The organism is Rhizobium sp. BK529 (assembly GCF_014194105.1).
In the GTDB taxonomy this organism is placed as follows: Bacteria; Pseudomonadota; Alphaproteobacteria; order Rhizobiales; family Rhizobiaceae; genus Rhizobium.
The window spans coordinates 287,195-342,653 of the sequence record NZ_JACIAU010000006.1 but is presented as its reverse complement, the minus strand read 5'-3'; the positions used below and the strand labels follow the sequence as shown (position 1 = coordinate 342,653).

At 59.5% G+C, this 55,459-nt stretch carries 57 protein-coding genes, 1 other RNA gene and 1 pseudogene (2 of these 59 cut by a window edge); 36 read left to right on the top strand and 23 right to left on the bottom strand.

The features are described 5' to 3' along the window. The 4 genes from FHX08_RS29155 to FHX08_RS29140 form a co-directional block, all read left to right on the top strand. Positions 1 to 147, top strand: the end of a protein-coding gene (locus FHX08_RS29155) for an NAD-dependent epimerase/dehydratase family protein (RefSeq protein WP_132656917.1). The gene continues 1,074 nt to the left of window position 1, outside the view; 147 of the gene's 1,221 nt are visible here — the last part of the coding sequence; the start codon falls outside the window, past its left edge; it ends in the stop codon at positions 145 to 147. Between the two features lie 67 nt (positions 148 to 214). Then, positions 215 to 1,036, top strand: coding sequence for a glycosyltransferase (locus tag FHX08_RS29150; protein WP_184328107.1), 822 nt, complete (start codon positions 215 to 217; stop codon positions 1,034 to 1,036). Next, positions 1,033 to 1,947, top strand: coding sequence for an NAD-dependent epimerase/dehydratase family protein (locus FHX08_RS29145; protein ID WP_132656919.1), 915 nt, complete (start codon positions 1,033 to 1,035; stop codon positions 1,945 to 1,947). Before FHX08_RS29150 ends, FHX08_RS29145 begins: the two co-directional genes overlap by 4 nt. Positions 1,948 to 1,987: 40 nt before the next feature. After that, a complete protein-coding gene (locus tag FHX08_RS29140) occupies positions 1,988 to 2,770 on the top strand; it encodes a hypothetical protein (protein ID WP_132656920.1) in 783 nt (260 codons plus the stop codon). On the opposite strand, the gene FHX08_RS29135 is transcribed toward FHX08_RS29140, so the two are convergent. After that, positions 2,767 to 3,834, bottom strand: coding sequence for an FUSC family protein (locus FHX08_RS29135; protein WP_132656921.1), 1,068 nt, complete (start codon positions 3,832 to 3,834; stop codon positions 2,767 to 2,769). The two genes, FHX08_RS29140 and FHX08_RS29135, sit on opposite strands and share 4 nt — an antisense overlap. A gap of 58 nt (positions 3,835 to 3,892) precedes the next feature. On the opposite strand from FHX08_RS29135, the gene FHX08_RS29130 reads away from it, so the two are divergent. The 4 genes from FHX08_RS29130 to FHX08_RS29115 all read left to right on the top strand — a co-directional run bounded on the left by FHX08_RS29130 (position 3,893) and on the right by FHX08_RS29115 (position 6,768). Then, on the top strand, positions 3,893 to 4,354 hold the full coding sequence (locus FHX08_RS29130; RefSeq protein WP_132656922.1) for a MarR family winged helix-turn-helix transcriptional regulator: 462 nt from the start codon (positions 3,893 to 3,895) through the stop codon (positions 4,352 to 4,354). A gap of 67 nt (positions 4,355 to 4,421) precedes the next feature. Next, a complete protein-coding gene (locus FHX08_RS29125) occupies positions 4,422 to 5,009 on the top strand; it encodes a 5-formyltetrahydrofolate cyclo-ligase (RefSeq protein ID WP_132656923.1) in 588 nt (195 codons plus the stop codon). A gap of 3 nt (positions 5,010 to 5,012) precedes the next feature. Beyond that, positions 5,013 to 5,837, top strand: coding sequence for a TIGR00282 family metallophosphoesterase (locus FHX08_RS29120; RefSeq protein ID WP_132656924.1), 825 nt, complete (start codon positions 5,013 to 5,015; stop codon positions 5,835 to 5,837). An 85-nt stretch (positions 5,838 to 5,922) separates the two neighbouring features. After that, entirely contained in the window at positions 5,923 to 6,768 is an 846-nt protein-coding gene (locus FHX08_RS29115) for an MBL fold metallo-hydrolase (protein WP_132656925.1), read from the top strand. A 26-nt stretch (positions 6,769 to 6,794) separates the two neighbouring features. Here FHX08_RS29115 and FHX08_RS29110 read toward each other — a convergent pair whose 3' ends face one another. Next, a complete protein-coding gene (locus tag FHX08_RS29110) occupies positions 6,795 to 7,298 on the bottom strand; it encodes a pyridoxamine 5'-phosphate oxidase family protein (protein WP_184328106.1) in 504 nt (167 codons plus the stop codon). Positions 7,299 to 7,472: 174 nt separating this feature from the next. On the opposite strand from FHX08_RS29110, the gene FHX08_RS29105 reads away from it, so the two are divergent. Then, on the top strand, positions 7,473 to 8,219 hold the full coding sequence (locus FHX08_RS29105; RefSeq protein ID WP_132656927.1) for a YebC/PmpR family DNA-binding transcriptional regulator: 747 nt from the start codon (positions 7,473 to 7,475) through the stop codon (positions 8,217 to 8,219). Between the two features lie 70 nt (positions 8,220 to 8,289). On the opposite strand, the gene FHX08_RS29100 is transcribed toward FHX08_RS29105, so the two are convergent. The 3 genes from FHX08_RS29100 to FHX08_RS29090 all read right to left on the bottom strand — a co-directional run bounded on the left by FHX08_RS29100 (position 8,290) and on the right by FHX08_RS29090 (position 12,206). Next, complete coding sequence (locus FHX08_RS29100) at positions 8,290 to 9,291, bottom strand: LLM class flavin-dependent oxidoreductase (protein WP_184328105.1); 1,002 nt, start codon at positions 9,289 to 9,291, stop codon at positions 8,290 to 8,292. Positions 9,292 to 9,388: 97 nt separating this feature from the next. After that, a complete protein-coding gene (locus FHX08_RS29095; protein ID WP_132656929.1) occupies positions 9,389 to 9,883 on the bottom strand; it encodes a GNAT family N-acetyltransferase in 495 nt (164 codons plus the stop codon). A 7-nt stretch (positions 9,884 to 9,890) separates the two neighbouring features. Further along, positions 9,891 to 12,206, bottom strand: a complete 2,316-nt coding sequence (locus FHX08_RS29090) for a methyl-accepting chemotaxis protein (protein WP_132656930.1) — start codon at positions 12,204 to 12,206, stop codon at positions 9,891 to 9,893. 235 nt (positions 12,207 to 12,441) lie between these two features. Here FHX08_RS29090 and ruvC point away from each other — a divergent pair, with 235 nt between their 5' ends. The 6 genes from ruvC to FHX08_RS29060 all read left to right on the top strand — a co-directional run bounded on the left by ruvC (position 12,442) and on the right by FHX08_RS29060 (position 16,800). Then, positions 12,442 to 12,969, top strand: a complete 528-nt coding sequence (gene ruvC, locus FHX08_RS29085; protein WP_132656931.1) for a crossover junction endodeoxyribonuclease RuvC — start codon at positions 12,442 to 12,444, stop codon at positions 12,967 to 12,969. Positions 12,970 to 12,981: 12 nt separating this feature from the next. Further along, entirely contained in the window at positions 12,982 to 13,596 is a 615-nt protein-coding gene (gene ruvA / locus FHX08_RS29080; protein WP_132656932.1) for a Holliday junction branch migration protein RuvA, read from the top strand. A 67-nt stretch (positions 13,597 to 13,663) separates the two neighbouring features. Then, a complete protein-coding gene (ruvB, locus tag FHX08_RS29075) occupies positions 13,664 to 14,704 on the top strand; it encodes a Holliday junction branch migration DNA helicase RuvB (protein WP_165911959.1) in 1,041 nt (346 codons plus the stop codon). Next, positions 14,705 to 15,607, top strand: a complete 903-nt coding sequence (locus tag FHX08_RS29070) for a metallophosphoesterase (RefSeq protein WP_132656934.1) — start codon at positions 14,705 to 14,707, stop codon at positions 15,605 to 15,607. A 4-nt stretch (positions 15,608 to 15,611) separates the two neighbouring features. Then, on the top strand, positions 15,612 to 16,124 hold the full coding sequence (locus FHX08_RS29065) for an NUDIX hydrolase (protein ID WP_132656935.1): 513 nt from the start codon (positions 15,612 to 15,614) through the stop codon (positions 16,122 to 16,124). A 112-nt stretch (positions 16,125 to 16,236) separates the two neighbouring features. Next, complete coding sequence (locus FHX08_RS29060) at positions 16,237 to 16,800, top strand: DinB family protein (RefSeq protein WP_132656936.1); 564 nt, start codon at positions 16,237 to 16,239, stop codon at positions 16,798 to 16,800. On the opposite strand, the gene FHX08_RS29055 is transcribed toward FHX08_RS29060, so the two are convergent. The 5 genes from FHX08_RS29055 to FHX08_RS29035 all read right to left on the bottom strand — a co-directional run bounded on the left by FHX08_RS29055 (position 16,797) and on the right by FHX08_RS29035 (position 24,987). Then, positions 16,797 to 18,176 (bottom strand): virulence factor family protein, encoded by a 1,380-nt coding sequence (locus FHX08_RS29055; RefSeq protein ID WP_132656937.1) that lies wholly within the window; start codon positions 18,174 to 18,176, stop codon positions 16,797 to 16,799. The two genes, FHX08_RS29060 and FHX08_RS29055, sit on opposite strands and share 4 nt — an antisense overlap. Further along, positions 18,173 to 20,779 carry a bifunctional lysylphosphatidylglycerol flippase/synthetase MprF gene (gene mprF / locus FHX08_RS29050; RefSeq protein WP_132656938.1) on the bottom strand — a complete coding sequence of 869 codons (2,607 nt, stop codon included), beginning with the start codon at positions 20,777 to 20,779 and terminating at the stop codon, positions 18,173 to 18,175. Before mprF ends, FHX08_RS29055 begins: the two co-directional genes overlap by 4 nt. A 215-nt stretch (positions 20,780 to 20,994) precedes the next feature. Then, on the bottom strand, positions 20,995 to 23,070 hold the full coding sequence (locus FHX08_RS29045) for a mechanosensitive ion channel family protein (RefSeq protein WP_132656939.1): 2,076 nt from the start codon (positions 23,068 to 23,070) through the stop codon (positions 20,995 to 20,997). A 147-nt stretch (positions 23,071 to 23,217) separates the two neighbouring features. Further along, a complete protein-coding gene (gene gnd, locus FHX08_RS29040; protein ID WP_132656940.1) occupies positions 23,218 to 24,243 on the bottom strand; it encodes a phosphogluconate dehydrogenase (NAD(+)-dependent, decarboxylating) in 1,026 nt (341 codons plus the stop codon). A gap of 261 nt (positions 24,244 to 24,504) precedes the next feature. Then, the gene (locus tag FHX08_RS29035; protein WP_132656941.1) at positions 24,505 to 24,987 is read right to left on the bottom strand and encodes an SRPBCC domain-containing protein; all 483 of its coding nucleotides are present in this window, start codon (positions 24,985 to 24,987) and stop codon (positions 24,505 to 24,507) included. A gap of 56 nt (positions 24,988 to 25,043) precedes the next feature. Here FHX08_RS29035 and FHX08_RS29030 point away from each other — a divergent pair, with 56 nt between their 5' ends. Both FHX08_RS29030 and FHX08_RS29025 read left to right on the top strand, forming a co-directional pair. After that, positions 25,044 to 25,376, top strand: coding sequence for an ArsR/SmtB family transcription factor (locus FHX08_RS29030; protein ID WP_132656942.1), 333 nt, complete (start codon positions 25,044 to 25,046; stop codon positions 25,374 to 25,376). 141 nt (positions 25,377 to 25,517) lie between these two features. Continuing rightward, positions 25,518 to 25,769 (top strand): annotated as a pseudogene (locus tag FHX08_RS29025) (hypothetical protein); the annotation flags it as partial. Between the two features lie 83 nt (positions 25,770 to 25,852). On the opposite strand, the gene FHX08_RS29020 reads toward FHX08_RS29025, so the two are convergent. Both FHX08_RS29020 and FHX08_RS29015 read right to left on the bottom strand, forming a co-directional pair. Beyond that, positions 25,853 to 26,683, bottom strand: coding sequence for an aldo/keto reductase (locus FHX08_RS29020; protein WP_132656943.1), 831 nt, complete (start codon positions 26,681 to 26,683; stop codon positions 25,853 to 25,855). 26 nt (positions 26,684 to 26,709) lie between these two features. After that, positions 26,710 to 27,903 carry an MFS transporter gene (locus FHX08_RS29015; protein WP_132656944.1) on the bottom strand — a complete coding sequence of 398 codons (1,194 nt, stop codon included), beginning with the start codon at positions 27,901 to 27,903 and terminating at the stop codon, positions 26,710 to 26,712. A gap of 119 nt (positions 27,904 to 28,022) precedes the next feature. On the opposite strand from FHX08_RS29015, the gene FHX08_RS29010 reads away from it, so the two are divergent. Both FHX08_RS29010 and FHX08_RS29005 read left to right on the top strand, forming a co-directional pair. Then, a complete protein-coding gene (locus FHX08_RS29010; protein ID WP_132656945.1) occupies positions 28,023 to 28,919 on the top strand; it encodes a LysR family transcriptional regulator in 897 nt (298 codons plus the stop codon). Positions 28,920 to 28,968: 49 nt separating this feature from the next. Continuing rightward, positions 28,969 to 29,526 (top strand): GrpB family protein, encoded by a 558-nt coding sequence (locus tag FHX08_RS29005; RefSeq protein WP_132656946.1) that lies wholly within the window; start codon positions 28,969 to 28,971, stop codon positions 29,524 to 29,526. Between the two features lie 62 nt (positions 29,527 to 29,588). Here the strand turns inward: FHX08_RS29005 and ssrS are convergent. The 3 genes from ssrS to FHX08_RS28990 form a co-directional block, all read right to left on the bottom strand. Continuing rightward, positions 29,589 to 29,748, bottom strand: a non-coding RNA gene (gene ssrS / locus FHX08_RS29000) — 6S RNA. 59 nt (positions 29,749 to 29,807) lie between these two features. Continuing rightward, complete coding sequence (locus FHX08_RS28995) at positions 29,808 to 30,185, bottom strand: cell division protein ZapA (protein WP_132656947.1); 378 nt, start codon at positions 30,183 to 30,185, stop codon at positions 29,808 to 29,810. 14 nt (positions 30,186 to 30,199) lie between these two features. Next, positions 30,200 to 30,475 (bottom strand): DUF4164 domain-containing protein, encoded by a 276-nt coding sequence (locus FHX08_RS28990; protein WP_132656948.1) that lies wholly within the window; start codon positions 30,473 to 30,475, stop codon positions 30,200 to 30,202. A 331-nt stretch (positions 30,476 to 30,806) separates the two neighbouring features. Here FHX08_RS28990 and tkt point away from each other — a divergent pair, with 331 nt between their 5' ends. The 7 genes from tkt to FHX08_RS28955 all read left to right on the top strand — a co-directional run bounded on the left by tkt (position 30,807) and on the right by FHX08_RS28955 (position 40,200). After that, entirely contained in the window at positions 30,807 to 32,780 is a 1,974-nt protein-coding gene (tkt, locus tag FHX08_RS28985; RefSeq protein ID WP_132656949.1) for a transketolase, read from the top strand. Between the two features lie 66 nt (positions 32,781 to 32,846). Beyond that, positions 32,847 to 33,857, top strand: a complete 1,011-nt coding sequence (gene gap / locus FHX08_RS28980; RefSeq protein ID WP_132656950.1) for a type I glyceraldehyde-3-phosphate dehydrogenase — start codon at positions 32,847 to 32,849, stop codon at positions 33,855 to 33,857. Positions 33,858 to 33,963: 106 nt separating this feature from the next. Further along, positions 33,964 to 34,479 (top strand): GNAT family N-acetyltransferase, encoded by a 516-nt coding sequence (locus FHX08_RS28975; RefSeq protein WP_132657243.1) that lies wholly within the window; start codon positions 33,964 to 33,966, stop codon positions 34,477 to 34,479. A gap of 268 nt (positions 34,480 to 34,747) precedes the next feature. Next, entirely contained in the window at positions 34,748 to 36,598 is a 1,851-nt protein-coding gene (locus FHX08_RS28970) for a potassium/proton antiporter (RefSeq protein WP_132656951.1), read from the top strand. Between the two features lie 81 nt (positions 36,599 to 36,679). Further along, positions 36,680 to 37,876 carry a phosphoglycerate kinase gene (locus tag FHX08_RS28965; RefSeq protein ID WP_132656952.1) on the top strand — a complete coding sequence of 399 codons (1,197 nt, stop codon included), beginning with the start codon at positions 36,680 to 36,682 and terminating at the stop codon, positions 37,874 to 37,876. Positions 37,877 to 38,098: 222 nt separating this feature from the next. Then, positions 38,099 to 39,121, top strand: a complete 1,023-nt coding sequence (locus tag FHX08_RS28960) for a class I fructose-bisphosphate aldolase (RefSeq protein WP_184328104.1) — start codon at positions 38,099 to 38,101, stop codon at positions 39,119 to 39,121. 158 nt (positions 39,122 to 39,279) lie between these two features. Next, entirely contained in the window at positions 39,280 to 40,200 is a 921-nt protein-coding gene (locus FHX08_RS28955) for a PhzF family phenazine biosynthesis protein (RefSeq protein ID WP_184328103.1), read from the top strand. Positions 40,201 to 40,209: 9 nt separating this feature from the next. Here FHX08_RS28955 and FHX08_RS28950 read toward each other — a convergent pair whose 3' ends face one another. Then, positions 40,210 to 40,374: a hypothetical protein gene (locus tag FHX08_RS28950; RefSeq protein ID WP_165911954.1), complete on the bottom strand. Its 165-nt coding sequence runs from the start codon at positions 40,372 to 40,374 to the stop codon at positions 40,210 to 40,212. A 175-nt stretch (positions 40,375 to 40,549) separates the two neighbouring features. Between FHX08_RS28950 and FHX08_RS28945 the strand changes: the two genes are divergently transcribed. From FHX08_RS28945 to FHX08_RS28935, 3 genes are all read left to right on the top strand, one after another. Then, entirely contained in the window at positions 40,550 to 41,830 is a 1,281-nt protein-coding gene (locus tag FHX08_RS28945) for an MFS transporter (RefSeq protein WP_132656955.1), read from the top strand. Between the two features lie 102 nt (positions 41,831 to 41,932). Continuing rightward, the gene (locus FHX08_RS28940) at positions 41,933 to 42,124 is read left to right on the top strand and encodes a DUF1192 domain-containing protein (RefSeq protein WP_132656956.1); all 192 of its coding nucleotides are present in this window, start codon (positions 41,933 to 41,935) and stop codon (positions 42,122 to 42,124) included. A gap of 373 nt (positions 42,125 to 42,497) precedes the next feature. Continuing rightward, positions 42,498 to 43,013: a DUF1465 family protein gene (locus FHX08_RS28935; RefSeq protein ID WP_132656957.1), complete on the top strand. Its 516-nt coding sequence runs from the start codon at positions 42,498 to 42,500 to the stop codon at positions 43,011 to 43,013. A 134-nt stretch (positions 43,014 to 43,147) separates the two neighbouring features. On the opposite strand, the gene rpmE is transcribed toward FHX08_RS28935, so the two are convergent. Then, positions 43,148 to 43,369 carry a 50S ribosomal protein L31 gene (gene rpmE / locus FHX08_RS28930; RefSeq protein WP_007826526.1) on the bottom strand — a complete coding sequence of 74 codons (222 nt, stop codon included), beginning with the start codon at positions 43,367 to 43,369 and terminating at the stop codon, positions 43,148 to 43,150. Positions 43,370 to 43,562: 193 nt separating this feature from the next. On the opposite strand from rpmE, the gene FHX08_RS28925 reads away from it, so the two are divergent. The 5 genes from FHX08_RS28925 to FHX08_RS28905 all read left to right on the top strand — a co-directional run bounded on the left by FHX08_RS28925 (position 43,563) and on the right by FHX08_RS28905 (position 48,666). Then, positions 43,563 to 45,365, top strand: a complete 1,803-nt coding sequence (locus FHX08_RS28925; protein ID WP_132656958.1) for an ABC transporter transmembrane domain-containing protein — start codon at positions 43,563 to 43,565, stop codon at positions 45,363 to 45,365. A gap of 136 nt (positions 45,366 to 45,501) precedes the next feature. Continuing rightward, positions 45,502 to 46,491: a Bug family tripartite tricarboxylate transporter substrate binding protein gene (locus FHX08_RS28920; protein WP_132656959.1), complete on the top strand. Its 990-nt coding sequence runs from the start codon at positions 45,502 to 45,504 to the stop codon at positions 46,489 to 46,491. 165 nt (positions 46,492 to 46,656) lie between these two features. Continuing rightward, entirely contained in the window at positions 46,657 to 46,845 is a 189-nt protein-coding gene (locus FHX08_RS28915) for a YegP family protein (protein WP_132656960.1), read from the top strand. A gap of 221 nt (positions 46,846 to 47,066) precedes the next feature. Beyond that, positions 47,067 to 47,408, top strand: a complete 342-nt coding sequence (locus FHX08_RS28910; RefSeq protein ID WP_132656961.1) for a YciI family protein — start codon at positions 47,067 to 47,069, stop codon at positions 47,406 to 47,408. A 7-nt stretch (positions 47,409 to 47,415) separates the two neighbouring features. After that, the gene (locus FHX08_RS28905) at positions 47,416 to 48,666 is read left to right on the top strand and encodes an RNA polymerase sigma factor (RefSeq protein WP_132656962.1); all 1,251 of its coding nucleotides are present in this window, start codon (positions 47,416 to 47,418) and stop codon (positions 48,664 to 48,666) included. Here the strand turns inward: FHX08_RS28905 and FHX08_RS28900 are convergent. The 3 genes from FHX08_RS28900 to FHX08_RS28890 all read right to left on the bottom strand — a co-directional run bounded on the left by FHX08_RS28900 (position 48,647) and on the right by FHX08_RS28890 (position 51,693). Continuing rightward, complete coding sequence (locus tag FHX08_RS28900; RefSeq protein WP_132656963.1) at positions 48,647 to 49,678, bottom strand: peptidoglycan -binding protein; 1,032 nt, start codon at positions 49,676 to 49,678, stop codon at positions 48,647 to 48,649. The genes FHX08_RS28905 and FHX08_RS28900 overlap by 20 nt on opposite strands. 3 nt (positions 49,679 to 49,681) lie before the next feature. Next, a complete protein-coding gene (locus FHX08_RS28895; RefSeq protein WP_132656964.1) occupies positions 49,682 to 50,779 on the bottom strand; it encodes a MotA/TolQ/ExbB proton channel family protein in 1,098 nt (365 codons plus the stop codon). Between the two features lie 113 nt (positions 50,780 to 50,892). Beyond that, a complete protein-coding gene (locus tag FHX08_RS28890) occupies positions 50,893 to 51,693 on the bottom strand; it encodes an inositol monophosphatase family protein (protein WP_132656965.1) in 801 nt (266 codons plus the stop codon). 211 nt (positions 51,694 to 51,904) lie between these two features. Between FHX08_RS28890 and FHX08_RS28885 the strand changes: the two genes are divergently transcribed. Together FHX08_RS28885 and FHX08_RS28880 are read left to right on the top strand one after the other, a co-directional pair. Then, complete coding sequence (locus FHX08_RS28885; protein ID WP_132656966.1) at positions 51,905 to 52,483, top strand: TetR/AcrR family transcriptional regulator; 579 nt, start codon at positions 51,905 to 51,907, stop codon at positions 52,481 to 52,483. 71 nt (positions 52,484 to 52,554) lie between these two features. Beyond that, the gene (locus FHX08_RS28880; protein WP_132656967.1) at positions 52,555 to 53,295 is read left to right on the top strand and encodes a 3-oxoacyl-ACP reductase family protein; all 741 of its coding nucleotides are present in this window, start codon (positions 52,555 to 52,557) and stop codon (positions 53,293 to 53,295) included. Positions 53,296 to 53,350: 55 nt separating this feature from the next. On the opposite strand, the gene FHX08_RS28875 is transcribed toward FHX08_RS28880, so the two are convergent. The 3 genes in view from FHX08_RS28875 to FHX08_RS28865 are tightly spaced (at most 33 nt apart) and all read right to left on the bottom strand, a layout consistent with a single transcriptional unit that may run on beyond the window. Further along, a complete protein-coding gene (locus tag FHX08_RS28875; protein WP_132656968.1) occupies positions 53,351 to 54,448 on the bottom strand; it encodes a chemotaxis response regulator protein-glutamate methylesterase in 1,098 nt (365 codons plus the stop codon). Positions 54,449 to 54,457: 9 nt separating this feature from the next. After that, entirely contained in the window at positions 54,458 to 55,312 is an 855-nt protein-coding gene (locus FHX08_RS28870) for a CheR family methyltransferase (protein WP_132656969.1), read from the bottom strand. A 33-nt stretch (positions 55,313 to 55,345) separates the two neighbouring features. After that, positions 55,346 to 55,459, bottom strand: partial view of a chemotaxis protein CheW gene (locus FHX08_RS28865; protein ID WP_132656970.1) — the final stretch only. Its footprint extends 363 nt past the window's final position; the window shows 114 of its 477 coding nt (coding positions 364–477); the start codon falls outside the window, past its right edge — the gene reads right to left on this strand; it ends in the stop codon at positions 55,346 to 55,348.

Here is a 55,459-nt window from a genome sequence, read left to right as displayed (position 1 = left end):
CTGCTCGATGAAATCGTCGAAGTTGCCAAAAAATTTGCCTACCGCGTCGATCGCTCCCGCGTCCCGGCCGTGTCAGCCTGGACAAAGGATATCGCTGCGACGATCAATCATGATCCGGAAGGCAAACGGCTGAAGTCGGTATCATGATCACCGCTTTTATCTTGAACCGCCGGCCGCGGGGAGTTGAGGGTGCTTGCGGGAGCGCCCGCTGTCCATGATCCCTGCGCCGCACTTCGCCTACGTCACACTCGTCACGAATGCCGATTACGCCATGGGCGCAACCGCGCTAGTGAACTCCCTGCGCCGCACCGGCACCCAAGCCGCCATCGTGGTGCTCCATACCGGCGGTGTCGACGCTACCGCCCTGGCACCGCTGAAGGCTAACGGTTGCCGTCTGATCGAAGTCGAACATCTGCCATTGTCGGACGCTTTCAACGAACGCCATGCCCGCGGAAATCTCCACTCGGCCGCCCCCTTTATGAAAGGCCGCAAGCCGGCCTTTCATTCACCGCTCGACAATTTCTGCAAGCTCCGCCTCTGGCAGCTCGTCGAATATGAGCGCTGCGTTTTCATCGATGCCGATGCGATCGTCCTGAAGAATATCGACAAGCTCTTCGCCTACCCGGAATTCTCCGCGGCGCCGAACGTCTACGAGAGCCTTGCCGACTTCCACCGCATGAATTCCGGGGTCTTTGTCGCCCGCCCTTCGGAAGAGACCTTTCGGCGGATGCTCGAACTCCTGGATCGGTTCGACATCTTCTGGCGGCGCACTGACCAGACCTTCCTCGAAACATTCTTTCCCGACTGGCACGGCCTGCCGGTATATTTCAACATGCTGCAATATGTGTGGTTCACTATGCCCGCCCTCTGGGACTGGAAGAGCATTTCGATCCTGCATTATCAGTATGAAAAACCGTGGGAAAAAGATCATCCGAAGGCAACGAGACTACAACCCTTGATCGATTTTTGGCATGATTTTCATACTGGGAGTTATGTGCCGGAGATTGCATCTCTGGCCAATCCGGAGGTCGTATGAAAGTACTGGTATCAGGCGGAACGGGTCTTGTCGGACGTTATATCGTCGAAGAACTGCTTTCCGCCGGATACCATGTGATCGTCGGTGCGCGGCATGCGCCCCTTCCCCGTTTCTTCTCCCGCCCGGTCGATTTCGCCCCGCTTTCGCTCGACCCGAATGAGAACGATATCGGCGCTTTCGATGATGCCTATTTCTTTGTGCACGCAGCCTTCAGCCATGTCGCTGGAAAATATCGTGGCGGCGAGGGCGATGATCCCAAAGCCTTTCGGCGACTGAACCTCGATGGCACCGTCAAGCTTTTCGACGAGGCTAAGCGCGCTGGCACCCGCCGTTGCATCTTCATCTCCAGCCGCGCCGCTTATGGCGGGCATGCGCCGGGGACCGAACTTTTCGAAACGACGTCATCCATGCCGGAAACGCTCTACGGACAGGTCAAGCTCGATGCGGAGCGAGCTCTTGCACATCTTTCCGGTCCCGGCTTTACGGGAGCGAGCCTGAGGGCAACAGGCGTTTATGGCGATCACGCACCGAACAAATGGGACGGGTTGATCGACGACTATCTTAGCGGACAGCCTGTTTCCCCGCGCGCCGGAACCGAAGTGCATGGCCGCGATCTCGGCCGTGCCGTGCGACTGATGCTCGAAACCGAAACGACCCGGATCTCCGGCGAGGTCTTCAATGTCTCGGATATCGCCGTCGATACGAGAGATATACTCTCTCCGATCCGGCAACACGTCGACTGTCCCTTCCCGTTGCCCGAAGCAGCGGACAAGACGGACCTTTGCTCCATGAACACGCACAAGATCGCAGCGCTCGGCTGGACTCCCGGCGGCAGGCCTCTTTTCGAGCAGACGATGCAGCATTTGGCCAAGGCAAAATCGACAACATGGCCAAGTTCCACGCAAGCCTGATCGGGCAGAGTGCGCTCCAAATGTAACCGGGAAGTATTCTATGCAGCTCGCAACCGTTTCGGCGTCCTCCATTCTGCGCGGCGCCATGCCGGCACAATCCGGCGTTTCGTCCACCGGCGAAGAGCCTGATACCGGCGTGTTGAAGATCCAGCGACAATCGCTTGCACTGGAGCAGGTGCGCAACTCGCTCGCAAGCTCCGCTGACGATGCGAAGAGCCGCGCCCAGCGCAAGCTTGAAGATGCCAAGCAGGAACTGCAGGCGCTGAAGACGGCCGGCTTCCCACCGGAGGTGATCGCCCGTCTTGCCGCCGAGCTTGCTCGCAAGGTCGGCGCTGCGGCTTCCGAATTTGCCTCGGCCGTTGCCACCGGCGGCTCTTCCGGCGCAGCCACGTCAGCTTCCTCTACCGCTTCGGCCGCCGCGACGACCGATGCCGCCGAGATTGCGACGGCCGATGCTGTCGCAAGCGATGCGACGGCCTCCGCCGAGACAACGCAGGATACCGAAACGAGGACGGGAGAAACACAAGACAGCACGAATGCTGCGCAAACGGATGGTGCGGCTCACGCACGCAGAGCCTATCAGGAGATCGTGGAAGATGGCCTGAAATCGTCCACGATTTCCACCGATGACCGCAAGACGATGGAAGAATTCAAATCCATCGTCCGTGAGTTGAAGCAGGTCCTCGAAAAAGCCATGCGTGATCTGCGCGAGAAAAACCGCGATGCTGCCGCCGAAGGTGCAATCGGTGCTGCCCAATCGGCCGTGACCAGTCTGTCGGCAACAGTACCGACAGCGACAATCCCTTCGAGCATCGTCGTCTAGGCCTTGGGCGCTGCCGCTTGCGGCAGGAAGTAGATCGTCGCCTGGTTGACGAGCAGCACCAGGCAGGCAGCAAAGACAGTTGCAAACAGCCTGTCCAGCAGCGCTGAAGCCGGCAGGGAATGATCGGCACTTCCCATGGCCATCATCATCAGCGGTGTCATGACGATCGAATAGGCAAGATAATTCCTGGCCCGCAGGAAAGGCCTAGCGCCACCTAGCAAGGCGACACTGAGCACATCGGCCCAGGCCGGCAGGGCGAGGAACGATAGCACTCCCGCGCACAGGACGCCGAAGAGCACGCCAATCACCCTTTGCGTGGTCTTGAGCGGCAAACGTTCGGGCCTCCGCTCGATCAGCAGCACAAGCGCCAGTGCTGCCCAGTGAACGTCATGATCGGGAAAGAACAGGTGAATGACCGATACGGCGCCGAGGCAGGAGACCAGCCGGGCGGGATATTGCCAACCAGCCGCCTCCATCAGCGAGCGCCGCAGCCGGTTGAACTTCTGTTTCGCCGTCGGCTTGCGCTCCTCCTCGGCCTCTTCTGCCGCGTGACCGCGGATATATTCGACGACACCGGCCATCAGCATGTGAAGAACGACAGCGAAAAGCGCGCCGCCGACGACAACGGCAAAGATGAGCAGCGGATCTGCCGTGGTAGTCGAGACGATGCCGCCGACCATGACAAGATAGAAGACAAACCGCATCGAGGCCGCGACCATCGCCCGATCGAAGCCGCCGATAACGCCGGCGAGCCCAGCGATCAGCAATAGGCCGATCTGCCCCGCACTGCCCAGCTGTGCGAACCCGCAGGCAAGTCCAGCCGCCAGCATCAGCACCAGTAAGGCGGCCCCTCCGCTTGCCGCTTGCGCCCTTAGTCGGCCATGCGATACCGTTCCGCTCATTGCCATGCCGCCGATTAGGCCGAGCCCCGTATGGTGGCCCCTCGCCGCAAGCAACGCCGGAACGGCCATGGCAAGCGCTGAGACGGCAATTTCGATCGCCGTCACTTCCTTTTCAGTCGACCAGCGAAAGGCTCCGGCAACGTGATTGAGTGTCTTTTCCATCAACCGTCTCTCTGGTTCGTGATCGGGTTTGAGAGAAATAATACGCAGTGCGTACTATATGTCCAGTAGCAGCGACGCACCTGCGACACTCATCCTGCGTTCCGTCCTGCTGCTTGGCCGCCGGCTGCGTGCCGCGCGGCCCGAAGGTCCGCACAGCCTGTCGACCATCGCGATCCTCGCTACCCTTCATCGCCTGGGACCGATGCCAGCCTGGCGGCTTGCTCTCGAAGAGCATCTGCAGCCGCAATCAGTAACCCGCATCATCGCCGCCCTCGAGCGCGACGGGCTGATCGACCGAACGCGCAGCGAAGCCGACCGCCGCGAGATAGAACTCTCGATTACGCCGCATGGCCGCAGAGTGTTGTCGGACGACATCGGCGCCCGCCGTGCATGGCTGGAAAAGGCGATGGACGACAGCCTGACCCCAGAAGAACGTAAAACCCTGTTGGAAGCGTCGGAAATCATGCTCAAGCTTGCCTATGCAAATCCTGAGAATGAGACGCAAACAGGCGAAAAATAGGTCCTTTTTGCCTGTTGCTGTTTCGGGAGAGCGGCTATCTTTGCCGGATAACAATATGGAAGCTTAAATGACACCGAAGGAATTAAAGGCCCAGTTGCGCGCCCATCGTCTGGCGCTTCGCGACGCCATCCCGGCCGAATTGCGCGCCGCCAAAAGCCTCGACATGGCCGCCCACGCCGGCGATGCGATTGCCTTCGAGCCCGACACCATCGTTTCCGGCTTTCTACCCATCCGCTCTGAGGCCGACCTGCGGCCGCTGATGGCACGGTGGCGAGGACGCGGAGCCCGCCTCTGTGTGCCCGCAATTATCGACAAGCAAACCATCGTCTTTCGGGAACTTGTCCACGGTGCAGCCCTTATCAGCACCGGCTTTGGGACTGTCGGCCCCACCGAGGACGCGCCTGCGCTCGATCCTGATATCATGCTCGTTCCGCTATCCGCGTTCGATTCCCGCGGACATCGCATCGGCTATGGCGCCGGCTATTACGACCGCGCAATTCACCGTCTCCGGCAAAAAGGCCTGTCTCCGAAGCTGATCGGCATTGCATTCGACTGCCAGGAAGTGGCAGAGGTACCCGCTGAGCCGCATGACATAAGCCTGGATGCCATCCTGACGGAAAGCGGCCTGCGCCATTTTACCTCACGGATTGGATAGGGAATGCGACTGCTATTTCTGGGTGACATGGTCGGCAAGACGGGACGCACGGCGGTATGGGACCGCCTGCCCGGCCTGGTTTCCGACCTGAAGCTCGACTTCGTGATCGTCAACGGCGAGAATGCCGCCGGCGGCTTCGGCATCACGGAAGACATTTTTCTGGAGACGATCAATGCCGGCGCCGATGTCGTAACGACGGGGAACCACGTCTGGGATCAGAAGGATGCCGTCGCCTTCGCCGGCCGCCACGATCAGTTCCTGCGTCCGGCAAACTATCCGCAAGGGACACCGGGCCGCGGCTCCGGCCTTTTTTATGCCCGCAATGGCGCGCGCGTGCTTGTTGCCAACATCATGGGCCGCGTCTTCATGCATCCGGAGCTTGATGATCCCTTCAAGGCTGCCGAAACGATCCTTGACGCCTGTCCGCTGAAGGAGCAGGCCGATGCAATCATCTTCGATTTCCACGCGGAAGCGACGAGCGAGAAGCAGTGCTTCGGTCATTTTGTCGACGGCCGCGCCAGCTTCGTCGTCGGCACCCACACCCATGTGCCGACTGCCGATGCGCAGATCCTGAATGGTGGCACCGCGTATATGTCGGATGCCGGCATGTGCGGCGATTACGATTCATCCCTCGGCATGGACAAGGAAGAGCCGCTCAATCGCTTCATCTCCAAGATGCCGAAGGGCCGCATGGAGGCGGCGACAGGCCCTGCCACGATCTGCGGCGTCGGCGTGGAGATCTCCGATGCGACGGGTCTGGCGGCAAAGATTGCGCCCTTGCGTCTCGGTCCGAGACTTGCCGAGACGATCCCGGAGTTCTGGCGCTAACACGCAATTGTGAGCGTGCTTCGGCTGGACCGCTGCGACGGCTTGCCGCATCCTCACGGCGTCGTGAAAGCGCCGGAGGGGTGGCATGAAGCCGCATCATCTTGTCCTCGCTATCGCATGCCTTGGGGTCTTCACCGCAGCGATTTCTGCCCAAGCCCAGGAGGAGCGACGGCCTGTGAGCCAGTGCCAGGCCATCGCGCAAAATATTCCCGAGGCGACCTTTGCGAGCTTCTCAGGGATCGCGCCGGTGATACCGGCAGTCTCCGAGGACGAGGATGTCAGACTAACCTATCTCGGCCATTCAACTTTCGAGATCGACACACCCGGCGGCATCGTTATCGCCACCGATTATAACGGCTGGTACAAGCCGGCAGTGACGCCCGATGTCGTCACGATGAACAAGGCGCATCCGACGCACTATACATTGACACCGGATCCAGATATCAAACATGTGCTGCACGGCTGGAGCGACGTCCCCGGTGAAAAGGCTAAAATCAACCTCGTCGTCGGCGACGCCTATATCCGCAATGTCACGACGGATATCCGCTTCAGCTACGGGCTCGGTGGATCGCAGCTGGACGGCAATTCCATTTTCATCTTTGAAATCGCCGGCCTCTGCATCGGCCATCTTGGCCATCTGCATTACGAGCTGACCGATACGCATTATACAGAAATCGGCAGGCTCGACGTGGTCATGGTGCCGGTCGACGGCGGCCTCACGATGGGCGCAGATAGCATGAGCCGGGTCATCAAACGACTGCGCTCGTCGCTAATCTTGCCAATGCATCGCCGCGGTCCGCCGGTCAACGCTTTCATCTCGATGTTTGGCAACGGCTTCGACGTCAATTATGCGCCTGACAACAGCATCACCGTTTCGCTGCGCACATTGCCGAAAAAGCCCCTGATTTATGTGATGAAGGACGTACAGTAAAGCCCGGACTGTGCCGGGCCTTTGGCTCATGCAAATTGCAGGTGCCGCTTGATGCCGACGTCGGCCATCTTCTCCTCGTCGAAATTGGCTTTGGCGATCTCCCAGCCGAATTTCAGCGTGCTGCCGGTCGAGACCCATATATCGGCGTCATCGACATGCATGGCAAGCATCGTCAGCTTCGGATCCTTCTTGCCGCCTTCGTACCAAGCGGCCACGATGGAGTTCCAATACTCCTCGATCTTCAAGGGATCCGGACGCACCTCGATAACTCCGGACAGGCAGGCATGATAATCATGGTTCTTGCCAATAACGCAAAAATGCGCGCGGCTGCCGGGCTTGATCATCTGCACGAGTTCGGCATCCGTCTTTGTATAGAACCAGATCGTGTTGGTGGTCGGATCGACATTCGGAGCCATTGGCTGCATATGCATGTCGACAGCAGCAAGGCCGAGCATGCCGGCATGAATGTCGTTGATCTGGTCCCAGAGCTGGCGTGCTGGTTGTTCGCGGGCTTCGCTGAAGCTTGCCATTGCCGTTCCTTTCCTGCAGGTGTTATCCGGTTGAAAACGTCGCCTCTCAGGCTTTGTTCCGCCGCCTGCCAAGCTATGGGGGCAGGGCCGAATGGCTGCTTTTTCCTTGAATATCGCCCTTTCCGATCTTATAAGGCGGCCCATTCCGAACAATGAGACGTGAACAGGGGTGCCATGGCTGGCCATTCACAGTTTAAAAACATCATGCACCGCAAGGGCCGGCAGGATTCCGTGCGGTCGAAAATGTTCTCCAAACTCGCGCGCGAAATCACCGTTGCCGCCAAGGCAGGTCTGCCTGATCCCTCGATGAACGCCCGCCTGCGCTTGGCGATCCAGAACGCCAAGGCCCAGTCGATGCCGAAGGACAATATCGACCGCGCCATCAAGAAGGCATCCGGCGCCGACACCGAGAACTACGACGAAGTTCGCTATGAAGGCTACGGCCCGGGCGGCACGGCGATCATCGTTGAAGCCCTGACCGACAACCGCAACCGCACGGCCTCCAACGTCCGCTCGATGTTCACAAAGGCTGGTGGCGCCCTCGGTGAAACCGGCTCGGTTTCCTTCTCATTCGATCATGTCGGCGAAATCACCTACAAGCTGTCTGCCGGCGATGCCGACAAGATCATGGAAGCCGCGATCGAAGCCGGCGCAGATGACGTCGAGACCGACGAGGAAGGCCATTACATCACGACCGCCTTCGAATCGCTCGGCGAAGTCGCCAAAGCTCTCGAAGCTTCCCTCGGCGAAGCTGAGACCGTAAAGGCTGTCTGGCGCGCGCAGAACAATGTCCCCGTCGACGAAGAAAGAGCCCAGTCGCTTCTAAAGCTCATCGACTCGCTCGAAGACGATGACGACGTTCAGAACGTCTACTCGAACTTCGAAGTCTCCGAAGAAGTTCTGGCCAAGCTTTCGGCTTAAGCCATCAGGATATGGAAGCGAAAAACCCGGCCATTCCGCCGGGTTTTTGTTTGCCGGCATATCACGGCGACTAGGCCGCGGCCCGCATAAAATTGCTAAGCCCGGCAAAGAGCTCCACAGATTTCAACCGCGCCTCGATATCGTGGATGGGCATGGAGATGATGACCTCATCCGCTTGCGTCTCCTTCAGGAATTCATTGAGCTGGGCTTCGGCCGTAGCCGGCGAACCGACCACGGCATAACGCAGCGTGTGCTCCACATTCATCTTTTCCATCGGCGACCAGAAGGCATCCATATCCTTGACCGGCCGCGGGAAAGGCCCTCGCACATTGCGCCGCAGATTGACGAACTGTTGCTGGGCCGAGGTGAAGTGATACTGCGCCTCCTCGTCCGTCTCGGAAACGGCACCCATGACACCGACCATCACATAGGGCTTGTCGAGCTCGGTCGAGGGCTGGAAGCGGTCGCGGTAGATTGCGATCGCATCGAGCAGCATATCGGGCGCAAAATGCGAGGCGAAGGCAAAGGGCAGACCGAGCATGGCTGCGAGTTGGGCGCTGTAGAGGCTGGAGCCAAGCAGCCAGATCGGGATGTGCGAGTTGTTGCCAGGTACGGCAAGGATCGCCTGGTTTTCGATTGGTGTTCCGAGAAGCTGCTGCAGCTCCACCACGTCATTGGGAAAACTGTTTGCGCCGGCATCGAGGTTTCGACGCAGCGCCTGCGCCGTGCGCATGTCCGTGCCCGGTGCGCGGCCAAGGCCGAGATCGACGCGGCCGGGAAACAGTGCTTCCAGCGTGCCAAACTGCTCGGCGATAACAAGCGGCGCGTGGTTCGGCAGCATGACACCGCCCGACCCGATACGGATCGTCTTCGTCACCGCCCCGATCTGCCCGAGAATGACTGACGTCGCTGCACTCGCAACACCTGGCATGCCATGATGCTCCGCCATCCAGAAACGCGTGTAGCCGAATTCCTCCGCCTTCTGCGCCATACGCTTCGACGCCGCGAAGGATTGGCTGATGGTCGTGCCGTCTGCCACAGGGGAAAGATCGAGAATGGAAAAGGGAACCATGGAAACCTGCCGCGCAATATGGAAGTGCGGTTTATGTAGGTTCGCTGTAGCGCTATTCCAAATCGCAGCTAACAAAAGCCGCCGCAAGGAATGGCTGTCATTCGTCGAAAGCCGGTGAGAATTTCAATGCGCCTGATGGCGGCGATCCCCTGAAAACAATCCGCTGAACGTAGTGCGTGTCGAGATCGCCATAAGTCAGCTTTCCATCGCTCTCGAAACCGACGCCGTGATAGACTGATGGATTGCCGATCAGCGCACAGCCGAAGGCACCCCGCTCTCTTAACAGATCGAGGCCTTTCAGGATCAGCTCTCTACCGATCCCCTGTCTCTGCCGCTCCGGCTTTACCGAAATCGGCCCGAGCCCATACCATCCATGCCTGATGTCGCCCACGGTGATCGGCGAGAACGCGACATGGCCGACAATCTCTCCACTCTCTTCCGCGACCAGCGACAGCGTCAGATCACCCGACGCGCGAAGATCCCTGACGATCCGCGCTTCAGTGTTGTTGCTGTAAGGCATCGGCTCGAATGCCACCCACGTCAGCTCGTGAATGGCATCCGCATCCTCGGGCCTTTCGAAGCGGATCAGCATGATGCGATCAGGCCCGCTTGCGCAGCTGGCGCACCTCGGCGCTGTGCCGCTGATATCCTTCAGCAAGGGTGAAGTTGCCGAGCTGGCGGTCCATTTCTACAGCTTCGGTCGCCAAACGATGAATCGCAGCCGTCGTCTCCTCGACCATCGCAGCATTCTGTTGGGTCATGGAATCGAGTTCGGCGACCGAGCTGTTGATCTGTCGCAGCGTATCGGCCTCCTCGCGGGTGGATTCCATGATCTCGTTGATCTGGCCGTTGATGGCCTCCACATGGCCGCCGATGCCGGTGAGCGCCACCCCCGCCCTTTCGACCAGCGCCACACCGCTTTCGACCTCATGCGTGGATTTCTGCAGCAGGCTGGAGATTTCCTTGGCCGCACTCGACGAGCGCTGCGCGAGCTCGCGCACTTCCATGGCGACGACTGCAAAACCCTTACCGCTTTCGCCGGCGCGCGCTGCTTCGACGCCAGCATTCAGGGCCAGCAGGTTAGTCTGGAAGGCGATATCGTCGATAACAGAGATGATGGTATTGATCTGGCGCGAAGAGGCCTGGATCGCTTCCATTGCCGCAATCGTCTCGCGCATGATCTGGCTGGAGCCGACCGTTTCCTTCTTGGCGTCGCGGGCGATCCGCTCAGCCTGTTCGGCCCGTTCGATCTGTACGCGCACCGACTGGGTAATCGCGCTGATTGCGTTGGCCGTCTCAGTGATCGAGCTTGCCTGCCGCTCGGTGCGGCCGGCCAGTTCATCCGCACCCGTGCGCATCTCCTCCGAGCCGGCGCGCACAGCCATGGAATTCCCGCCGATCGCCATCATCGTTTCGCTGAGTGTTGCCAGCGCCTCGTTGAAGTTCACGCGCAGGCTTTCGAGCTCGCCTGGGAAACGGGTTTCGATCTGATAGGCAAGATTGCCGCTCGCCAGCTGATGAAGCCCATCATCGAGCGCTGCGACGACCTTCTGCAGGCTGCGAGCTTCCGCCTCGCGCTGCGCAAGATTCTGCTGGCGCTCGCTTTCGGCACGCGCACGCGTCTGCTCGCTCGCGGCCTCGAGTTGACGGCCTTCGATCAGCGACTGCTTGAAACGATCAAGCGCCTTGGCCATCGTGCCGATCTCATCCTTGCGTTTCTGACTGCCGATCTCGACTTCCAGTTTGCCGTCAGCCACTTCCCGGGTCACACCAGCCAGACGGGCGAGCGGAGAGAACAGGAGGTTGGTGATGAGCCCCGTGGCAATGGCCATAACGATCAGAACGCCGATGCCGATCCACGTCAGCAACGTGGCGATCTCGATGGAGCCGGCATTCAATTCGCTGAGCAGCACGCTCTCAAGGACAAGGAAACGGTCGCCGCGATAGTCGATGCCGCGCACATAGGCGCGCGCCGACCCATCGGCACGGTCGAAATCTGCAACCGTCATCGCCGCGGTCGCAAGTGCATCCTTGATAAACGTGAAGGGGGCTGTATCGAGCGTTGCAAGTTGGCCGGATGCATTGAGACCGACAGCCGAACCGTCAGCCGATATGATCGCCGCCTGGGCCGTGCTTCCCGACACGATACCCTTTACTAGAACACCGGTGACGATATCGTCACGCACCTTGAACAGCATCAGGCCTTTCGCTTGGCCGAGCTTGACGATTGGTACTGCATAGAAGATCGCCGACTTGCCGCTCTTCGCGTCGACACGCAGACCGGAGAAGGCTGTCGGCGCGGAATCGTCAGTCGCCTTGGCGGTATTTTCGATCGCCTTGGCATAGGCGATGCCGGCACCGGTCGACTTCCAGGCATCCGATTTCAGGTTTTCGGCAAAGTCGTCGTTCTTTTTGTAGGAATAAAGCACCGTGCCGTCGAGATCGACGATCAGGAGATCGTTGAAGGCGGTGTCGGCGAGGTCGCGGGCCACTTCGCCCTGCGTTTTCTCATGGCTCGAATAGTAGAAACCGCTCGGCCCCTCGGGCTTGACGAGCTTTTCGCGCTGGTCGGCCGGATTCGGGTTGTCTGTGATGAAGACCTTCTTCAGTTCGCCCCGCGCATCGCCGGAGCTTTTCTCCATCGTCTTCCAGCCGCTCTTCAGATTGGTGATCGACATTTGCAGCGCTTCGATGCGCGCAATGGAGGTCGCCTGATTTTCGAGCTGTGCGAGCTGATCCTGCAACATATCGCCGCGGAAGATCAGCACACTCTCCTTCGCCTTCAGGGCCTGCTGGTCGGAAACGCGGCTGCTGGCGAAGTAGGCAAGGATATTGATCACTGCGACCGAAAGCGTGGTCAGCAGGATGAAGGTGGCGATCACCTTGAAGGACAGGGACTGAAATCTCTGAGCCATGAAAAACGAACCCTTCCGGAACGGCACTGCCGGTCGGGAAATCCCCGTCCGGCCGACCTGTAAACAGAACATCGGAGGCCTTGAGCTCTTTAGGAAGCGGGCCTCTCTCGCATTTGATGGATTAGAATTCGTGCATCCGGTTTAATTCGCGGTAAATGCCGCGCGAAAACCAGGTGTGTTTTCGCTTTGTTCACATATCGATGGCACTTATTCCGCCTCCGCTATAGGGTGAACCATGCAAAATACGATTCGCATCATCGGTATCGATCCCGGCCTTCGCCGCACCGGATGGGGCATCATCGATACGCTCGGCAATTCGCTGCGCTTCGTTGCCTCGGGGACAGTGACTTCAGATGGCGACATGGACCTTGCTTCACGCCTCTGCCAGCTGCACGACGGCCTTGCCGATGTCGTCCATTCCTACAAGCCGGATGAAGCCGCTGTGGAACAGACATTCGTCAACAAGGACGCGGTGGCAACCCTGAAGCTCGGCCAGGCCCGCGGCATCGCCATGCTGGTGCCGGCCCGTGCCGGTCTTCCAGTATCTGAATATGCGCCCAACGCGGTGAAGAAGACCGTCATTGGCGTCGGCCATGGCGAGAAGCAGCAGATCCATATGATGCTGAAGATCCTGATGCCGAAGGCGGAGTTCAAGGGCAATGACGCCGCCGATGCCTTGGCGATCGCCATCTGTCACGCCCATCACCGCGGCGGAAACCGCATGCGCCAGGCCATAGCCGACACTCCCGCAACCCATCCCTGACGGAAAAAGATCATGATCGGCAAGCTGAAAGGCACGATAGACGAGATCGGCGATGATTATGTGCTCGTGGATGTGCATGGCGTCTGCTACGTCGCCTATTGCTCGGCGCGCACGCTTTCTAAGCTCGGCTCCGTTGGAGAGGCCTGCGTACTTTTCATCGAAACCTACGTGCGTGAGGACCAGCTGAAGCTCTTCGGCTTCCAGACCCAGCTCGAACGCGAATGGTTCAATCTGCTGCAGAGCGTTCAGGGGGTCGGTGCCAAGGTGGCGCTCGCCGTGCTCTCGGCACTGACGCCTCCCGAACTTGCCAATGCGATTGCTCTGCAGGACAAGGCCGCAGTCTCCCGCGCTCAGGGCGTCGGCCCCAAGGTCGCTGTGCGCATCGTCACCGAACTTAAGAACAAGGCTCCCGCTTTTGCCGGCGAGGCGATCAATATCGGCCTCAAGCAGGAGATCGGCGAAGGCGTGGCCGCCGCCCCTGTTGCCGACGCTGTTTCGGCGCTGACCAATCTCGGCTATTCCCGCGACCAGGCTGCCAACGCAGTTGCCGCCGCCATGAAGACCGCCGGAGAAGATGCAGACAGCGCCAAACTGATTCGCCTCGGCCTCAGGGAGCTCTCGCGTTGACGCTCCGGCAGGGTGTCAATGGCGGCCGCTTAGTGTATGGACTTGAGCAAGCTTTGAACGGAAATGCCTGATGACTGATGCCCGCCTGATAACGCCGGAAAAGCGTGGCGAAGACCTGGATACCACGTTGCGCCCGCAATCGCTGGACGAGTTCACCGGCCAGGCGGAGGCGCGCGCCAACCTCAAGATCTTCATCGAAGCGGCCAAGAACAGAGGCGAGGCATTGGACCACGTTCTCTTCGTCGGCCCGCCCGGCCTTGGCAAGACGACGCTGGCGCAGATCATGGCGAAGGAGCTTGGCGTCAACTTCCGCTCGACCTCCGGCCCTGTCATCGCGAAGGCCGGCGATCTGGCTGCTCTGCTGACCAACCTCGAAGAGCGCGACGTGCTCTTCATCGACGAAATCCACCGCCTCAACCCGGCGGTCGAGGAAATCCTTTATCCGGCGATGGAAGATTTCCAGCTGGATCTCATTATCGGCGAGGGCCCGGCCGCCCGCTCGGTGAAGATCGATCTGTCGAAGTTCACTCTGGTTGCCGCCACCACCCGCCTCGGCCTGCTGACCACGCCGTTGCGTGACCGCTTCGGCATTCCGGTGCGCCTCTCTTTCTATACCGTGGAAGAGTTGGAACTCATTGTTCGCCGCGGCGCCCGCCTGATGGGCCTTGCCATGACGGATGATGGCGCCCGCGAGATCGCGCGGCGTGCCCGTGGCACACCACGCATCGCAGGACGCCTGCTGCGCCGCGTACGCGATTTCGCCGAGGTTGCCAGAGCCGAGGCCGTCACCCGCGAGATCGCCGACGAGGCGCTAACCCGCCTTCTGGTGGACAATATGGGCCTCGACCAGCTCGACAAGCGCTATCTCAACATGATCGCCGTGAATTTCGGCGGCGGTCCGGTCGGTATCGAAACCATTGCCGCTGGCCTCTCCGAGCCGCGGGATGCGATCGAGGATATTATCGAGCCCTACATGATCCAGCAGGGGTTCATCCAGCGCACACCGCGTGGTCGCGTTCTCACCGCAATCGCGTGGAAACATCTCGGCATGCAGCCACCGAAGGATATGGAGGCTGCACAGTTCGGGCTGTTCCGGGAGGACGATTGATTGATCAGCCGGCGCGGCTTTCTCAAATTGGCAGGCAGCAGTTTTGCCGGCCTCATGGCACTCGGCGGATATGCCTTCGCCTATGAGCCGCTGGCCCGATTGAGAGTTTCTCGTTATGCCCTAACCCCGCCGGGATGGACGTCCGGCCTGAAGCTGCGGCTTGTCGCATTGGCTGATTTCCACGCCTGCGAACCCTGGATGTCGGCGGCCCGCATCGCCTCGATTTGTGCCCGTGCCAACGAGCTGAAGGGCGACATTACGGTCCTGCTTGGCGACTATGCGGCCGGCATGAATATGGTGACGGGTCATGTTCATTCCAGTGAGTGGTCAAAGGCGCTCGCGACGCTTAGAGCCCCGCTCGGCGTCCACGCGATCATGGGCAACCATGATTGGTGGGAGGACAAGACCGCGCAGAGGAATGGCGGGGGCGATACTTTCGGACATAGGGCTTTGGCCGAGGCCGGTATTCCCGTCTACAGCAATCGCGTCATCCGGCTGGAAAAGGACGGGCATGGCTTTTGGCTGGCGGGGCTGGAAGACCAACTGGCGCTCCTGCCGAGCAGGAAACGAGGCCGCAGCCAGATCCAGGGTCTCGATGATCTCGAAGGAACGCTTGAGCAGATTTCCGATGACGCACCCGTTGTTCTGCTTGCTCATGAGCCTGATATTTTTCCGCGCGTGCCCGAGCGAGTGTCGCTTACTCTATCTGGCCATACGCATGGAGGGCAGATCCGCTTTCTCGGCTATTCGCCGGTCGTGCCCTCACGCTATGGCGATCGTTACGCCTATGGCCATGTTGTTGAGAACGGCCGAAACATCATCGTTTCCGGCGGGCTCGGCTGCTCCATCGCGCCTGTGCGTTTCGGCGTTCCGCCGGAGATAGTGGTCATCGATCTCGGATAATATCATGTCCAAGAGAACCGTCGTTCGCCTCAATGCAGGCAGCCATCGCTTCAACTACCGCATCGCCGGGCTCGGTTTTCGCGACGGGCATGTGCTTGTCCATCGCGCCGTTCACGAACCTTTCTGGACTTTTCCAGGCGGCCGCGCCGAAATTGGTGAAACCTCGGAGGAAACGCTGAAGCGGGAAATGATGGAGGAACTCGGTGTCGAAGTGACTGTCGGACGCCTGCTCTGGAGCGTCGAGAATTTCTTCCATTACGAAGGTCGCGACTGGCACGAACTCGGCTTCTACTATCTCATGGAAATCCCGCAGGAATTCCCGTTCCACACAGATGAGATCATTCATCGGGTCGAGGACGGTGACAATCACCTGGAATTCAAATGGGTGTCTGCAACATTCCAGGCCCTGACTGAGCTCGATATTCCGCCCTATTTCATCGCCGGTGAGATCGAAAACCTGCCGACCTCGCCCCGGCACCTGGTCTGGCGCGACGGCGATCTCGACGACAAAGACTAAAGCAACTCCGGCAAAGCTATGGAGCGGTCAGTATCCAGAATTGCGTGAAAACAAAGTGGTAAAGCATTTCCGCACTTCGAAGAAATCGGCAATGCTTCAAGGAGGAGATGCCATGCCGAGTTTCGATCCCTGTCGCATATTCCGAAAGCTCGCCTATAACAATGCTTTGGCGAACCACCGGCTTCTCGCCGCCTGCACAGCCCTCAAGCCGGGTGAATTCGAGGCGACACGCACAAGCTTTTTTCCGTCGATCAAATCGACGCTGAACCATATCCTCACAGTCGACTGGTTCTATGTCGATGGTCTCGAAGGTGGCACGCTCGGCCTTCGCGCCTTCGACATCGAAGAACCTTTTGACGATCTCCGATCACTCTCCGCGGAGCAGGCGAAAGTTGACCAGCGCCTCGTTACCGTCTGCGAAACGCTGACGCCGGAAAAACTCGTCTCGACTATAGAGCTTCAGCGCGACGGTCGCGTCCAGCGTGAGCGTAGGGAGGACGTGCTGAGCCATCTCTTCCAGCATCAGACGCACCATCGAGGACAGGTGCATGCCATGCTGTCTGGCAGCAGCGTTGCGCCACCGCAGCTCGATGAATTTATCGTTGATGACGATGCGAGGTTCCGGGGCGGCGAGATCGCTGCCCTCGGATGGAGCGAAGAGCGGCTGATGCGTTAGCTCTTGAGCCGCTCCTTCAGGCCATCGATGATCGTCTTGGTCAGAAGATCGTAATTCTCATCGAAGTGATGATCGCCCGGCAGTTCGATGACCTCACCGCCGACATCTTTGACGGCGGGGCAAGCGACATCGTCGTCATCATCTTTGCCATAGATGCACTGGACCAGCTTCGGATCGGAACCCTTGAGATCCTTGATAGGATCGCCGCCCGCACCCTCAGTCTTCTGACCGAGCCAGCCCATGACGGAAATGACGTAATCGACTTGGTGCGACAGCGACAGAAGCGAAATCTGCGCCACTGCCGCCTTCTCCGCCGGCTTCAAAAGCTGATAGGTGGCGGGCACGATATCCGCGCCGAACGAATAGCCGATCAGCAGGACGCGCTTGACCTTCCACTGCTTGCGATAGAAGTCGATGATGCGCGAAAGATCATCGGCCGTTTCCTGCGGCTTTCGCTCCGTCCAGAAATAGCGCAGCGAGTCGATACCGACGACGGGAATGCCCTCTTTCTGGAGCATGCCCCCCACTTCCTTGTCGATATCACGCCAGCCGCCATCGCCGGAATAGATCACCGCCATCGTGTCGAGGTTCGGCTTGGTGTCGAGAACGGCAAGCGGCAGACCCAGCGGATTGTCGAAAGCGCCCGAAGCCGTCACCAGGTCGTCGAGCGTGTCGGCAAATACCGTCTGCGCATCATCGTCGGATTCGCGGATGTCGATGGCATCATGCGTCTTCTTGAGATCTTCGACATGAGCGCGACCATCCTTGTCGGCCTTCGGCGTGAAGGTGGCAATGATCGGGTCCGGAAGCGCACCGTCGGTGAGCCCATAGATGCTGCGGTCTCCGACCACCTGCTTTGCGGCCGGCGTGCAGAGTTCCTTGGCCAGCGGAATACCCGCGCGCGGATCGACTGCAAAGGTCTGTCCAATCGTCGCATCTGGCGTCTGCGCAGCGATAGCGAGCGCCAGTGCGCCGCCTTCGCCGATGCCGGCAACGATCGGCAGGTGATAGGGACTGTTACCGGCGGCGCGCTGCACCTGCTGGCTGAGCGATTCAATATCGGAGACCGTATAGATACAGCCGTCATTCAGGCTGACGTCATAGCGGTTCAACGCTTCCAAATAGGAGGGAAAATCGATGCCGACGACGACAGAGCCTTGCGAAACCAAGCGGTCGGCCTCAGTCTTTTCATTGTCGCCCCAGCCGGCCGCATCGGAAATCAGAAAGACGGCGCCCTTCACCTCGCCCTGAGGCAGGAAGATATGCGGCGAAGGGATAAGGCCGGTCTCGAAGCTCTGAGTGGTTTCGTCGGCAGCATAAGACGGCATGGCCGCAAGCATGCTGATGCATGCAGCAAACAGGTACTTTTTCATCATTTTCTCACTACCCCTTTCAATCCGCCCCCGATCAGAAACGTCGCATCCATCAATGCGATCATCGGATTGCCCCCTCCGGAGACCGCAAGATAGCGCGGTTGCCAGTGCGGATGAAACTTGGATTTGAAGGCGCGAAGCCCCTTGAAGTTGTAGAAGCGCTCGCCGTGTTCGAAGATCGTACCGCCGATACGGTCCCAGACGGGCGCCACCTCGCGTTTCGACATGCCTGAAAGGGGAGCCATGCCGAGGTTGAAATGCTTAAAGCCTTGGCCGCGCAGATACTCCATAATCTGCACGAACAGGAAGTCCATGGAACCCTTCGGCGCATCAGGCGAGAAACGCATCAGGTCGATCGTCCCCTCCTCCTTTGCCGAAGTGACGAGGATATTGGCAAAGGCAACGATCCGGCCGTCCTTCTTGAGAACGCCGACCGGCTGCGACATCACGTAGTCAGGATCGAATGCGCCAAGTGAGAAGCCCTTTTCCTTCGCATTGTGATGCTCAAGCCACGCGTTGGAAACGGCCGAGAGGTCGTCGATGATTGCCGGAATACCGGCAGGTTCGACAACGGAGAACTCCAGACCGTCGCGTTGGGCGCGGCTCGCAGTTTGGCGCAGGTTCGCCCATTTGCCCCCCTTCATCTCGAAAGTGCGAAGATCGACCACCGCCAATTCACCGAGCTTGAAAGCGCGCAGGCCGGCATCGGCGCAATGAGAAAGCAGCGCCGGCGAGATTTGGTAGAAGACGGCGCGGCAGCCCGCAGCGCGGGCCGCTTCCACGAAGCGCCAGACCAGTTCCGGCACAGCATGATGGCTACCCACCGGATCGAACAGCGCGATCCATGAACGGCCCTGCCGGCCATACATGATGAAAGCGTCGCCCTTTTCTGAAAACATGATGGACTTGTCGCCCATGCGCACGAGGTTGGCGTCCGCACTGTCCTGTTTCTCGACGATTTCCACGGCGCGGCGCACCGCCTCCGCATCGGCCGGCTCCGGCTTGAAAGTTGCCGGCCGCAACAGGCTGAAAATGGCGATAGCAGAGGAAATGATCGTAATGCCGAGCACAGCACGCAGACCGCGTGGCGCCTCGGCCGCAAATTCGAACTGCCACCAGAGTTCGTTGCTGTATTCCACGTCGCGGTAGACGAAGAGCAGAATGACGACTGCGCCGACAACGATCACGGCGATCGCAGTCAGCCAGGACGCCGTCATGGCCTGGTTGAGAAGCGAGGCATGGCGAGTAAAGAGCCGACGGCTCACGAACAGGCCGAAGACCAGAAAGGCCAGGAAGCCTGCCTCGACAAGAGCGATCGCCTTCAGCAGCGAAAGTGTCAGGGCAGCAACGGCGGAAAATACTGCTACCCACCACGCGCCATCAAGCCGCTGGCCAAGGCCCCGCGCCGCTACGACAAGTGCAAGCCCGAGCAGGCTGGAAAGGAAATGTGCACTTTCTACAATTGGCAACGGCAGATAATTGGAGAGAAATTCCAGGTTCTGATCGGGCGTCGGCGTCACGCTCGAAAAGATCAGCATGACGCCGAGAAGCAGCGCCAGCGCCGAAAGAAGCTGCGGCATCAGCCGCCCGCCGATACGCCGCACGCTGGAGGCAGCCGGATGATCCACGAAGCGGCGAAGTTCGGTTGCCGACACCGCGAGTATTGCGATCAGCAGCGGCAAAACGTGATAGATCAGGCGATAAAGAACCAGTGAGCCGAGAACGGCATCGATGTTCACCGCGCTGCCGAGCGACGCGATGATGACGGTCTCGAAAACGCCGAGGCCCGCCGGCACATGGCTGAGCACGCCAAGCCCGACGGCAATCGCGTAAACGGCCAGAAACACCGGCCAGCCGATCGCCGTTTGAGGCAAGAGCACGTAGAGCACGGAGGCGGAAGCCGCGATATCGAACGCGGTCACCAGGAACTGACGCGACCAGGTGCGCGAATCCGGCAGGCGGAGAGTAACCGACCCAATTTCGATAACCTGGCCCTCGCGGCCGAGTACCATGAGAGAGCCGAGAACCGCCAGAATGGCAGCCGCGATAAGACGAAGCCACAGACTGCTGACGCCGATCAGCGGCGCGATTTCATTGGCGATGACTAGGAGCGCGATTGCCGCCACGGCCGCCAGCCCGAGGCCGAAGGAAAGTGTGACGAAAGCTACGATGCGGCCAATATCTTCAGGCGAAATCCCAAGGCGCGTGTAGGCGCGGTAACGGATCGCCCCGCCCGACAGCGCCCCGAAACCGGCTGTATTGCCGACCGCATAGGCACTGAAGGCCGTGAGCGCGACATGCGGGAAGGGCAGACGCTTGCCGATATAGTCGATGGCATTGATATCGTAGAAGACGAGCGCCAGAAAGCTCAGGGCCGTGAAGAACAGGGCGAGCAGGATCGAACTTAGCCGCGTTTCCGCCAGCGCCTCCACCACGTCGTCGTAGCGGACCTCATTCGTCAACTGCATGATCGCGTAGCCGACGAGGCAGAAAATGAGAAGCGTGGCGAGAGCCGTCAGCTGTGTGCGATAGCGTCGGAAAAGTGCGCCTGGCGAAAAGCCTTCTTCCGTCTCTGAATTCTCTTCCAACTTGTCGTGACCCGACATTTCGTACCTGTCGCAATTGCCAGCGTGGCGGGAATCTCTTTCGAAAGACGTAACATAAGCAACATGCAAGCTCTATGAACCCTGTTGCGATTATCTATACCCGCGCACTTGCCGCCTCCTTCATACTCAATTGGGGCAAATTTGCGCAGCACGCAGGCCTGAATGCATTGCATTTTCGTAAGCCTGTCCTCGCCGCCGATAGATATTTGGAAAGATCAGGCCGCCGGTTCACCCCCGGCATGGGCCTGTGCTGCGTAACGCGCTGCAGCGGCACTCGCATCGATCTCACGTTCGCCGGAAACCTGCACCGTCGGCACCGCGAACTGGATGCCATTTTCCTTGAAGGCATTGCGGATCATCGCCAGCGCGTTGCGGCGGATGACGAACTGCTCGCCGGGCTTCGTCATCATCGACAGCCGGATCTCGATGGCGAATTCACCGAACTGTTCCACGCCTTTCATCTTCAGCGTTTCGATGATGTGCGGCCCCCACTCCGGGTTATCGAGCAGCTGCTGGCCAATCTGCTTGATAATCTTCTTCGTCTTCACGAGATCGGTGTCGTAGGTCACGTTCAGGCTGATCTTGTCGATCGTCCAGTCCCGGTTGAGATTCTTGACTGCCCCAAGTTCACCGAAGGGCACCGTCGTCAGTGGCCCGCGATGATGGCGAAGCTTTACGGAACGCAGGCTAAAGGCCTCGACCACGCCCTTGTGGCTGCCGCTTTCGATATACTCGCCGACCCGGAAGGCGTCGTCCCAAAGGTAGAACATGCCACTGATGACGTCTTTGACGATGGTCTGCGCGCCGAAACCGACGGCGACGCCAACGACACCGGCGCCGGCAATCAGCGGTCCGATTTCGATACCGAGGCCCGAAAGCACCATCAGGACGGCGATCACGACAATGACGACTGCAAGGATGTTGCGGAAGATCGGCAGCAGCGTCTGCAGACGGGCGCGTTTGACCTTCTCTTCGTCATTGATCGTGCCATCGACGGGAGAATCAAGCAGTTTGCCGTCGATATAGGCCTTGACCAGATGCCAGAGCAGATCGGCCGCGAGCAGGATGACGATACCGCCAATGATACCGCGGGCCACCCGATCGATCATCGTTTCGTTCGACATCATCATCGTGGCCGTTTCAACGCCGAGCATACGACCGAGCCAGATGGCTGCAAAGGCGATAATCAAAGCCCTGACGCCGCGATCGAGCAACACGGTCGCGATGCGGCGTTTGGCGAGAAAACCTGCTTCAGCCTGGTGGAAGGATTTGACTGCGAGCGTCGAGACGGCAAGCACCCTTGGCAGCAGCAGCAGATAGATGCAGACCCATAGAAGCCAGTCGAAGCTCAATACCCAGATGCCCCAGAGCAGCATGAAATAAAGAGTCAGCAGCCAGGTAACGGCATGGCTGCGCCGCGTCTCATTGCCCGGCCGGGACCAGACCGCCTCCGTGGCAATCAGGAAAAGGCCAATGCCAAGTACATAACCGATCAGATATCGCGCGGCCATGGAATAGCCGAGCGGCTCCATTGATTGGAGAATAACCCAGCCGAAAACAAAATAGATGACAAACAGCGTGCAGCGGCGGAACCAGAATTGTGCGACGGCCGGATCGACAGCAACAGTCTCACCCTCCCCGCGTGGCAGCGTAACGAGATCGACGATGACTCCGCCAATAGAAACGGCGAAACGCTGGGCAACGACAGCAATGGCAATTGCGATCGCGATATTCAGGCTAACCGGCGGCCAACTGAAGCTGATTAACGCGAGGCCCGTTGCGAGGCCGAAGACAATGGCAGGAATGACCCGCGCGGCAAGCCGCGTGCCGGTCATCTGCGCTGCCCGCTCCCGCCTTTCACGTACCGCCCTCCGCACCAGGATTTCGACGATGAAGCCGGTGACGAGAATGGCGAGAAATTGCCCGGCCATCCGGAGCGGACCAGCCGCACTCAATTCTCCGAGGAATAGCGATGAAGCACGTGCGACCTCGGAGGGCAGCGTCATCGCCGCACCGGAAACCATCGCAATATGCTGGCGCGCGTGCTGCAGGCGGCCGGACAATATCGACATTTCCTGGTCGTTACCGGCGGAAGCTGCAGGCGCCGCCATCTGCGTCGCCATCCATTGCTTGACCTCGGGCGTCTGCATCAGTTCCATCATCTGCCGCACCTGGGCAGGCGGCGGCGCAACCTCGGAGGAACCTGCCGGTATCGTCTGTGCATAAACGGCACTGAAAAGAGAGAGCAGCATCAGGATGCCACAGATGCCGATCGCAGAAATTCGCCCCATACCCGCCTCCGGTTTTGCACGTCAGGCATTTATGCAAGCGCCGCTGCGGAAAAGCCAGACGAACTAACGATCTAGCTGATTGCCGGCCAAAAGAACGCCGCCGAACATTGCAAGCCGGCGGCTGATATAAAAACGAATGAGCTTCGCTTACTTGTGTGGCTTTTCGACATGACCGCCGAAGCCGGCACGCATGGCCGAAAGCACCTTATTGGCAAACTCATCCTGGTCGCGCGAGGAGAAGCGGCCGTGCAGTGCGGCGCTCAGCACCGGGGTCGGCACGCTTTCGTCGATGGCAGCCATGATCGTCCAGCGGCCCTCGCCGGAATCCGAGACGCGACCCGCATATTTCGCAAGGGCCGGATCCTTGTGCAGGGCATCGGCCGTCAGGTCGAGCAACCAAGAAGTGATGACGCTGCCGCGGCGCCAGACTTCGGCAATTTCCGGCAGGTTGAAATCGTACTGATAATATTCCGGGTGCGCGAGTGGCGCAGTCTCCGCATCCGCCTCATGCGTCAGGGCGCCAACATTGGCGTGCTTCAGGATGTTGAGGCCTTCTGCATAGGCGGCCATCAGACCGTATTCGATGCCGTTATGAACCATTTTGACGAAGTGGCCGGCACCATGTGGGCCGCAATGCAGGAAGCCCTGCTCGGCGGTGCTGAGAGCCGCAGCCTCCGGCGTGCGGTTCGGCGAGGCTTCCGCGGTGCCGTTGCCCGGCGCCAGCGTTGCGAAGATCGGCGACAGATGCTGCACGATACCCTTCTCGCCGCCGATCATCAGGCAATAGCCACGTTCGAGGCCGAAGACGCCGCCGCTGGTGCCGACATCTACATAGTGAATGCCCTTGGTGATAAGCTCCGCGCCACGGCGGATATCGTCATGATAATAGGAGTTGCCGCCGTCGATCAGGATATCGCCGTCATGCAGCAGCGGAACGATCGACGCGATGACCTTGTCGGTGATGGCGGCCGGCAGCATCAGCCAGACGGCGCGCGGACGAGCGAGCTTCGAAACGAATTCTTCGAGCGAAGCGCTGCCATCAGCTCCGAGGCCGACGAGCTCGGCGACACTTTCCGGCCGGGCGTCATAAACCACGCATTCGTGGCCGCCCCGCATCAAGCGCTGGACCATGTAATTGCCCATACGGCCCAAACCAACCATGCCAAGCTGCATCTGAAATCTCCTGGGATTTAATCGATATGATTCCGGAAACTAGCACCGGCATTGAGACAGGCAAGCGAAGTCTCTGTCACAAAGGCGAATGCATCTATTGCATCTGGCGCAGGCGGTACCTTTCGCCCTTGGCAATTTGTCGTCTTTGGAATGCAAATCCAACCCTTCCAAAAGATATAGCCGCCTCACCGGCGGCTATATCTTTTGCGTGATCGACGTTGGCTCAGCGCCATCGGCCGCTCCGGATCAGGGTATCGATGCTCAACCTTCCTGCGCTTTGGCCTGCTCGCCGCGCATCTCGCTGAGGAACATGCCTTCGCGCAGATTGATGCCGTATTCGACAAAGGCCTTCATGCAGCAGAACATCTGCGTCCAGCCTTCGAGATTCTGATAGGTTCCGCGCCGCCCCGGTTCGTCCTCACGCCAGCCGTCTTCGGCGATGGTCACCATGGTGCCACCATCATCAAGTGGTTTGAAATTCATCTCCACAAGGGTCTTGTAAGGCTTCTTCTCTTCGTCCGTGGCCCCATCCCAGCGCAGCACGATCTTGCGGTCGGGTACGAGTTCGACCACCTCGACCGGTACATCCTTCCACCAGGTCACCGTCGTGCCCTGCACCAGCGGCGCACTCGCTCCGCCTATCGTAGTGAAGTAGCTCGACAGCTTCTTTGGATTGACGACTGCATCAAAAACATCAGCCACCGGCCGGCCGATGCGGCCCGAGACGCGAATATTGAGGGACATGCGACTTCCTCCTCTTCTCCGTTGTATCTCCCGCGATTATGTTATAAAAATATAACATGTCAAGCGAATCGGATGACGATCCCATTTTCAAGGCGCTCGCGCATCGCCGCCGTCGCGATATTCTCGACCTTCTGAAAGAAGAGCCGCGCACCACAGGCGCGCTCTGCGATGCATTTCCGGAGATGGACCGCTGCACGGTCATGCAGCACCTGAAGGTGCTCGAAGACGCCGATCTGGTGATAGCCAGAAAGGAAGGAAGGGAGCGCTGGAATCATCTGAACAGCCTGCCGATCAAGCAGATCCACGACCGCTGGATCAGCGCCTATGCCGGCCACGCACTCTCTATTCTGGACCGGCTGAAGAGTGATCTCGAAGGCCCGTCGCAATAGCTTGCTGTGGTGAGCACCTCGCCCTTATGATCAGGGGCGAGGAAACAGCCATGACGATTTCAGGATCAACGATCCGGCGCATGCGCCGGCTGCGTAACATGAGGCAGGAGCATCTGGCGGAACTGCTCGCCGTCACCAGGCAGCCGTTTGGGCCTGCACAATGGCGCACCGAACGACAAGAACAACCTGCCGGAAAAATCGGAAGCCATGGGTCTCGCCAGCGTTCTCGATCCGAATCTGCCCGACGACTATTTCCTCTTCATCGCCAACGACAACGACTTTCTCACCCAGGATCGCTTCTAGGTTGGCGCGGCTTACAAAGGTGACGGCGGCGCCGATGTCGATACCATGTTCCAAGTCTATCAGGTTACCCTGCCGGGCCTGAAGAAGTAAGCCGCATCGGCGGGAACAGACGCTCCGCCCGCCGATCTTCCCCACTCGAAGACATCATTACGGGCGCCGAAGCGTCCGTCTCCTCAAGCTGCCTTATCCCAGACCGGCGCCAACCCTTCCGGACTGACGATGCGGCCATCCGCCTTGACGAGTGCGTGGATCGCCGCCATTTCCTCCGTCGTTAGCGCAAAATCGAAGATCGCCGCATTCTCCTCGGCCCGCGCTTCCGAGACAGTTTTGGAAAGCACGATCACGTCCTGCTGCGCGATCCAGCGCAAGACGATCTGCGCGATCGATTTGCCGTGCTTGGCGGCAAGTTCCTGCAGCACTGCATCTTTGAACACCTTACCGTCGGCCATGGCGTAATAGGCAGTGACCGACATATTGAGCTCTCTTGCCGTGCGAAGGACCGGCGTCTGGTCGATATAGGGATGATATTCGACCTGGTTCGTGACGATGGGTAGGCTGCTGAACCTGACGGCCTTCCGCATCAAATCAGTGTTGAAGTTTGAGACACCGATATGGCGCACCTTCCCCGCCTTTGCCACCTCGTTCAGCGCGCCGATCTGCTCGGCAAGCGGCACGGTTTCGTTTGGCCAGTGGAGCAGCAACAGATCGACATGGTCCGTTTTCAGCTTCTTCAGGCTCTCATCGATCGAGGCGAGAAAGGCATCGCGCCGGTAGTTCTCGACCCAAACCTTGGTCGTCAGGAAGAGATCGCCGCGGGCAACACCCGAGCGGCGGATGCCTTCGCCGACGTCGGCTTCGTTGCCATAGATCTGCGCCGTGTCGATATGGCGATAGCCGTTGGCAAGCACATGCGAGACCATGCGTTCGGCATCCGGTCCCGGCATGCGGAACGTGCCGAAGCCAAGGGCGGGGATGGAGGCGCCATTGGCGCTGACGAATTTCATGCTTCTTTCCTTTCGGCTGGGAGAGATCAAGCTGCGCGGCCAGCAACAGCCGCGGCTGGAGCGGAGCGGCGGTCAAGCGCACCGCTCCGGATGGTGAGACCAAGGGCCACCGTGACGAGCGCTGCCGCGACGAAGGGCGTCGCGCCGAGCCCAAATCGGGACTCGACCACCAGGCCGCCGATCCAGGCGCCCATGGCGATACCGAGGTTGAAGGCGGCAATGTTCAGCGCCGAGGCAACATCGACGGCATTCGGCCGCAGCTGGCGCGCCAATTGCACGACATAGAGCTGCAGACCCGGTACGTTGGCGAAGGACAGGAATCCGAGAATGGCGAGCGTCGGGATGGTCAACCAGGGCGAAACCGCCGTGAAGCCGAAGAGCACCAGCACCAACGCCTGGGCGATGAACAGGAAGGTCAGTGCCTTGACCGGATCGCGGTTCGAGATACGCCCGCCGACCACATTGCCGACAGCGATCGCCACGCCATAGAGCATCAGGATCAGGCCGACGGCTGAGGAGGCAAAGCCGGTGATCTCTTCGAGGATCGGTGCGAGGAAGGTGAAGGCAACGAAAGTGCCGCCATAACCGAGCGCTGTCATCGCATAGACGAGCAGAAGCCGGCCTGTGGCGAGTAGGCGGATCTGTTCGCCAATGCTGGCAGGCGGAGCCTTCTTGAAGTTTGATGGCAGCAGCAAGGCAATGCCTGCGAAGGCGACGACACCGAGGCCGGCGACGACGGCAAAGGTGGTGCGCCAACCGAAGGTCTGGCCGATGAAGGTGCCGAGCGGAACGCCGGTCACGATGGCAACCGTCAGGCCCATGAACATCATGGCAATCGCCGATGCGCGGCGGTTTTCCGGCACCAGATCGGCAGCGATCGTCGAGCCGACCGAGAAGAAAACACCATGCGCGAAAGCCGAGACAACACGCGCGATCAGCAGCACCTCATATCCGGGGCTGAGCGCAGCGATAATATGGCCCACGATGAAGAGAGCCATCAGCCCGAGCAAAAGCGGCTTACGCTCGATCCGCCCGGTCAATGCCGTCAGGATCGGCGCGCCGAAGGTGACACCCAGCGCATAGACGCTGACGATGAGGCCGGCGAGCGGCAAAGTGATGTGGAGATCATTGGCAACAGTCGGCAAGAGGCCAACGATGACGAATTCCGTCGTCCCGATCGCATAAGCCGCGATCGTCAGTGCAAAGAGTGCGAGAGGCATGAGAATGACCCGATGGAATTGCGGTTCTTGTTCGAACCGGAATATGGGCGTGGCGCACTTGCTCGATAACAGCCTATAATGGCTCAACAGTTGTGAATTGAATTCAAGATGGGAAGCGGATGGACAACCGCGTTGGCGAGATGGATGTCTTCGTGCAAGTGGCCGAACTGCAGAGCTTTTCGGCAGCCGGCCGCAAGCTCCGGCTCTCGCCCTCTGCCGTCAGCAAGCTCGTCACGCGGCTCGAGGATCGTCTCGGCACGCGCCTTCTGGTCCGCACCACCCGCGCCCTGCAACTGACGCCGGAAGGTGAAATCTATCTCGAACGCTCCCGTCGCATCCTCTCGGACATCGAGGAAACGGAACGCGCCGTCTCAGCCGGCGGCACGACCGTGGCACGCGGCCGTTTGCGCGTCAGCAGCTCAGTCGCGTTCGCGGTTCGCTATATCGTGCCGCTGGTGCCGGATTTTCTGAAACTCTATCCGGAAGTCGATCTGGACCTCGCGCTTAGCGATGGCATCATCGATATCGTTGGCGAGCGCGCCGACATCGCCATCCGGTCCGGCGCCTTGCGCGACTCCTCGCTGAAGGCGCGCAAGCTGCTCGAAAGCCGCCGCGTTATCGTGGCCTCGCCCGATTATCTGAAACGGCAGGGCGTGCCGGAAAACCCTGAAGATCTCGACCGTCACAATTGCCTGACCTTCAGTTTCCGCTCAGCCTCGGAGGAATGGCCCTTCCGCGACCCGCAAAACGGCGACCGGTTCTCAAGACCTATCTTCGGCAACTTCGAAACAAACAATGGGCCGACCGCCCGCAGCCTTTGCCTGGCCGGTCTCGGCCTCGCCCGTGTCGGTCAATTCCATGTGCAGCCGGATATCGATGCCGGAACCCTTGTGCCCGTGTTGCAAGCCTATAATCCTGACGATATGGAGCTCATCCACGCCGTCTATCCCGGCCACGAACATCTCGCGGCCCGCATCCGGGCCTTCATCGATTTCCTGGGCAAGAACATCCGTTAAAGAGACCAGCTTCATCGCTCTGTCACGGACCAAAGATAGCAAGCGCTCCATGCCGATAGAAATCCATCCGCCACGACAAAGCTGGACTGACGACTTCCTCGGCCTGAAGCGGGCCCTTCTGCGCGCAGCACCCGCTGGCGCGGTGATCCATCATATCGGCTCCACGGCAGTGCCAGGCCTAGCAGCAAAGGACATCATCGATATTCAGGTGAGTGTCGATAGTCTTGACCTGATCGACGAAGCCGCGTTCGAGAAGGAAGGGTTCAAGAGCCGCTCGATCGCAACCGATCACTGCCCACCGGGCGTCGATCTGGCCGAATATGAGCTGAGAAAGCTGTTTTTCAAAAGCACGGGCCGTCCTGCGAATATCCATGTCCGTGAAAAGGGTCGCTTCAATCAGCGTTACCCGCTTCTCTGCCGGGATTTCTTGCGCGCTCATCCGACGGCTGTAGCCGCCTACGCCCTGATCAAGCAACGCCTCGCCGGCTATTTCCCTGACAATGTCGATGCCTATTACGACATCAAGGATCCGGTCTTCGATATCATAATGGAAGGCGCCTACGACTGGGCAAAGCTCACCGACTGGAGCGAACCACCGGGCGACTGAAAACAGAGCTTGTCGCGAGATATTGGCGCGGCTCAGGAAGAACCCGCCAGCAAAGAAATAAAGTGCGATCCACACAACCGGTGGAAACTATCGATCCTGGGCGCCTACGAAAGTAGGTGGGTGCCGTGTGTCCAGACCCACGAGCCCGGACAGGGACAGCTCCCTAAGGATCGGGTATGGCCCCGAGGATTCATTTGTTCCTGTCGAGAAGCACAGACCGCGTCGCAGAATATAGGGGCATTTATCTCGCCGCACCAGTGGGGCAGCGGTGCTGTCCCAAATTAATTGAGTTCGGCGGGCGCACGACCATTCAATTTGTCGGTAATGCCCTGAATGCGGCTTGTCACTTCCGAAAGCGCCGCAGCAATGCCTTCCTCAGTGCGGGCAGTCGCCTCAAGCACGGTATCGCGGTTGCTGCGGAGCAGCTCTAACTCCGATTCCAGCCCGGCGACACGTCGTGTCAGCTCCGAGATTTCGTCCATTACCATGATGCCGGCCATGACGGTGATCCTGAGATCGCCGATTTCACCGAATTGCCCTTTGAGATGGCCGACGTAACGGTCGAAACGGACTGCCAGATCGGTCAGGTGCTCTTCCTGCCCTTCTTCGCAGGCCATGCGATAGGCCTTACCGTCGATCGTTACCGTTACCTGCGCCATGTCTTCCAGTCCTCTTAGCGGTCAAGTACCGCGCGGATCGTCTCCATCGCCGTCACCAGCCGCCGCGAAACCTCGCGATTGACCTCTTCCAGCCGGTTTGCACGGAACTCCGCCTGGTCGAGCTCCTGGGCAAGGCGCGAGCGGTCGGCATGCACGCGGCGAACCTCGCCTTCGATCTCGCCCTGCTCGCGCTGGCGCTCGATACGCATGTCCACCGCATTCTCGAGACTCGAGATTGCCTGTTTCAGCTCTTTAAGCGCCGCTTCGATGGTTTTGCCGTTAGGCGTCATGTCTCTTCCGGTTCCCCGCACAAGACCCTCGAATCGGCTTCCACAGCCGACCCTATATTTTCAAAAGGATACGCAGCTAGGTTTGAGCGCGTCAATAAAGCCACCCGGCTCGCTCCCGCCCTATTCTGTGGATGAACGATTTACACAAGTCTGTCACACAAAATTCGTCTTTTGTAAAACTTGACGGTCAAATGTCAAAAATCGTCGCACCCGACCTTCAAACCCCGTCCGTTTTATTGACTTGCCCGTTCCAACTGCTATGTCTCGACCGCTCTCATTGATGGTCTTGGCAGGCTCGAGGCCATCCCAACTTGGAACCAGCGGAAAAGCCATGACCTCACGCGAACAAAACGATCGGATGGCGAATGCGATCCGATTCCTCTCCATGGATGCTGTCGAAAAGGCGAATTCCGGCCATCCGGGCATGCCCATGGGCATGGCGGATGTGGCAACGGTCCTCTTTACCAAATATCTCCGCTTCGATCCCAAGAAGCCGCATTGGCCGAACCGTGACCGTTTCGTGTTGTCAGCCGGCCATGGCTCGATGCTGCTCTACTCGTTGCTCTATTTGACCGGCTATCCGGACATGTCGATTGAAGACCTCAAGCAGTTCCGCCAGCTCGGCTCCAAGACTGCCGGGCACCCGGAATACGGACATGCTACGGGCATCGAAACCACCACCGGCCCGCTCGGCCAGGGCATTGCCAATGCTGTCGGCATGGCGATCGCCGAGCGCAAACTGCGCGAGGAATTCGGTCCGGAACTGCAGGATCACTATACTTATGTCATAAACGGCGATGGCTGCCTGATGGAAGGTATCAGCCATGAAGCGATCGCGCTTGCCGGTCACCTGAAGCTCAACAAGCTGATCCTCTTCTGGGACAACAACTCGATCACCATCGACGGCGCCGTTTCGCTATCGGACTCGACCGATCAGATCGCCCGCTTCAAGGCGGTTCACTGGAATACGATCGAGATCGACGGTCACGACCAGGCTGCCATTGCCGATGCGATCGAAGCCGCCCACAAGTCTGACCGCCCAACCTTCATCGCCTGCAAGACGGTCATCGGCTTCGGCGCTCCGAACAAGCAAGGCACCCACAAGGTACATGGCAACCCGCTCGGCGCCGACGAAATCGCCGCCACCCGCAAGGCGCTGAACTGGGAATACGAACCCTTCGTCGTTCCCTCCGACATCCTCGACGCATGGCGCGCCGCCGGCACCCGCTCCGACAATATTGTCAAGGCATGGGAAGAAACGCTCGCCAAGTCGCCGGCCAAGGCAGAGTTCACCCGTCGTTTTGCCGGCGACCTGCCGGAAGGTTTCGACAAGGCCATTGACGACTACAAGAAGAAGCTTGCCGAAACCAAGCCGACGATTGCCTCCCGCAAGGCATCGGAAGACGCGCTCGAAGTCATCAACGGTTTCGTGCCGGAAACGCTCGGCGGTTCCGCCGACTTGACTCCGTCGAACAACACCAAGACCAGCCAGATGGTCTCCATCACCCCGACGGATTTCAAGGGCCGCTACATGCACTGGGGCATCCGTGAGCACGGCATGGCCTCTGCCATGAACGGCATCGCGTTGCACGGCGGTCTTATCCCTTACGGTGGCGGCTTTCTGATCTTCTCGGATTATTGCCGTCCGCCGATCCGCCTCGCCTCGCTCATGGGCATCCGCGTCATCCACGTGCTCACCCATGACTCGATCGGCGTCGGTGAAGACGGCCCGACCCATCAGCCGGTCGAACAGATCGCCGGCCTGCGCGCGGTACCGAACCTGCGTGTTTTCCGCCCAGCGGACGCGGTTGAAACCGCGGAATGCTGGCAGATCGCCATGAAGAGCAAGGATCATCCGTCGGCTCTCGCCCTTACCCGCCAGAACCTGACGACGGTCCGCACCGAGTATAATGAGAAGAACCTCTGCGAACTCGGCGCTTATACGCTTGCCGGCAACGCCGACGCGAAGGTCACGATCTTCGCTTCGGGCTCGGAAGTTGAAGTTGCCGTTGCCGCCCGCGCAACCCTCGAAGGCAAGGGTGTCACCACCCGCGTCGTCTCCGTTCCTTGCACAGAACTCTTCTTCGACCAGCCGGAGGCCTACCGAAAGGACATCATCGGCAACTCGCCGGTCAAGATTGCTGTCGAAGCCGCCGTTCGCGAAGGCTGGGATGCCTTCATTGGTCCGGAAGGCACGTTCGTCGGCATGAAGGGCTTCGGCGCTTCCGGTCCGGCAAAGAAGGTCTTCGAACATTTCGGCATCACGGCTGACGCCGTCGTTGCCGCTGCGGAAGCAAGGCTTTAATGGGAGTGCCTTCGGGCACTTCTTCGTCTAATATCAGTAAGCCCCACCTCTAGGGAGTGAATGCACATGACAGTCAAGGTTGCCATCAACGGTTTTGGACGTATCGGCCGTAACGTTCTTCGCGCCATCGTCGAATCCGGCCGCACCGACATCGAAGTCGTCGCCATCAACGACCTCGGCCCGGTCGAGACCAACGCTCACCTGCTCCGCTACGACTCTATCCATGGCAAGTTCCCTGCCGAAGTGAAGGTCGAAGGCGACACGATCATCGTCGGCAACGGCAAGCCAATCAAGGTTACTGCGATCAAGGATCCGGCAACCCTTCCCCATCGGGAACTGGGCGTCGACATCGCGATGGAATGCACGGGCATCTTCACCGCTCGCGACAAGGCTGCCGCTCACCTGACGGCTGGCGCCAAGCGCGTCATCGTTTCGGCTCCTGCCGACGGCGCTGACCTGACCGTCGTCTTCGGCGTCAACCATGACCAGCTCACCAAGGAGCACATGGTTATCTCCAACGCCTCCTGCACAACGAACTGCCTGGTCCCTGTCGTCAAGGTTCTCGATGACGCCGTCGGCATCGACCACGGCTTCATGACGACCATCCACTCCTACACCGGAGACCAACCGACGCTCGACACGATGCACAAGGACCTGTATCGCGCCCGCGCCGCTGCGCTTTCGATGATCCCGACCTCGACGGGCGCTGCAAAGGCCGTCGGCCTCGTGCTGCCGCACCTCAAGGGCAAGCTCGATGGTACGTCCATCCGCGTTCCGACCCCGAACGTTTCGGTCGTCGACTTCAAGTTCGTCTCCAAGAAAGCCACGACGGTCGGCGAAATCAACGAAGCGATCAAGGCTGCCTCGAACGGCAAGCTGAAGGGCATCCTCGGCTACACCGACGAACCGCTCGTTTCGCGTGATTTCAACCACGACAGCCACTCCTCCATCTTCGCAACCGATCAGACGAAGGTTATGGAAGGCAACTTCGTGCGCGTCCTGTCCTGGTACGACAATGAATGGGGCTTCTCCAGCCGGATGTCCGACACGGCTGTAGCCTTCGCCAAGCTTATCTGAGCTTGACGGTAGATTGAAAAACGGCCTGGGAAATCGGGCCGTTTTGTTTTGAGGAACCGTGTCCAACCTTCGCTGATTCGGGTCGAAAGAGCAGAAAATAGTGCATCTGAATATTCGAAAGGCTGATCCGGCCGACGCCCGGGAACTTTCCGAAATTCTCAACGAGATCATCGCAATCGGCGGCACAACCGCAATCGAGACGCCTCTTTCGCCGGAGGAACTGGCCGATTGGTTCATAACAGGCGAATGGCCTCTGACATGCCATGTCGCCGAGAGCAGTTCTGGCCTCGCCGGTTTTCAGTCCCTGAGCCTCTACGGAAACCCACCGAAGGGCTGGGCCGATATCGCGACGTTTGCGCGGCAGAACCCAAAGATACCAGGCGCCGGAACCGCACTTTTCGCGGCAACTCTTGCCGTTGCTAAAGAGCGCAATATCGAATTCATCAACGCGACAATCCGCGCCGATAATACTGGCGGTCTCGCCTACTACGAAAAAATGGGCTTCCGCACCTACAATACGATCGAAAAGGTGCCGCTTAAGGATGGTACGCTGATGGATAGAATTCAGAAGCGATATGAGGTGCAGAAGGATTGGAGCGGCCTCCAGTCGCCTCATCGATAAAAAGTGCGGCGTCCCGTCTGTTCGCCCTGCTCTCGCCTGATTTGCTTATACATTCTTTATAGAGACTTTTTCCCATAGCATCCTTCACTGTCCCTCCTCTCAAGGGTCGTCCAGCAGCATGATGCAGCAGTGCAAGCCGAGGTTAAGCCGCAGGGCCTACCCTTCTGCTGCATTTTGCCGTTTACTAATGGATCGTTTTGGACGCGGAGGGCAAAAGGGACAGGCCGGGGCGGCTTCAAGATCGCGTGATGAAGCGAAAGGGGTGGGCATGGAAGCGTTTTACATCGTGGTGCTTGTCGCAACGGCACTCGTGCTTCTTGCAGCCTTTTCAAGCCTGCTGGCTTTCCGCTTCGGTGCCCCCCTCCTGCTGCTCTTCCTGATGATCGGCCTTGCTGCCGGCGTCGATGGTCTCGGCATCGAATTCAGCAACAACTATCTTGCCTATGTTCTGGGCTCCATCGCCCTTGCGATCATCCTTTTCGATTCCGGTTTCGGGACGCCGATGCAGGCTTTCCGCATCGCGGCGGTACCCTCGTTGACTCTCGCATCGGTCGGCGTGCTGTTGACGGCAGCACTCTTCGCCTTTGCCGCCCGCTGGCTGCTGCATTTCAGCTGGCTCGAAGGCATGTTGCTTGGCTCGATCGTCGCCTCCACGGACGCCGCTGCCGTCTTCTTCCTGCTGCGCATCGGAGGAATCAACATCCGTGACAAGGTGCGCTCCACCCTCGAAGTCGAATCCGGCACCAACGACCCGATGGCAATCTTCCTCACCATCGCGCTGGTCGAGGTTCTCGCCAGCGGCGAACGTTACGCCGGGATCAATATCGGCTTGCTTGCCATGTTTATCCAGCAAATGGGCCTTGGCGTCATCCTCGGCCTGCTCGGTGGCATGATGATCGTGTTGATCGCGGGCCGGCTGGAAATGGATCGCGGCCTCACGCCTATCTTCGTGCTGGCGCTTGCCTTGCTCGTCTTCGCCTTCACCGGTGCCGTCGGCGGCAGCGGCTTCCTTGCCGTCTATGTCGCCGGTATCTATGCCGGAAACCGCAAGATGCAGGCGATCGGCACCATCAAACGCTTCCAGGACGGCATGACCTGGCTCGCCCAGATCATCATGTTTCTCGTGCTCGGCCTGCTGGCGACACCCTCGCAGTTTCCGGTCATTATCGTGCCGGCCATCCTGCTGGCGCTCTTCCTGATCTTCGTTGCCCGACCGCTCGCTGTTTGGCTGTCGTTGCTGCCCTTCGATTATACGCAACAGGAAATCGGCTTCGTCGCCTGGGTCGGTCTGCGCGGCGCCGTGTCCATCCTGCTTGCCATCATGCCGATCCTCGGCGGGCTGCAGCACAGCCAGATCTATTTCAACACCGCCTTTATCATTGTACTCGCCTCGCTGCTCGTACAGGGCTGGACGATCAAACCACTTGCCAAGCGCCTCGGCCTCATTATCCCGCCGCGTATCGGCGCTGTCGATAAGGTGGAGGTCGACTTGCCGGGCGCTGCCAACCACGAGCTGTTGTCCTATCGTGTCATCAAGGATAGCCCAGTGCTTCGCGGCGAGCGCATCCCGCGTTGGGCTGCGCCCTCGCTCGTGATCCGCGACGGCAAGTCGATGCGCTATCAATATGCCGGCCGCCTCAGGGAAAACGATCTCGTCTACCTCTTCATCGCCCCCAGTTACTCGCGCCTGCTCGACCGCCTCTTCGCCAGCCGCGCACCCGTAGATGAGGACGATGCGGAGTTCTTCGGCGCCTTCGCGCTCTCACCGGCCCGTCCCGCTGCCGATCTCGACGCCGCCTATGGTCCCGGTCTCCTGAACGAATCCGAAAAGGGATTGACGATCGCCGAGCTGATGAAACAGCGCCTCGGCGGCAAGGCAGATTATGCCGATCGTGTCCGCCTCGGCTCGCTCATCCTCATCGTTCGCGATCTCGACGACCAGGATCACATTACCTCTGTGGGCATGTCGCTGGAGGCTGTCGAGCCCGCCACCACGCTGCCGATCTTCATCAATCTGCGTGATATTATTCAGCGCATCCGCGACCGTGTGAAAGGCCGCCGGAAACATGAGGCAGCCAGGGCGGAAAGTGCGCCAGCGCGAGACGAAAGCCCACGCTAAAACGGCGACCCGCTGCCTTGCGTCTCCTCCGATCCTTGCTATGGTCTGCGCAACTTTCGCCAACCACGAACGGATCCTCCCATGGCAGCTTTCAAAACTCTCGACGACCTCAACGACATCGCCGGCAAGCGCGTTCTCGTCCGCGTCGATCTCAACGTTCCTGTCAAGGATGGCAAGGTCACGGACACAACCCGCATCGAGCGCGTCGCGCCGACGATCCTCGAACTGTCGAAAAAGGGCGCCAAGGTCATTCTGCTCGCCCATTTCGGCCGCCCGAAGGACGGTCCCTCGGCAGAATTCTCGCTTTCGCTGGTTGCCCCGTCCGTCGAACAGGTACTTGACCACGCCGTGCTGACGGCATCCGACTGCATCGGAGAGGCAGCGGCCTCCGCCATCGCAAAGATGAACAACGGCGATATCCTGCTCCTGGAAAACACCCGCTTCCACAAGGGCGAGGAAAAGAACGATCCTGATTTCACCAAGGCGCTCGCCGCAAACGGCGATATCTATGTGAACGACGCCTTCTCCGCGGCTCACCGCGCCCACTCCTCCACTGAAGGCCTTGCTCATCACCTGCCGGCCTATGCCGGCCGCACCATGCAGGCAGAGCTTGAAGCACTGGAAAAGGGCCTTGGAAACCCGATCCGTCCGGTCGTCGCCATCGTCGGCGGCGCCAAGGTCTCGACCAAGATCGACCTCCTGATGAACCTCGTGAAGAAAGTCGATGCGCTCGTCATCGGCGGCGGCATGGCCAACACCTTCATCGCCGCCCGTGGCACCAATGTCGGCAAGTCGCTCTGCGAGCATGATCTTGCCGAGACCGCCAAGCAGATCATGATCGAAGCCGCCACCGCCGGCTGTGCAATCGTTCTGCCGGAAGACGGCGTCGTCGCCCGCGAATTTAAGGCAGGTGCTGCCAACGAGACCGTCTCCATCGACGCCATTCCGGCCGATGCCATGGTCCTCGATGTCGGCCCGAAGTCCGTTGAGGCCGTCAAGGCATGGATCGAGCGCGCCACCACGCTCGTCTGGAACGGCCCGCTCGGCGCTTTTGAGATCGAGCCTTTCGATGCCGCCACCGTCGCCGCCGCAAAATATGCAGCCGAGCGCACCAAGACCGGCAAGCTTACGTCAGTCGCAGGCGGCGGTGACACGGTCTCTGCCCTCAATCACGCCGGCGTTGCCGAGGAATTTACCTATGTCTCGACCGCAGGCGGCGCCTTCCTCGAATGGATGGAAGGCAAGGAGCTGCCGGGTGTAGCCGTCCTTTCCCGCTGATCGAAGTCCGATTACGCAGGAATTCCAGAAAGATAGACCGTGGAAGCCACTCCGCCTCCGCGGTCTTTTGCTCAAAATGAGAAAAAATTCTCAAACTTTCAAACGATTGAAATCATTTCAATCGTTTCAGTGACTTAGCCCTCCATTTTTCTCCCTATAAACTTCTGTTATCCGGGATCTATATTACTAATCCCGCTGGGTTTTTATTGTGGAGAGAACGTGATGAGCGAACGACTGGAAGAAATTGCAGTGAAGATGGTTGCTGGCGGTCGGGGCCTGCTTGCAGCCGACGAATCGACCTCCACCATCAAGAAGCGTTTCGATACGATCAATCTTGAATCGACCGAAACCAGCCGCCGCGATTATCGCGAGATGCTCTTCCGATCGGAAGATGCAATGAAGAAGTACATTTCCGGCGTCATCCTTTATGAGGAAACGCTGTATCAGAAGGCAGCCGACGGCACGCCTTTCGTCGACATTATCAAGGCCGCCGACAGCATTCCGGGCATCAAGGTCGATATCGGTGCCAAGCCGATGGCCAAATTCCCAGGCGAAACCATCACCGAAGGTCTCGACGGCCTCGCAGACCGCCTTGCCAAATATTACGAAGCCGGCGCCCGCTTTGCCAAGTGGCGCGGTGTGATCGCCATCTCTGAGACCCTGCCAACCCGCGGTTCCGTGCGCGCGAACGCTCAGGCGCTGGCCCGCTATGCGGCACTCTGCCAGGAAGCCAGGATCGTGCCGATCGTCGAGCCGGAATGCCTGATGGATGGCAAGCCGGGCAACCACAATATCGACCGCTGCGCAGAAGTGACCGAATCCACGCTGCGCATCGTCTTCGAGGAATTGGCTGAAGCGCGTGTCAGCCTCGAAGGCATGATCCTCAAGCCAAACATGGTCATCGACGGCAAGAATGCCCGCAAGGCTTCCGTAGCCGAAGTCGCCGAGCGCACGGTGCAGGTCCTGAAGCGCACGGTTCCGTCTGCCGTCCCAGGCATCGCCTTCCTCTCCGGCGGCCAGACAACCGAAGAAGCGACCGCTCACCTCTCCGCCATTAACGGCTATGACCTGCCCTGGCTCGTCACCTTCTCCTATGGCCGCGCCCTGCAGGATAGCGCGCTCAAGACTTGGAACGGCAAGCAGGAAAACGTCGCCGCCGGCCAGCGCGAGTTCACGCATCGCGCTGAGATGAACAGCCTCGCCGCCAAGGGCAATTGGAAGGCCGAGCTCGAAAAGGCTGCATAAGCTTCTTGAGCATCGAAACACGCAGGCGGCGAGCATCTTCGCCGCCTGTTTTATTTTATGCGTATGTATCGCCACTACGATTTGTCACGGCGACAAGATAATCGTTCGCCGTAACCGCCGGCCTCGCTAATCATGGCACGTCAACCATCGGAGCCGCCATGAACAGTCTCTCTTACATCACCGTCGACGTCTTCACCTCAACCCGCTTCGAGGGCAATCCGCTTGCGGTCATGGCCGACGCAAGGGGCCTCGGCGATGCGGCAATGCAACAGATCGCCGCTGAATTCGGCTATTCCGAAGTCACCTTCGTGCTCCCGCCGGAGAACCCCGAAAATTCTGCAAGAGTGCGCATCTTCACACCGACGATGGAAGTACCGTTCGCCGGGCATCCCAATGTCGGCACCGCCTGTGTTCTCGGCCAGCAGAGCGAAATCTTCGGCCGTGCCATCGGCGATACGCTGCGGTTCGAGGAGAAGGCCGGTCTCGTGGAAGTGGCCTTGCAACGCAGCGAAGGCCGCGTCACCGCTGCAACCATCCGCGCTCCACGGCCGCTTCACACAGGAGAGACGATACCCGAATCAGTCATTGCAAGCTGCGTTTCCATTGATCCGGCCTCAATCCGCAAAAGCACCCATGCCCCGGTCTTTGCGTCGGTCGGTCTGAACTTCGCTGTTACAGAGCTCGAAAGCCTTGAGGCCCTTGCTGCGGCAAGCCCGAATATCAATGGCTTTCAGGCGGCGGCCAAGACCACGACCGGCAGCCATGATTTCTCCCTGTTCCTCTACGTCCGACCCGCGGCCACGCCGTGGAAAATCCGCGCCCGCATGTTCGCGCCGCTGGACAATGTCATCGAGGATCCGGCGACCGGCAGCGCATCGGCCGCTCTTTCCGCCTATCTCGTTTCGCTGCTGCCGGAGGCTAACATCAGCCAGCATATAACGATCGAACAGGGCGTCGAAATGGGTCGACGCAGTATCATTGAGCTCGATGTCGTCAAGAAAGCCGGCACCGTCACCGACGTGAGAATCTCCGGAAGCTGCGTGCCTGTTATGAAGGGCGAAATCATCCTACGGGACTGAACGTAGACATCACACTACAAAGTCGCGCGCCAGCAGCGCCACCGCCCAGATGGCAAAGGCAATCAACGCGATCTTCCAGAAATCCATCCGGCGGCGCAGTCCCGGATAACCCAGCGGCTTGATGACCTGGATCGCCATGGCAAGGATGAGCAGCAATGCTATCAACTTTGTCATGGCTTTATTTTTTCCATCTATCAGAATGTCACAGGACGGACATTTTTTCACGCGAACAGAGAATATCTACACGCCGTAAAGGCATTCCGGGGCACAATCAACATTCTTATGGACTGGGCAGATACAGGTCTTGCCTTATGTCCTTTTTCAAAGCGAACACGCCGAGTCTGGGGATATGACAAGAAATCTGCTGTCCGTCGCCGCGCTGCTCTTTGGCACGCTCTTCCTTTTCATGGGCAACGGATTGCAGGGCATTCTGCTTCCCGTGCGCGGAAATCTCGAAGGTTATGCAACGACGACGCTCGGCCTGCTCGGCACATCCTGGGCAGCGGGCTTCGTCATCGGCTGCCTCATCGCGCCGAAGATGGTACGGCGTGTCGGCCATGTGCGCGCCTTCTCCGGCTTCATCGCCATTATCGCCATCATCGCACTTGTGAGCGGCATCATCATCGACCCGGTCTGGTGGGTCGTCCTGCGTGCCGTCACCGGTTTCTCAACCGCCGGCACATCGATGATCATCGAAAGTTGGCTGAACGAGCGGGCGAACAATGAAAGCCGCGGCGCGATCTTCTCGCTTTATATCGGCATCACCCTGCTCGGCGTCGTAGGCGGTCAGCTGATGATCCCGCTGGAAGACGTGCGCACGCCGGCGCTCTTCATGATCTGCGGCATTTTTTATTGCATCGCCATGCTGCCGACGACGCTGTCGACCGCCGCTTCGCCGCAACCGCTGAAGGCGGTGAAGCTTGACCTGCCGGCCCTTTATCGCAATTCGCCCGTCTCCTGCCTGGGCATCCTTCTTGTCGGTATCGCCAATGGTGCCTATGGTACGCTCGGCGCTGTGTTCGGCGCAGGTGCCGGTCTCTCCGACACATTGATTGCGGTGATGATGAGCGCCACCATCTTTGCCGGTGCCATCATGCAGCTTCCGGCCGGGCGCCTCTCCGACCGTGTCGACCGCCGTTATGTGCTGGCTGCCATGTCGGCCATCGCGGCCCTTGCCGGCCTGCTGATTTTCCTGCTGCACCCCTCTTCGCCGGTTTTCCTGATCGGTCTCGTCATCCTCTACGGCGCCGTCGCCAATACGCTCTATCCGATCGCGGTCGCCCATGCGAACGACTTCGCCGCATCTGAGGATTTCGTGAAGGTTTCGGGCGGACTGCTCCTTCTCTACGGCATCGGCACCGTCATCGGCCCAACGATCGGCGGCCCGGTCATGTCCCTCATCAGCCCGCACGCGCTCTTCCTGGTAACCGCGCTTGCCCACCTTCTGGTCACCGCCTACGCCGTCATCAGAAGCCGCATCCGCGCCGCCGTTCCCGTAAGCGACCGCGATGCCTATACGACGATCCCGACGGCGACATCGCCGACGCTCACACCGCAAAGCATGTCGCTTGCCGATCGCGCCTCTAGCAAGTCTCCCGAAAGCGGTGATCCTGCTGTAAAGTTCGGCTGACGAACTGAAGCATCTCGCGCAAACTGTGCAGCGGTTTTGCGATAAACGATATGCATGGAGGCGGATCGGTAGATCACAGCACGCTTTAAAGGAGGAGCGACAATGAGCTTCATAGATGACGACAGGCCGCAGAAGAAGATCGCCCATGAGATCGGCTCCGATCTCTCCATGCTTTCGGTCGACGAGTTGAAGGCGCGTGTGGAACTCTTGAAAACCGAGATCGAGCGGCTCGAAGCCGAAACGGCCAAGAAGGCTTCTGGTCGATTAGCCGCGGAAAATCTTTTCCGATCATAAGACTGTGAAAGACCAATTATTGCTTCGAAATTACTTTCGCCAAGTCTTAAATTGGGACGATATTAATAAAAAATTAAGCTTTATGAGATATTACTCATACCGTCCAGTTTCTTCTGGACCTCAGACAGTTTTCCAAGCGGTGAATTGGTCTGATTTTTCTCCCTGTTTTACCTTGAGAGCCGCTTTTGCGGCTCTTCTTTTTGCGCTGCCCTACTCCTTTCCACGAAACTGTGGAGATTAACCTTTTCTTAAGAAACGCCTTGCGCATTTAGGCTAAAGATACCATCTTGAAATCATAAAGACCGGCCTCGGAAACTTTTCCGCGGAAACCGGCGTTACCTGATAGTAGATGCGTGCAACAGGGATTCTTTAGATGTCGGAACTTGGATTGAACACAATCAGTTTTGCGGGCCGCGCCGCCGCATCCTCGCAGTTCAAGACGCTGTATGCCGAAGGCATGTCACTGGTCGAAGAAACCGCATCCTACCTCGACGGCCAGGGCCGCGCAGCCTCAAAGGTGCTGCCGCGCATGGCCTCGGTTCTCTACGCGGCTGAATCGATGCGCCTGACCACCCGCCTCATGCAGATGGCCTCCTGGCTGCTGCTGCAGCGCGCCGTCAACAATGGTGAAATGTCCCGCGATCAGGTTCTGGCCGAAAAGAACAAGGTTCGCCTCGACGGCTTCAATGTCGACCGCAACGCTCCAGGCTGGGGCGATCTTCCGGAATCCTTCCGCGATCTCGTCGAACGTTCGCTCCGCCTGCAGAACCGCGTCGCCCTGCTCGACCGCGAAATCTATCGCCCGGCCGAAGCAACGATCGTTCCGGATAACCAGAACAGCGTCCAGGCCCAGCTCTCCCTGCTGCAGACGGCCTTCGGCAACAACTGATCTGACATTACAGACTTTGGTGAAATCGGCTGCGGCGACGCGGCCGGTTTTTTGTTTGCTCAGAGTACGGACCCGAAAAACAAAAAGCCCGACTTGAAGCCGGGCTTTTCCAAATTCCGTCGAACGGAAACGAATTAGAGGCCGAGGCCGCCGAAACGCTTGTTGAACTTCGAAACACGACCGCCACGATCCATGAGCTGCTGGTTGCCGCCTGTCCAGGCCGGGTGCGACTTGGAGTCGATTTCGAGGTTCATGACAGCGCCTTCCGAACCCCAGGTCGAGCGGGTTTCGTACTCGGTGCCATCGGTCATGACTACCTTGATGACGTGGTAGTCGGGATGGATGCCTTCCTTCATGACAATCTTCCTGCGATGCCGGGGTTCAATTTGCCGCAGACAGTTGCGGCGAAAGAACCGATTGAATAAATGAAGCCGCAGTCGTGAAGGCTACGGCTTCCCATTAGGATGCGGTGCCTATACATGAAGGGCGCCGGGATAACAAGGGCCAAGGAGCCGCAATACGCGGTCTTTGAAGGCGATCGGAGACGATTTGGCAGAGCAGGCAGAGCTTGGGGAGAAGAAGTCGCGTTCGTTAAGACCGCTCGGCAGATTAGGCCCCTATGTGGCACGCTATCGCGGCATGGTCGCAGGCGCTCTGATTGCGCTGGCTCTTGCCGCCATCACCTCGCTTGCCATACCGCTTGCCGTGCGCCGGATGATCGACCACGGCTTCACGCAGGCAGACGGCAGCTTCATCAACGGCTATTTCGCCATGCTGATGATCATGGCCATCGTGCTCGCCGTCGCCAGCGCCATGCGCTACTACTTCGTCATCACGATCGGCGAGCGGATCGTTTCCGACCTGCGCCGCGACGTCTTTTCACACGTCACGCGGCTGTCGCCTTCCTTCTTCGACATCAACCAGTCGGGCGAGATCGTTTCTCGGCTGACGGCCGATACGACGCAGATCAAATCCGCCGTCGGCGCGACGGCTTCCGTGGCACTCCGCAACCTGATCCTCTGTATCGGTGCGCTCGGCATGATGATCGTCACCTCGCCGAAGCTTTCCAGCCTCGTCATCGTCGCGATCCCTGTCATCGTCTTTCCTCTGGTTGGTGGCGGCCGCTCCGTGCGCAAGCGCTCCCGCGCTGCGCAGGATACGCTGGCGGAGGCTTCTGCTTTCGCCAGTGAAACAATTGGCGCAACCCGCACTGTCCAGGCCTTCAACGCCGAGACTGCCGCAGCCGACCGCTATGGCTCGGCGGTCGAATCCGCCTATCAAGCTGCACGCTCGGCCGTCTCGTCGCGCGCGTTGCTGACGGGTATTGCCATTACCCTCATCTTCGGCAGCGTCGTCGCCATCCTTTGGTTTGGCGCCCATAGCGTTCTCGCCGGTACGCTTTCAGCCGGTACGCTCGGTCAATTCTTGCTCTATGCCGTCATCGCTGCGGGCTCACTCGGCGCTTTGTCGGAAGTCTGGGGTGAGCTTTCGCAGGCGGCGGGCGCAGCCGACCGGCTGACCGAGCTTCTGGACGAGGTTTCACCGATCGCCGCTCCCGCAAACCCGCAACCGTTTCCCTCGCCTGCCCAGGGCCGCGTGGAATTCGGCGGCGTCCACTTCGCCTATCCGTCCCGTCCCGGAAAATCGGCCCTGCACGGCCTTGATTTTGCCGTCCTGCCGGGAGAAACGGTCGCGATCGTCGGCCCATCCGGCGCCGGCAAGAGCACGGTCTTCTCGCTCCTGCTGCGCTTCTATGATCCGCAACAGGGCAGCGTGAAAGTCGACGGCATCGACGCCCGCCAGGCAGATCCGGATGCCTTGCGCCGGCGCATCGCCATCGTGCCGCAGGATGTCACGATCTTCGCGGCCACGATCCATGACAACATCGCCTTCGGTGTCCAGGGCGCCACGCGCGAGCAGGTTCGCGCAGCGGCGATCGCAGCGCAGGCCGATGAATTCATCAATCGATTGGAAAAGGGTTACGACACTGAGGTCGGCGAACGCGGCATCACTTTGTCCGGCGGCCAGCGTCAGCGTATCGCCATTGCCCGTGCGATCCTGAAGAACGCACCTATCCTTCTGCTGGACGAAGCCACCTCGGCACTTGATGCCGAGAGCGAAACGTTGGTGCAAAGGGCGCTTGACGGGCTGATGCAAGGCCGCACCACACTGGTCATCGCCCATCGCCTCGCCACCGTTCTCAAAGCCGACCGCATTCTGGTCATGGATCAGGGCCGCGTGGTGGAGGAAGGCACGCATCAAAGCCTGATCCGCCAGGGCGGTATCTATGCGAAGCTTGCCCGCCTGCAGTTCGACGCGGCAAACGAGGATGCGTTGGCCGCCGCCAAGTAGGCTGCCGCGCGTCACATCGCGACTAAAGTCTCATTGGCGCACCTCCCGCTAACGGTTGCCTTTGCTGCAACCTGCCCTAACCTCCCTAAGCCCGTGGGTGGGGTCTTGCTGTTGAAATCTATGGGAGGAGATTCGAATGGCGTTTTCCAATATCAGCCGTCGCGCCAGTCTGGCGCTCGGCCTTGGCCTGCTTGCCGCCACTGCCGGCACGGCCGCACTGGCCGAGAGCTTTCCGGACCGGTCGATCACCATGGTCGTGCCCTTCGCCGCCGGCGGCTCGACCGATGTCGTCGCCCGCATCGTCGCGCAGAAAATGTCTGAAGACCTCGGCCAGCAGGTCATCGTGCAGAATGTCGCGGGGGCCGGTGGCAATCTAGGCGCCGGCAATGTCGCGCGCGCCGAACCGGATGGCTATACGATCCTGATGGGCACCGTCGCCACCCATGCCCTAAACCCGCTGATCCTGAAATCGACACCCTATGATGCCGAAAAGGATTTCGCGCCGATCTCGTTGCTCGTGATCGTTCCAAACGTCCTGGTCGTCAATCCGGAACTGCCAGTAAAGAATGTGCAGGAACTGATCGCTCTGCTGAAAGCCAATCCGGATAAATACAGCTACGCCTCATCCGGCAATGGTACGCCATTGCATCTGTCCGGCGAGCTCTTCAAGAGCATGGCGGGCGTCGACATGCAGCACATTCCCTATAAGGGTGCTGGTCCGGCGCTGAACGATGTCATTGGCAACCAGGTACCGATCATGTTCGACAACCTCCCCTCCTCGTCGAGCCACATCAAGGCCGGTACGCTGAGGGCTTTGGCCGTGACGACTGCCAAACGCGCGCCATCCTTCCCCGATATTCCGACCGTCGCGGAATCCGGCATACCAGGATACGAGACCTATACGTGGAACGCGCTCTTTGCGCCGGCCAACACGCCGGCCGATGTGGTCAGCCGCCTCAACGCCTCGGCCAACAAAGCGCTGACCGATCCGGCCGTTGCCGAGCGGATGAAGGAATTCAGCGCGACGATCGTCGGCTCTACGCCGGAAGAACTCAGCGCCCATGTGAAGGCCGAGCTTGCGAAATGGAAGCCGGTCGTCGATGGCGCCCATATTCAGATGGAGTGATCTTGGTGGAAGGGGGCGGCATTCATTAGCCGCATCTCATGCGCCCGACCGGAGGCAAATTGGACGCATCGGACTTGAATTCTAATTAAGGTAGTGGAAAACCTGAAAATTCTGGGCTAGCCTTCGGGATGCTGATGCACGATTTCAGCATACCAGGAGGGATCCATGTACAAATTCGAAATCTACAAGGACAAGGCCGGTGAATTCCGCTTCCGTTTCAAGGCGTCGAACGGCGAGACCATGTTCTTGTCCGAGGGCTATAAAGCGAAGGCATCCGCAGTGAACGCCATTGAATCCATCAAGAAGAATTCGCCCGGCGCGGATGTGGTGGACGAGACCAAGGCGGAAGCCTGACCGGAAGCGGAGGCGGCATCAGTCGCCTCCTACGCCTTCTTATTATCCTTCACGCATTTGCACCCTGAACTTTTCTCGACCGCGATGTCGAAATGAGGACTGCTGAAACCTCATTGTTTCGGAACGGCCCGAAGCCGCGCCACCGGAGCATTGCAGCTTTGGCGATTTCAGCCTTAGATGCTGCGGCCGGTCAAACGCCATCAGAGGATCAGGAGTTTCCGATGCAATACGCGCTTATCATCCGTGAATCTGCAGAAGATTTTGTCCGCCGCAGCGACCCAGCATATCGCGATGGCTGGACTGCCTATACCAAGGCCTTGATGCAGGCCGGGATCTTGACCGCCGGTGCCGGTCTAACCCCACCCGAGACCGGTACGATCGTGCGCCGCAAGGGCGACGATCATGACGTGCAGGACGGTCCATACCCGGAGGGCAAGGAATCGCTTGGCGGCTTCTACGTGATCGAGGTGCCGGATCTCGATACGGCGCTCGAATGGGCGACACGCGTCCCCGTCTCCGAACAGGGCTCCGTCGAAATACGGCCCCGGCTGCAGATCGCGTGAGGCCGTTGTGACATCAGATGCAGGGCGCGCCGCTGAAAAGGTGGCGCGCCAGTCCTATGGCAAGCTAATCGCCTTTCTTGCTGCGCGCTCGCGCGACGTGCCGGCAGCAGAAGATGCCCTGTGCGATGCACTGACGGCAGCACTGCGAACCTGGCCCGAGCGCGGCATTCCTGACAATCCCGAGGCCTGGTTGCTCACTGCCGCCCGCCGCAACCTCATACAGGCCGCCCGCTATCGAAATGTGCGCGACAATGCTCGCAGAATGGTTGCACTGGCCTTCGAGGAGGCCGAAGAGCGCATGAACAACATTGAAAATGCCGTCTTCCCCGATGAACGGCTGAAACTGCTTTTTGCATGTACGCACCCGGCAATCGACAGGTCGGTCCACACCCCGCTGATGCTCCAGACCGTGCTCGGCGTCGACGCAAAAACCATGGCGCGGGCCTTCGTCGTTTCACCGGATGCCATGAGCCAGCGGCTCGTGCGGGCCAAGGTGAAAATTCGCGATGCCGGTATTCCCTTCGCCGTTCCTGAACAGCACCTGCTGCCGGAGCGACTGGCGAGCGTTCTCTCGGCGATCTATGCCGCCTATGGCTTGGGCTGGGATGGACTTGATGGCGGCGAAGACAGCCGCATGGGCCTGACCGGCGAAGCCATCTGGCTTGGCCGTACGCTCATGGCGATCCTGCCGGACGAGTCCGAAGTCATGGGCCTGCTCTCGCTGATGCTTTACTGCGAGGCGAGACGCAGCGCGCGGCGAAGCATCGATGGCGCCTACATACCGCTTGAGGAGCAGGAAACCGGCCGATGGAATGAAATCATGATGGCCGAAGCCGATGCGCTGCTACGCAAGGCTGGCACTTTCGATCGTTTCGGCCCGTTCCAATGCCAGGCGGCGATCCAGTCTGTTCACGCCACACGCCGCCGGACGGGTACAACGGATTGGCAAGCCCTCGTCACGCTCTATCAGGCGCTGATCGCGATGAAACCGACACTGGGTGCAAAGGTCAGCCATGCTGCCGTCATCGGCAGGTCAGAAGGTGCGGCCTCCGCTCTCGCCATGCTGGACAGCCTGGAGCAGCGGGCCATTGCCAGCTACCAGCCCTACTGGGCGGTGCGCGCACATCTGCTCTTGGAACTCGGCGAAAACGATGCCGGTGCGGAAGCCTGCAGGATTGCGATCGGCCTGAGCGATAGTCCGGCCGTCAGGAACTTCCTCACCGGCAAGCTTGAAACCGTTATTTCTCGGTCAGCTTGAGTTCGATACGGCGGTTCGTAGCTCGAGCTTCCGGCGTATCGCCAGGTGCAATCGGCTGGAATTCGCCAAAGCCTGCTGCCACTAGCCGGTCGGCCGGGACGCCCTGGGCGATCAGGAACTTGACGACCGAAATCGCACGGGCGGATGAAAGCTCCCAGTTGTCGCGATAGCGGCCCGTGCCCGACAGCGCAACATTGTCCGTATGCCCATCGACGCGCAGCACCCAGTTAATCTCAGGCGGAATTTCCTTGGCGAGATCGAGCAGGGCCGCGGCAAGCTTTGCCATTTCCGCCTGACCGTCTGGATTGAGATCGGCTCCGCCGGATGGGAACAGCACTTCCGACTGGAAGACGAAACGGTCGCCGACGACACGGATGTTCTCGCGATCGGAGAGGATCTCCCGCAGCCGGCCGAAGAAGTCCGACCTGTAACGGTTGAGTTCCTGCACGCGCGCGGCCAGCGCTACGTTCAACCGACGGCCGAGATCGGCGATCTTGGCCTGCGAGGTCTGATCCTTTTCCTCGGAGGCCTGAAGTGCTGCCTCGACCGCAGCAATCTGGCTGCGCAGGGCGGCGATCTGCTGGTTGAGAAGTTCGACCTGGCTCAAAGCCCGATCGCTCACCTGTTTCTGCTCGTCGAGCTGCTGCGTCAGCGTTCCGATCTGCTGCTTTGCTGCATCCTGGCCGCCGGCGCCGGCACTGAGAAGCGCCTGCAGGCGTGAACGTTCGCCCTCAGCATTTGCCAGCGAAGCCTGCAGATTGGCAACGGAATCCTGAAGATCCTGATTGCTACCCTTTTCCAGGGCTAGCAACTGCGTGAGTTCATTGATCTGGCTGTTGAGGCGTGTCAGCACCTCGTCACGGCCGCTGATTTCGCGGCTGAGGATGAACTGACCAACGACAAAGACGGTGAGGATGAACATGATCGCGATGAGCAGCGTCGACAGTGCATCGACGAAGCCTGGCCAATAGTCCACCGCGCGTTGGTGCCGCCGGTTGCGGGCAAGAGGCATCCTTTACTTGCCTCCGCTCTTTTCAACCTGACTGGTCCGCTCGCGCGGTCTCTCGCTGCCGCGATCCTGCATACCGATGCGCTCGGCCAGACGGTCGAGCGTCCGGCGCATCGCCTTTGCCTCGTCCTGTTGTACCTCGATCCAGTCGCGCAACATCTGCTGCTCGTTACGCATGTTCTTGACAAGGCCCTGGATGCCTTCGGCAAGGCTCGCCATGGCCGCAACCGACCGCTGGCTGGCCGGTCCTCCTTCTTCGGCGACCTTTCGCAGATATTCCGAGAGCACCTTTATATCTTCCGACGAGCCGCCGGAGACGGCATCGAGCGCCGGCACCGGAACGTCCGAGCCGACATCGGTAACGGAGGAGAGCCAGTTTTCCAGTTCCGTGTAAAAACGGTTCTGCGCGCGGCCGGCCTGCAGATCGAGGAAGCCGAGGATCAGCGAACCCGAAAGGCCGAGCAGCGATGACGAGAAAGCCTGGCCCATGCCGGAAAGCGGCGTTGCGAGCCCTTCCTTCAGCGTCGAGAGCACATCGCCGGTACCGTTCGAGCCGGCATCGAGCGACTGGATGACTGAGCTGATTGAGCCGATCGTGCCGATAAGACCCCAGAAAGTGCCTAGCAAACCGAGGAAGACGAGAAGGCCGATGAGATAGCGGGAAACGTCGCGTGATTCGTCGAGACGATTGGCGATGGAATCCAGAATCGAGCGCAGAGCCGTGGTCGACAATGCGACTCCGGACTTACGGTTGCCGATCAGCGCCCGCATCGGTGCGAGCAGCCGCGGATTGCGATTCACCTTATCGACGCTGCCAGCGGCGCGGAAAGAATTGAACCAGCGCACTTCAGGACGGAGCGACAGAACATGGTTGAAAACGAGAATGATTCCAACGGCAAGAACGCCGAGGATGAGACCGTTCAGCCCTGGATTATGCATGAAGGCAGTCTGCGTCTGCCGGAACAGGATCGCCGCTATGAAGCCCACGATGATGAGGAATAAGGACATTGTCCAGAAGAACGACATGGGACTGGAGAGTTTGTAGGCATAGCCATCCGTGGTCTTCTCGGTCGAGCCGAACTCGGCCACATTCACATTTTCCATAGGTTCCTCGGCCTCCGGACTAATTGCAGCCGGAGACTAGATCAACATTGTGCCGAATTGAAGTATGCGCCGCCGAAAAGCGGGACTTTACAACAGCCTGTTTCCGATACCGCTCAGCGGGTAGGAACCGGCCGCTTGACGACTTCCATCAAGGCCTTCTGGATGTGCTCGTTACCGGCGATGATCGCACCCGTTTCCAGTATCGCGGTGCCGCCGTCCCAGTCGGTCGCAAAACCGCCTGCTTCGCGGATGAGCAGGATCCCGGCTGCCATGTCCCAAGGCGACAGCGCCGCTTCCCAGAAGCCGTCGAAACGGCCGGCAGCGACATAGGCAAGATCGAGCGAGACCGCACCCATGCGGCGGATGCCGGCGACTTCGCCCATCACGTGACGCAGCTCGATGAGGAACTTGCCGTGGTTGCCACGACCGAGATGCGGTACGCCGCAGCCGATGACGCTGTCGGAGAGTACCCGCCGCGACGCGACACGCAGGCGGCGGTCGTTCAGGAATGCGCCGCCGCCGCGTTCGGCAGTGTAAAGCTCATCCGTTGCCGGATTGAAGATCACGCCCGCGACAATTTCATTGTTGCGCTCGAGCGCGATCGAAACCGCAAAAGCCGGAATGCCATGCAGGAAGTTGGTCGTGCCGTCGAGCGGATCGACGATCCAGCGATGCGCGCCGTCCGTACCCTTGATCTCTTCGCTCTCCTCGCCAAGAAAACCATAGGTCGGACGCGCCTTGAGAAGCTCTTCCTTGACGATCTTCTCGGCCTTGCGGTCGGCATTGGAGACGAAATCGCCCGGCCCCTTCACAGATACCTGCAGGTTCTGCACTTCTCCAAAATCACGCCCCAGCGACTTGCCTGCCTTGATGGCAGCCTGAACCATGACATTGAGAAGAGCTGAACGGGCCATGTGGGCATTTTCCTTGGATAATACGGGACGCGCTGTCAGGGGCGGGATGTGTCCCTGAACGCCGGAAGTGACAGCGCTGCATAGATTGGCGGCCTCAAGACCACAAAATCGGGAAAATTTCAAGGGGAATGCCGCATGGCCGGGTTGCAGCGTCGAAATACAGTTCTTATTTATTCTGGACAGATTGATCCAGAAAGCATATTTAACGGTCATGGCAAGACACAAGGAATTCGATCGCGACACTGCCCTCAAGGCCGCCATCACCGTGTTTACCGAACATGGCTACGAGGGCACGTCCACGGATGCGCTGCTGTCCGCAATGAAGATCAGCCGCCAAAGCATGTACGACACCTTCGGTGACAAGCGCAGCCTCTACCTAGCAGCGCTCGACCGCTACAACAGTGATAGCGTGTCTGCGCTCCTGGCCGACCTGCAGCGCGATGGAACACCGTTGAAAGCTCTGGAGGAAACGCTCATTGCCTTTGCCTCCCGACCCGAGACCGAAGCCGGCCGCGGTTGCCTGGGTGTCAGCGCCGTCTGCGAATTCGGCCGCACGGACAGCGAAGTGTCAGCGCTGACGGATAAAGCATCCCGCCGGCTTTCCGCTGCCATACAGACGATTCTTGAGGAAGGTCAGGGGCGAGGCGAGATTGGAACGGACATCGATACAACCGATGCAGTCCAGTTTCTCGGCTCGACGCTGTCGGGCATGAAGGTCAGCGCCCGCAACGGCGCCTCTCCCGAAACACTCCGCGGCATAGCCCGCCTCGCCATCCGAAGCCTTCGGTAAGACAACACACTCCTAAACCATCCGCATTTCCAATTATAGATCAATCAGTCCAAAAAAGAAAGGAAACCACAATGACTCAACCACTTTCCGGCAAGATTGCCCTTGTGACCGGCGGCTCGCGCGGTATCGGCGCGGCGATTGTCCGCCGCCTCAGCAGCGACGGTGCGACTGTTGTCTTCACTTATGCGGTCTCCAGCGACAAGGCCAAGACCATCGTCGCGGACATCGAGGCGAAAGGCGCCAAAGCACTCGCAATCAGGGCGGATAGCGCCGATCCGAAGGCCGTTCAGGATGCGGTCGAACAGACAGTCTCGGCATTCGGCGGCATTGATATCCTCGTCAACAGCGCCGGCATCCTCCTCCTGAACCCTGTGGAGGATTTTCCTCTCGAAGATTTCGACCGCATGTTCGCGGTCAATGTCCGCGCCGTCTTTGCCGGCACGCAGGCGGCTGCAAGACATATGAAGGCAGGCGGGCGCATCATCACCATCGGCAGCATCGTCGCCGACCGAAGCGGCTTTCCGACCTCATCAGTCTATTCCATGACGAAGGGCGCGGTTGCCGCGATGACGCGCGGCCTTGCCCGCGATCTTGGTCCGCGCGGCATCACCGTCAACAATATCCAACCCGGCCCAACGGCAACGGACATGAACTCGGACGAGACCGGCCACGAGCGACTGAAGCAGTTGATGGCGCTCGGCCGCATGGGCGAGGACAAGGAAATTGCCAGTTTCGCCGCCTATCTCGCCAGCCCCGAGGCCTCCTTCATCACCGGCGCCAGCTTGACGATCGACGGCGGTTATTTGGCCTGATGCAAAAAGAACCGGCGATGCAATGCACCGCCGTTGCTTCTTCAATGTCTGAAACTCAGGATTTCTGCTGTGTGATCAGCACTTCGCGGGCGATCTGATCGAGCGGTAGGATGCGGTCGACGCCGCCCTTGGCGATTGCTTCCTTCGGCATGCCGAAAACAACGGAAGTCGCTTCGTCCTGCGCGACGGTATAGGCGCCGGCCTGATGCATTTCTAGCATGCCGCGTGCACCGTCATCCCCCATGCCCGTCATGATGATGCCCATCGCATTCGAGCCGGCCGAACGGGCGGCGGAACGAAAGAGCACATCGACCGACGGACGATGGCGGGAAACCAGCGGCCCGGGTTTGACCGACACATAATAACGCGCACCCTGACGCTCCAGCAGCATGTGTTTGTCACCGGGGGCTATCAGCACGTGCCCGCGCAACACCGGATCGCCGTCGCTCGCTTCCTTGACCTCGACTTCGCAAAGACCATTGAGGCGCTTGGCGAAAGCAGCGGTAAATTTCTCGGGCATGTGCTGGACGATCACCATGCCTGGCGCATTGGCTGGCAGCGCCTCCAGAAACTCGCGCAGGGCTTCTGTCCCGCCTGTCGAAGCTCCGACGCAGACGACCATTTCGGTCGTCTTCGCCATGGCCCGACCGGTTGGTGGCGGCAGCATCGCATCGGCCGTCAGCTTCTTGGCCGGCCCTTCCGCCGAAGCCGAACGGATGGTTGCTGCGGCGCGGCGCACATTCGCAAGCCGTGCGTGCGAGGCGCTTTTGACCACTTCGCGGATACGCATCGCATCGTCGGCAAGACTGTCGGCTGCACCGATCTTCGATTTCAGGATGACATCGACCGCACCGGCCTCCAGCGCCTGGATCAGTGTTTCCGAACCCGCCTCCGTCAGCGACGAGCACATGACGACCGGGATCGGCCTCTGCGACATGAGTTTGCGCAGGAAGGTGATGCCATCCATGCGCGGCATCTCGACATCGAGTGTGATGACATCAGGTATTTCTTCCTGAATCTTACGTGCCGCCATGAACGGATCCGAGGCTACACCCATGATCTCGATATCCGGGTCTTCCTCCAGAACTCGCGTCAACGTCTGCCGCACACTGGCGGAATCGTCGATGATGAGGACGCGGACTTTTTTGGCCATGAGCCCCTCTCAGATGCGCTGGAACACCGTATTCGAAACCTGCTTTAAGGGAAGGTCGAAGCCAGTGATCGATTCCGAGTGTCCGATAAACATGTAACCGCCCTTGGCGAGGCAATCGCAAAGACGGGTGAGAACACTCGCCTGCGTCTGCTTGTCGAAGTAAATCAGCACGTTTCGGCAAAAGATGAGATGCATCGCGTCGCCGACCGCGTATTTCTCATCCATGAGATTCATGCGGGCAAAGCCGACACGGCTGCGTAACTTCGGTGAGATCCGAACCTCGCGACGGCCTGGCTGCTTAGCAACCATGACATATTTCTTCTGCAGGTCGCGCGGCACCGGAGCGACCAGATCCTCAGCATAAATGCCCTTGCGCGCGGTTTGCAGCACATCGGTGGAAAGGTCGGTTGCGAGCACGTTATAGGAGACGTCATTGCGCCCCTCGGCGAACTCGTTGAGCACCATTGCCATCGTGTAAGGCTCAGCACCAGTCGAGCAAGCAGAACTCCAGGTGCGGATCATTCGCACACCGCTATCGACGAGCGTTGGAAGGGCGACCATCTGCATATATTCGAAATGCTTGGCCTCCCGGAAGAAATCGGTCTTGTTGGTCGTCACGACGTCGATCAGGTAGACCGTCTCCTGATCGAGACCACCCTCGTTGAACAGGAAATCGCAATAGTCATCGAAACTTGAGTGACGCGTCGCACGCAGACGCCGGCGCAGACGCCCCTCCAGCATCGTCAACTTCGTCGGCGGCATCTTGATGCCGCTATAATCGTAGATGAACCGGGCAAGCTTGTCGAAATTCCGCTTGCTGATCCTGTCGCCCGGCAATTGGGCCTCTACCGCTGCCATACTCATAACGCGCAACGCTCCGAGAAGGTGTTGAGGGCCTCAGGCGGCCGATTGCAGGACAGAGGCGTCCTCGCGCGACAGAAGCCGAGCGAGATCGACGATGACGACGAAGCCGTTCTCACGGCGGACGACGCCGGCAATGTAATCCGACCG

Excerpts from the sequence above, each read along its gene's own strand:
- FHX08_RS29150 (WP_184328107.1), top strand. The coding sequence starts at position 215 with ATGATCCCTGCGCCGCACTTCGCCTACGTCACACTCGTCACGAATGCC.
- FHX08_RS29145 (WP_132656919.1), top strand. The coding sequence starts at position 1,033 with ATGAAAGTACTGGTATCAGGCGGAACGGGTCTTGTCGGACGTTATATC.
- FHX08_RS29140 (WP_132656920.1), top strand. The coding sequence starts at position 1,988 with ATGCAGCTCGCAACCGTTTCGGCGTCCTCCATTCTGCGCGGCGCCATG.
- FHX08_RS29135 (WP_132656921.1), bottom strand. The coding sequence starts at position 3,834 with ATGGAAAAGACACTCAATCACGTTGCCGGAGCCTTTCGCTGGTCGACT.
- FHX08_RS29130 (WP_132656922.1), top strand. The coding sequence starts at position 3,893 with ATGTCCAGTAGCAGCGACGCACCTGCGACACTCATCCTGCGTTCCGTC.
- FHX08_RS29125 (WP_132656923.1), top strand. The coding sequence starts at position 4,422 with ATGACACCGAAGGAATTAAAGGCCCAGTTGCGCGCCCATCGTCTGGCG.
- FHX08_RS29120 (WP_132656924.1), top strand. The coding sequence starts at position 5,013 with ATGCGACTGCTATTTCTGGGTGACATGGTCGGCAAGACGGGACGCACG.
- FHX08_RS29115 (WP_132656925.1), top strand. The coding sequence starts at position 5,923 with ATGAAGCCGCATCATCTTGTCCTCGCTATCGCATGCCTTGGGGTCTTC.
- FHX08_RS29110 (WP_184328106.1), bottom strand. The coding sequence starts at position 7,298 with ATGGCAAGCTTCAGCGAAGCCCGCGAACAACCAGCACGCCAGCTCTGG.
- FHX08_RS29105 (WP_132656927.1), top strand. The coding sequence starts at position 7,473 with ATGGCTGGCCATTCACAGTTTAAAAACATCATGCACCGCAAGGGCCGG.
- FHX08_RS29100 (WP_184328105.1), bottom strand. The coding sequence starts at position 9,291 with ATGGTTCCCTTTTCCATTCTCGATCTTTCCCCTGTGGCAGACGGCACG.
- FHX08_RS29095 (WP_132656929.1), bottom strand. The coding sequence starts at position 9,883 with ATGCTGATCCGCTTCGAAAGGCCCGAGGATGCGGATGCCATTCACGAG.
- FHX08_RS29090 (WP_132656930.1), bottom strand. The coding sequence starts at position 12,206 with ATGGCTCAGAGATTTCAGTCCCTGTCCTTCAAGGTGATCGCCACCTTC.
- ruvC (WP_132656931.1), top strand. The coding sequence starts at position 12,442 with ATGCAAAATACGATTCGCATCATCGGTATCGATCCCGGCCTTCGCCGC.
- ruvA (WP_132656932.1), top strand. The coding sequence starts at position 12,982 with ATGATCGGCAAGCTGAAAGGCACGATAGACGAGATCGGCGATGATTAT.
- FHX08_RS29065 (WP_132656935.1), top strand. The coding sequence starts at position 15,612 with ATGTCCAAGAGAACCGTCGTTCGCCTCAATGCAGGCAGCCATCGCTTC.
- FHX08_RS29060 (WP_132656936.1), top strand. The coding sequence starts at position 16,237 with ATGCCGAGTTTCGATCCCTGTCGCATATTCCGAAAGCTCGCCTATAAC.
- FHX08_RS29055 (WP_132656937.1), bottom strand. The coding sequence starts at position 18,176 with ATGATGAAAAAGTACCTGTTTGCTGCATGCATCAGCATGCTTGCGGCC.
- mprF (WP_132656938.1), bottom strand. The coding sequence starts at position 20,779 with ATGTCGGGTCACGACAAGTTGGAAGAGAATTCAGAGACGGAAGAAGGC.
- FHX08_RS29045 (WP_132656939.1), bottom strand. The coding sequence starts at position 23,070 with ATGGGGCGAATTTCTGCGATCGGCATCTGTGGCATCCTGATGCTGCTC.
- gnd (WP_132656940.1), bottom strand. The coding sequence starts at position 24,243 with ATGCAGCTTGGCATGGTTGGTTTGGGCCGTATGGGCAATTACATGGTC.
- FHX08_RS29035 (WP_132656941.1), bottom strand. The coding sequence starts at position 24,987 with ATGTCCCTCAATATTCGCGTCTCGGGCCGCATCGGCCGGCCGGTGGCT.
- FHX08_RS29030 (WP_132656942.1), top strand. The coding sequence starts at position 25,044 with ATGTCAAGCGAATCGGATGACGATCCCATTTTCAAGGCGCTCGCGCAT.
- FHX08_RS29020 (WP_132656943.1), bottom strand. The coding sequence starts at position 26,683 with ATGAAATTCGTCAGCGCCAATGGCGCCTCCATCCCCGCCCTTGGCTTC.
- FHX08_RS29015 (WP_132656944.1), bottom strand. The coding sequence starts at position 27,903 with ATGCCTCTCGCACTCTTTGCACTGACGATCGCGGCTTATGCGATCGGG.
- FHX08_RS29010 (WP_132656945.1), top strand. The coding sequence starts at position 28,023 with ATGGACAACCGCGTTGGCGAGATGGATGTCTTCGTGCAAGTGGCCGAA.
- FHX08_RS29005 (WP_132656946.1), top strand. The coding sequence starts at position 28,969 with ATGCCGATAGAAATCCATCCGCCACGACAAAGCTGGACTGACGACTTC.
- FHX08_RS28995 (WP_132656947.1), bottom strand. The coding sequence starts at position 30,185 with ATGGCGCAGGTAACGGTAACGATCGACGGTAAGGCCTATCGCATGGCC.
- FHX08_RS28990 (WP_132656948.1), bottom strand. The coding sequence starts at position 30,475 with ATGACGCCTAACGGCAAAACCATCGAAGCGGCGCTTAAAGAGCTGAAA.
- tkt (WP_132656949.1), top strand. The coding sequence starts at position 30,807 with ATGACCTCACGCGAACAAAACGATCGGATGGCGAATGCGATCCGATTC.
- gap (WP_132656950.1), top strand. The coding sequence starts at position 32,847 with ATGACAGTCAAGGTTGCCATCAACGGTTTTGGACGTATCGGCCGTAAC.
- FHX08_RS28970 (WP_132656951.1), top strand. The coding sequence starts at position 34,748 with ATGGAAGCGTTTTACATCGTGGTGCTTGTCGCAACGGCACTCGTGCTT.
- FHX08_RS28965 (WP_132656952.1), top strand. The coding sequence starts at position 36,680 with ATGGCAGCTTTCAAAACTCTCGACGACCTCAACGACATCGCCGGCAAG.
- FHX08_RS28960 (WP_184328104.1), top strand. The coding sequence starts at position 38,099 with ATGAGCGAACGACTGGAAGAAATTGCAGTGAAGATGGTTGCTGGCGGT.
- FHX08_RS28955 (WP_184328103.1), top strand. The coding sequence starts at position 39,280 with ATGAACAGTCTCTCTTACATCACCGTCGACGTCTTCACCTCAACCCGC.
- FHX08_RS28950 (WP_165911954.1), bottom strand. The coding sequence starts at position 40,374 with ATGACAAAGTTGATAGCATTGCTGCTCATCCTTGCCATGGCGATCCAG.
- FHX08_RS28945 (WP_132656955.1), top strand. The coding sequence starts at position 40,550 with ATGACAAGAAATCTGCTGTCCGTCGCCGCGCTGCTCTTTGGCACGCTC.
- FHX08_RS28940 (WP_132656956.1), top strand. The coding sequence starts at position 41,933 with ATGAGCTTCATAGATGACGACAGGCCGCAGAAGAAGATCGCCCATGAG.
- FHX08_RS28935 (WP_132656957.1), top strand. The coding sequence starts at position 42,498 with ATGTCGGAACTTGGATTGAACACAATCAGTTTTGCGGGCCGCGCCGCC.
- rpmE (WP_007826526.1), bottom strand. The coding sequence starts at position 43,369 with ATGAAGGAAGGCATCCATCCCGACTACCACGTCATCAAGGTAGTCATG.
- FHX08_RS28920 (WP_132656959.1), top strand. The coding sequence starts at position 45,502 with ATGGCGTTTTCCAATATCAGCCGTCGCGCCAGTCTGGCGCTCGGCCTT.
- FHX08_RS28915 (WP_132656960.1), top strand. The coding sequence starts at position 46,657 with ATGTACAAATTCGAAATCTACAAGGACAAGGCCGGTGAATTCCGCTTC.
- FHX08_RS28910 (WP_132656961.1), top strand. The coding sequence starts at position 47,067 with ATGCAATACGCGCTTATCATCCGTGAATCTGCAGAAGATTTTGTCCGC.
- FHX08_RS28900 (WP_132656963.1), bottom strand. The coding sequence starts at position 49,678 with ATGCCTCTTGCCCGCAACCGGCGGCACCAACGCGCGGTGGACTATTGG.
- FHX08_RS28895 (WP_132656964.1), bottom strand. The coding sequence starts at position 50,779 with ATGGAAAATGTGAATGTGGCCGAGTTCGGCTCGACCGAGAAGACCACG.
- FHX08_RS28890 (WP_132656965.1), bottom strand. The coding sequence starts at position 51,693 with ATGGCCCGTTCAGCTCTTCTCAATGTCATGGTTCAGGCTGCCATCAAG.
- FHX08_RS28885 (WP_132656966.1), top strand. The coding sequence starts at position 51,905 with ATGGCAAGACACAAGGAATTCGATCGCGACACTGCCCTCAAGGCCGCC.
- FHX08_RS28880 (WP_132656967.1), top strand. The coding sequence starts at position 52,555 with ATGACTCAACCACTTTCCGGCAAGATTGCCCTTGTGACCGGCGGCTCG.
- FHX08_RS28875 (WP_132656968.1), bottom strand. The coding sequence starts at position 54,448 with ATGGCCAAAAAAGTCCGCGTCCTCATCATCGACGATTCCGCCAGTGTG.
- FHX08_RS28870 (WP_132656969.1), bottom strand. The coding sequence starts at position 55,312 with ATGAGTATGGCAGCGGTAGAGGCCCAATTGCCGGGCGACAGGATCAGC.